52 protein-coding genes (2 of these 52 only partly in view) are annotated in these 56,729 nt (G+C 64.8%); 24 read left to right on the top strand and 28 right to left on the bottom strand.

What is annotated here, in order from left to right:
* Window positions 1–1,379 carry the 5' portion of a sugar phosphate isomerase/epimerase family protein gene (locus ASPHE3_RS00800; protein WP_013599324.1) on the bottom strand. The gene continues 100 nt to the left of window position 1, outside the view, so 1,379 of the gene's 1,479 nt are visible here — the first part of the coding sequence; the start codon lies at window positions 1,377–1,379; its stop codon lies off the left edge, out of view.
* Between the two features lie 32 nt (window positions 1,380–1,411).
* Window positions 1,412–2,704, bottom strand: coding sequence for a C-glycoside deglycosidase beta subunit domain-containing protein (locus tag ASPHE3_RS00795; RefSeq protein WP_013599323.1), 1,293 nt, complete (start codon window positions 2,702–2,704; stop codon window positions 1,412–1,414).
* Between the two features lie 118 nt (window positions 2,705–2,822).
* Between ASPHE3_RS00795 and ASPHE3_RS00790 the strand changes: the two genes are divergently transcribed.
* Entirely contained in the window at window positions 2,823–3,692 is an 870-nt protein-coding gene (locus ASPHE3_RS00790) for a ThuA domain-containing protein (protein WP_013599322.1), read from the top strand.
* A 17-nt stretch (window positions 3,693–3,709) separates the two neighbouring features.
* Here the strand turns inward: ASPHE3_RS00790 and ASPHE3_RS00785 are convergent, their stop codons facing one another.
* Both ASPHE3_RS00785 and ASPHE3_RS00780 read right to left on the bottom strand, forming a co-directional pair.
* Window positions 3,710–4,651 (bottom strand): carbohydrate kinase family protein, encoded by a 942-nt coding sequence (locus ASPHE3_RS00785; protein ID WP_013599321.1) that lies wholly within the window; start codon window positions 4,649–4,651, stop codon window positions 3,710–3,712.
* Window positions 4,652–4,693: 42 nt separating this feature from the next.
* On the bottom strand, window positions 4,694–5,494 hold the full coding sequence (locus tag ASPHE3_RS00780; RefSeq protein WP_013599320.1) for an alpha/beta hydrolase: 801 nt from the start codon (window positions 5,492–5,494) through the stop codon (window positions 4,694–4,696).
* A 104-nt stretch (window positions 5,495–5,598) separates the two neighbouring features.
* Here ASPHE3_RS00780 and ASPHE3_RS00775 point away from each other — a divergent pair, with 104 nt between their 5' ends.
* The 7 genes from ASPHE3_RS00775 to ASPHE3_RS00745 all read left to right on the top strand — a co-directional run bounded on the left by ASPHE3_RS00775 (window position 5,599) and on the right by ASPHE3_RS00745 (window position 12,151).
* Entirely contained in the window at window positions 5,599–5,925 is a 327-nt protein-coding gene (locus tag ASPHE3_RS00775; protein ID WP_013599319.1) for a GYD domain-containing protein, read from the top strand.
* Between the two features lie 84 nt (window positions 5,926–6,009).
* Window positions 6,010–7,581, top strand: a complete 1,572-nt coding sequence (locus ASPHE3_RS00770) for a succinic semialdehyde dehydrogenase (RefSeq protein WP_013599318.1) — start codon at window positions 6,010–6,012, stop codon at window positions 7,579–7,581.
* A 107-nt stretch (window positions 7,582–7,688) separates the two neighbouring features.
* Window positions 7,689–8,294: a helix-turn-helix domain-containing protein gene (locus ASPHE3_RS00765; protein WP_013599317.1), complete on the top strand. Its 606-nt coding sequence runs from the start codon at window positions 7,689–7,691 to the stop codon at window positions 8,292–8,294.
* Complete coding sequence (locus tag ASPHE3_RS00760) at window positions 8,287–9,027, top strand: B3/B4 domain-containing protein (protein WP_013599316.1); 741 nt, start codon at window positions 8,287–8,289, stop codon at window positions 9,025–9,027. The genes ASPHE3_RS00765 and ASPHE3_RS00760 overlap by 8 nt, the downstream gene beginning before the upstream one ends.
* A 1-nt stretch (window position 9,028) precedes the next feature.
* Window positions 9,029–9,931, top strand: a complete 903-nt coding sequence (locus tag ASPHE3_RS00755) for an EamA family transporter (RefSeq protein WP_013599315.1) — start codon at window positions 9,029–9,031, stop codon at window positions 9,929–9,931.
* Window positions 9,932–9,958: 27 nt separating this feature from the next.
* A complete protein-coding gene (locus tag ASPHE3_RS00750; RefSeq protein ID WP_041651807.1) occupies window positions 9,959–11,002 on the top strand; it encodes a LacI family DNA-binding transcriptional regulator in 1,044 nt (347 codons plus the stop codon).
* 42 nt (window positions 11,003–11,044) lie between these two features.
* Window positions 11,045–12,151, top strand: coding sequence for a GTP pyrophosphokinase (locus tag ASPHE3_RS00745; protein WP_013599313.1), 1,107 nt, complete (start codon window positions 11,045–11,047; stop codon window positions 12,149–12,151).
* A 198-nt stretch (window positions 12,152–12,349) separates the two neighbouring features.
* Here ASPHE3_RS00745 and ASPHE3_RS00740 read toward each other — a convergent pair whose 3' ends face one another.
* Entirely contained in the window at window positions 12,350–13,495 is a 1,146-nt protein-coding gene (locus ASPHE3_RS00740; RefSeq protein ID WP_013599312.1) for an endo-1,4-beta-xylanase, read from the bottom strand.
* A gap of 370 nt (window positions 13,496–13,865) precedes the next feature.
* Here ASPHE3_RS00740 and ASPHE3_RS00735 point away from each other — a divergent pair, with 370 nt between their 5' ends.
* The 6 genes from ASPHE3_RS00735 (at window position 13,866) to ASPHE3_RS00710 (ending at window position 22,079) form a co-directional block, all read left to right on the top strand.
* Window positions 13,866–15,164, top strand: coding sequence for an ABC transporter substrate-binding protein (locus tag ASPHE3_RS00735; RefSeq protein ID WP_013599311.1), 1,299 nt, complete (start codon window positions 13,866–13,868; stop codon window positions 15,162–15,164).
* Window positions 15,165–15,173: 9 nt separating this feature from the next.
* On the top strand, window positions 15,174–16,199 hold the full coding sequence (locus tag ASPHE3_RS00730; RefSeq protein ID WP_013599310.1) for a carbohydrate ABC transporter permease: 1,026 nt from the start codon (window positions 15,174–15,176) through the stop codon (window positions 16,197–16,199).
* The gene (locus ASPHE3_RS00725) at window positions 16,199–17,071 is read left to right on the top strand and encodes a carbohydrate ABC transporter permease (protein WP_013599309.1); all 873 of its coding nucleotides are present in this window, start codon (window positions 16,199–16,201) and stop codon (window positions 17,069–17,071) included. Before ASPHE3_RS00730 ends, ASPHE3_RS00725 begins: the two co-directional genes overlap by 1 nt.
* An 8-nt stretch (window positions 17,072–17,079) precedes the next feature.
* The gene (locus ASPHE3_RS00720; protein ID WP_013599308.1) at window positions 17,080–19,449 is read left to right on the top strand and encodes a beta-xylosidase/alpha-l-arabinosidase; all 2,370 of its coding nucleotides are present in this window, start codon (window positions 17,080–17,082) and stop codon (window positions 19,447–19,449) included.
* Window positions 19,446–20,702, top strand: coding sequence for an endo-1,4-beta-xylanase (locus tag ASPHE3_RS00715; RefSeq protein WP_013599307.1), 1,257 nt, complete (start codon window positions 19,446–19,448; stop codon window positions 20,700–20,702). The genes ASPHE3_RS00720 and ASPHE3_RS00715 overlap by 4 nt, the downstream gene beginning before the upstream one ends.
* A gap of 162 nt (window positions 20,703–20,864) precedes the next feature.
* On the top strand, window positions 20,865–22,079 hold the full coding sequence (locus ASPHE3_RS00710; RefSeq protein ID WP_013599306.1) for an ROK family transcriptional regulator: 1,215 nt from the start codon (window positions 20,865–20,867) through the stop codon (window positions 22,077–22,079).
* Window positions 22,080–22,154: 75 nt separating this feature from the next.
* On the opposite strand, the gene ASPHE3_RS00705 is transcribed toward ASPHE3_RS00710, so the two are convergent.
* From ASPHE3_RS00705 to ilvD, 3 genes are all read right to left on the bottom strand, one after another.
* A complete protein-coding gene (locus ASPHE3_RS00705; RefSeq protein WP_013599305.1) occupies window positions 22,155–22,949 on the bottom strand; it encodes a pyruvate, water dikinase regulatory protein in 795 nt (264 codons plus the stop codon).
* Window positions 22,950–23,008: 59 nt separating this feature from the next.
* The gene (gene ppsA / locus ASPHE3_RS00700) at window positions 23,009–25,411 is read right to left on the bottom strand and encodes a phosphoenolpyruvate synthase (RefSeq protein WP_013599304.1); all 2,403 of its coding nucleotides are present in this window, start codon (window positions 25,409–25,411) and stop codon (window positions 23,009–23,011) included.
* Between the two features lie 258 nt (window positions 25,412–25,669).
* A complete protein-coding gene (gene ilvD / locus ASPHE3_RS00695) occupies window positions 25,670–27,535 on the bottom strand; it encodes a dihydroxy-acid dehydratase (RefSeq protein WP_013599303.1) in 1,866 nt (621 codons plus the stop codon).
* Window positions 27,536–27,610: 75 nt separating this feature from the next.
* Between ilvD and ASPHE3_RS00690 the strand changes: the two genes are divergently transcribed.
* The gene (locus ASPHE3_RS00690; protein ID WP_013599302.1) at window positions 27,611–28,462 is read left to right on the top strand and encodes a helix-turn-helix transcriptional regulator; all 852 of its coding nucleotides are present in this window, start codon (window positions 27,611–27,613) and stop codon (window positions 28,460–28,462) included.
* A gap of 32 nt (window positions 28,463–28,494) precedes the next feature.
* Here ASPHE3_RS00690 and ASPHE3_RS00685 read toward each other — a convergent pair whose 3' ends face one another.
* From ASPHE3_RS00685 to ASPHE3_RS00670, 4 genes are all read right to left on the bottom strand, one after another.
* Entirely contained in the window at window positions 28,495–29,073 is a 579-nt protein-coding gene (locus tag ASPHE3_RS00685) for a hemerythrin domain-containing protein (RefSeq protein ID WP_013599301.1), read from the bottom strand.
* Between the two features lie 111 nt (window positions 29,074–29,184).
* On the bottom strand, window positions 29,185–29,598 hold the full coding sequence (locus tag ASPHE3_RS00680; protein ID WP_013599300.1) for a CBU_0592 family membrane protein: 414 nt from the start codon (window positions 29,596–29,598) through the stop codon (window positions 29,185–29,187).
* A gap of 286 nt (window positions 29,599–29,884) precedes the next feature.
* A complete protein-coding gene (locus tag ASPHE3_RS00675) occupies window positions 29,885–31,075 on the bottom strand; it encodes a mandelate racemase/muconate lactonizing enzyme family protein (RefSeq protein ID WP_013599299.1) in 1,191 nt (396 codons plus the stop codon).
* 10 nt (window positions 31,076–31,085) lie between these two features.
* Entirely contained in the window at window positions 31,086–32,141 is a 1,056-nt protein-coding gene (locus tag ASPHE3_RS00670) for a LacI family DNA-binding transcriptional regulator (RefSeq protein WP_013599298.1), read from the bottom strand.
* A 245-nt stretch (window positions 32,142–32,386) separates the two neighbouring features.
* Here ASPHE3_RS00670 and ASPHE3_RS00665 point away from each other — a divergent pair, with 245 nt between their 5' ends.
* The 7 genes from ASPHE3_RS00665 (at window position 32,387) to ASPHE3_RS00635 (ending at window position 39,630) form a co-directional block, all read left to right on the top strand.
* On the top strand, window positions 32,387–33,715 hold the full coding sequence (locus ASPHE3_RS00665) for an extracellular solute-binding protein (protein ID WP_013599297.1): 1,329 nt from the start codon (window positions 32,387–32,389) through the stop codon (window positions 33,713–33,715).
* A complete protein-coding gene (locus ASPHE3_RS00660) occupies window positions 33,712–34,647 on the top strand; it encodes a carbohydrate ABC transporter permease (RefSeq protein WP_013599296.1) in 936 nt (311 codons plus the stop codon). Before ASPHE3_RS00665 ends, ASPHE3_RS00660 begins: the two co-directional genes overlap by 4 nt.
* A gap of 91 nt (window positions 34,648–34,738) precedes the next feature.
* Entirely contained in the window at window positions 34,739–35,554 is an 816-nt protein-coding gene (locus ASPHE3_RS00655) for a carbohydrate ABC transporter permease (protein ID WP_375153948.1), read from the top strand.
* A 13-nt stretch (window positions 35,555–35,567) separates the two neighbouring features.
* Entirely contained in the window at window positions 35,568–36,758 is a 1,191-nt protein-coding gene (locus tag ASPHE3_RS00650; protein WP_013599294.1) for a Gfo/Idh/MocA family protein, read from the top strand.
* A 31-nt stretch (window positions 36,759–36,789) separates the two neighbouring features.
* Window positions 36,790–37,794 carry a sugar phosphate isomerase/epimerase family protein gene (locus ASPHE3_RS00645; RefSeq protein WP_013599293.1) on the top strand — a complete coding sequence of 335 codons (1,005 nt, stop codon included), beginning with the start codon at window positions 36,790–36,792 and terminating at the stop codon, window positions 37,792–37,794.
* Window positions 37,795–37,816: 22 nt separating this feature from the next.
* Window positions 37,817–38,518: a ThuA domain-containing protein gene (locus ASPHE3_RS00640; protein WP_013599292.1), complete on the top strand. Its 702-nt coding sequence runs from the start codon at window positions 37,817–37,819 to the stop codon at window positions 38,516–38,518.
* The gene (locus ASPHE3_RS00635; protein ID WP_013599291.1) at window positions 38,503–39,630 is read left to right on the top strand and encodes a Gfo/Idh/MocA family protein; all 1,128 of its coding nucleotides are present in this window, start codon (window positions 38,503–38,505) and stop codon (window positions 39,628–39,630) included. The genes ASPHE3_RS00640 and ASPHE3_RS00635 overlap by 16 nt, the downstream gene beginning before the upstream one ends.
* Before the next feature lie 124 nt (window positions 39,631–39,754).
* Here ASPHE3_RS00635 and ASPHE3_RS00630 read toward each other — a convergent pair whose 3' ends face one another.
* The 10 genes from ASPHE3_RS00630 to ASPHE3_RS00585 form a co-directional block, all read right to left on the bottom strand.
* The gene (locus tag ASPHE3_RS00630; protein WP_013599290.1) at window positions 39,755–40,606 is read right to left on the bottom strand and encodes a fumarylacetoacetate hydrolase family protein; all 852 of its coding nucleotides are present in this window, start codon (window positions 40,604–40,606) and stop codon (window positions 39,755–39,757) included.
* Window positions 40,607–40,642: 36 nt separating this feature from the next.
* A complete protein-coding gene (locus ASPHE3_RS00625) occupies window positions 40,643–41,395 on the bottom strand; it encodes an SDR family NAD(P)-dependent oxidoreductase (protein WP_013599289.1) in 753 nt (250 codons plus the stop codon).
* Window positions 41,396–41,425: 30 nt separating this feature from the next.
* Entirely contained in the window at window positions 41,426–42,139 is a 714-nt protein-coding gene (locus ASPHE3_RS00620; RefSeq protein ID WP_013599288.1) for a GntR family transcriptional regulator, read from the bottom strand.
* On the bottom strand, window positions 42,136–43,341 hold the full coding sequence (locus ASPHE3_RS00615) for a fumarylacetoacetate hydrolase family protein (RefSeq protein ID WP_013599287.1): 1,206 nt from the start codon (window positions 43,339–43,341) through the stop codon (window positions 42,136–42,138). The genes ASPHE3_RS00620 and ASPHE3_RS00615 overlap by 4 nt, the downstream gene beginning before the upstream one ends.
* Complete coding sequence (locus ASPHE3_RS00610; RefSeq protein WP_013599286.1) at window positions 43,338–44,837, bottom strand: aldehyde dehydrogenase (NADP(+)); 1,500 nt, start codon at window positions 44,835–44,837, stop codon at window positions 43,338–43,340. Before ASPHE3_RS00610 ends, ASPHE3_RS00615 begins: the two co-directional genes overlap by 4 nt.
* Window positions 44,838–44,863: 26 nt before the next feature.
* Window positions 44,864–46,168 (bottom strand): enolase C-terminal domain-like protein, encoded by a 1,305-nt coding sequence (locus tag ASPHE3_RS00605; protein WP_013599285.1) that lies wholly within the window; start codon window positions 46,166–46,168, stop codon window positions 44,864–44,866.
* Window positions 46,169–46,208: 40 nt separating this feature from the next.
* A complete protein-coding gene (locus ASPHE3_RS00600; RefSeq protein WP_013599284.1) occupies window positions 46,209–47,489 on the bottom strand; it encodes a TRAP transporter large permease in 1,281 nt (426 codons plus the stop codon).
* 7 nt (window positions 47,490–47,496) lie between these two features.
* Window positions 47,497–48,108, bottom strand: coding sequence for a TRAP transporter small permease (locus tag ASPHE3_RS00595; protein ID WP_013599283.1), 612 nt, complete (start codon window positions 48,106–48,108; stop codon window positions 47,497–47,499).
* Window positions 48,105–49,145 (bottom strand): sialic acid TRAP transporter substrate-binding protein SiaP, encoded by a 1,041-nt coding sequence (locus ASPHE3_RS00590; RefSeq protein WP_013599282.1) that lies wholly within the window; start codon window positions 49,143–49,145, stop codon window positions 48,105–48,107. The genes ASPHE3_RS00595 and ASPHE3_RS00590 overlap by 4 nt, the downstream gene beginning before the upstream one ends.
* A 78-nt stretch (window positions 49,146–49,223) precedes the next feature.
* On the bottom strand, window positions 49,224–50,264 hold the full coding sequence (locus tag ASPHE3_RS00585) for an Ldh family oxidoreductase (protein WP_013599281.1): 1,041 nt from the start codon (window positions 50,262–50,264) through the stop codon (window positions 49,224–49,226).
* Window positions 50,265–50,712: 448 nt separating this feature from the next.
* Between ASPHE3_RS00585 and ASPHE3_RS00580 the strand changes: the two genes are divergently transcribed.
* Window positions 50,713–51,420, top strand: coding sequence for a hypothetical protein (locus ASPHE3_RS00580; RefSeq protein WP_041652426.1), 708 nt, complete (start codon window positions 50,713–50,715; stop codon window positions 51,418–51,420).
* Window positions 51,421–51,613: 193 nt separating this feature from the next.
* Here ASPHE3_RS00580 and ASPHE3_RS00575 read toward each other — a convergent pair whose 3' ends face one another.
* Window positions 51,614–52,180 (bottom strand): recombinase family protein, encoded by a 567-nt coding sequence (locus tag ASPHE3_RS00575; protein ID WP_013599279.1) that lies wholly within the window; start codon window positions 52,178–52,180, stop codon window positions 51,614–51,616.
* A gap of 183 nt (window positions 52,181–52,363) precedes the next feature.
* Between ASPHE3_RS00575 and ASPHE3_RS00570 the strand changes: the two genes are divergently transcribed.
* On the top strand, window positions 52,364–52,666 hold the full coding sequence (locus tag ASPHE3_RS00570; RefSeq protein WP_013599278.1) for a DUF4193 domain-containing protein: 303 nt from the start codon (window positions 52,364–52,366) through the stop codon (window positions 52,664–52,666).
* Between the two features lie 218 nt (window positions 52,667–52,884).
* On the opposite strand, the gene ASPHE3_RS21935 is transcribed toward ASPHE3_RS00570, so the two are convergent.
* The 5 genes from ASPHE3_RS21935 to ASPHE3_RS00545 all read right to left on the bottom strand — a co-directional run.
* Window positions 52,885–53,337 carry an META domain-containing protein gene (locus ASPHE3_RS21935; RefSeq protein ID WP_167536970.1) on the bottom strand — a complete coding sequence of 151 codons (453 nt, stop codon included), beginning with the start codon at window positions 53,335–53,337 and terminating at the stop codon, window positions 52,885–52,887.
* A gap of 112 nt (window positions 53,338–53,449) precedes the next feature.
* Window positions 53,450–54,805 carry a site-specific integrase gene (locus ASPHE3_RS00560; protein WP_013599276.1) on the bottom strand — a complete coding sequence of 452 codons (1,356 nt, stop codon included), beginning with the start codon at window positions 54,803–54,805 and terminating at the stop codon, window positions 53,450–53,452.
* A gap of 172 nt (window positions 54,806–54,977) precedes the next feature.
* A complete protein-coding gene (locus ASPHE3_RS00555; protein WP_012311535.1) occupies window positions 54,978–55,322 on the bottom strand; it encodes a helix-turn-helix domain-containing protein in 345 nt (114 codons plus the stop codon).
* Window positions 55,319–56,572, bottom strand: a complete 1,254-nt coding sequence (locus ASPHE3_RS00550; RefSeq protein WP_013603027.1) for a tyrosine-type recombinase/integrase — start codon at window positions 56,570–56,572, stop codon at window positions 55,319–55,321. Before ASPHE3_RS00550 ends, ASPHE3_RS00555 begins: the two co-directional genes overlap by 4 nt.
* 153 nt (window positions 56,573–56,725) lie before the next feature.
* Window positions 56,726–56,729, bottom strand: the 3' portion of a protein-coding gene (locus tag ASPHE3_RS00545; protein WP_013599275.1) for a hypothetical protein. The gene runs 215 nt beyond the window's last position; the window shows 4 of its 219 coding nt (coding positions 216–219); its start codon lies beyond the right edge, outside the window — the gene reads right to left on this strand; it ends in the stop codon at window positions 56,726–56,728.

Genomic DNA, 56,729 nt, shown 5'->3' with positions numbered 1-56,729 from the left:
TGGCCTTCCCACTCGCTGGACCAATAACCCCGGTAGCCGCCCTCCACGAACACCCTGACCAGTTCCGGGTAGTCGATGGCCGGCTCGTTGCCCTGCTCATCGATGTCGTAGAACTTTGCGTGGACGTGCATGATCTGCGGCATGATGTCCGCCCACTCCTTGGGGCTGACATGCCCATGCATGTTGAAGGCCAAATGCGCGAACGAACCAAGGCGCGCCGGGTCAAATTCCCGGCCCCGCAGGTAGCCGATGAACTCCTCCTGCCTTGCCCGCATTGGGGCGTCAGTAGCCCAAATGGACTGCAGTGTGTGGACGGCCTCGTCATCGAGCCCGGCACGGCGGACAGCCCGCAGGAGCGTCGGAGACATGCTGTGCATGGTGGAGGAGAAGTCGGCCACAAAGCCCAGCAGCGGCGAATCAAGGTCCGCGTAGACGTCGCGCACCTTCATGATTTCCGGCGAGTTGGGTCCGAGGGGTGCATGGATCTCGTAGGCCAGCTTGAGCTCCAGGTCCTCGGCCAACGGCAAAAGCCGGCGGAGCAGTTCCGGTTTGGCGCTCTGGATGCGGACCAGTGGGAAGCCGAGTTTCCTGGCTCCGTGGAAGAGCCTTTCGGTGAACTCGTACTCCTCGTCCGGGGTCATGTCCCGGTCACGGCGCCGGCCCATGTCCAGGTTGGCGCCAAACGAGCTGGCGGTGAAGCCGTGTTTGTCGAAAGCCTGGTGCCAGGACCGGGCAAAGTCATCCGTCACGTTTGGGTATGTGGGAAGGACCTGGGAGGCAACGATCTCAATACCCGGACCAATGCCGAGTTCCGCCACACGGTTGAGCAGGCCGTCAAAGTCGTACCAGCCGGCCCGGAATTCGGCGCTGGCGGAGTACAGCGTGAGCCCGAGCGAGAACGGATCGTCGTCGGCCTTAGGCGGAGGCGGCGTGACCGCCGTCGTCAGTGCAGGGGCCGGTGCCGGTTTATCGGTGACTGTCAGCTCCAGCGTCTGGTTGACGAAGTTGGGGACATACATTCCAGGGCCGCCGTCCTGGCCCGGGGCGATCTGCATGTAGGGCAGGCGCAGTTCTCCGATGAGCTGGACCGTGTGCTGCCCTCCAAGGGACACCGGGGTGTCCCTCCTGGTGATGAGCAGGGGGTGCTCCTGGAGGAACCAGAGAGTTTCGCTTTGGGCTGGGAGGTCCGGAACCGCATAGCGGACGCCGCCCAGTTCCAGCGACAGGTCCTCCGTGGGTACCTCGACGCCGTCCACAAAAAGCCGGAGGCTGGAGACAGAGGAGAGCCACAGGCTCCGGTACCAGGGAAGCGTGAGGGCCAGGGCGAGGCCCTCGGGGTGGGTGCGGAGGCTCGATTCGTCAAGAAGTCCGTTTGGCATGGCTGTATCTCTTTGCTGGCAGAAGGAAATGGTCAGGGGAGTTCGGAAGCAATGCGGCGGATCAGGGCGTGCTGGCGGCGCACCTGCTCGATGGCCCGCCAGGGTGTCCGCTCGCCTTCGTATTCGGTGGAAAGATAGCCGGTGTAGCCGGAGTCCTTGAGCGCCTTGAGTATGGGGCGCCACGGGATCTGCTGGTCTTCCAGCTGGTCATTGATGTCGTGGAACTTTGCCTGGATGAACACCACATACTGGGCGATGTCCGCGAAGTCTGCGGGATTGACGCCGATCCCGTCCAGGAAGGCCGGCCGCGTTTCGCGGCTCTCGCCTTCCCGCAGCGGGATGGGCCGGTCCTGGAAGATGCCGGTATCGATGAGCAGGCCGAAGTTCTTGGTTCCGGTCCGTTCGATCAGGCCGATGTAGTCGTCAACCACAGGGTGTTTGATGGGCGTGGGCGAGTGGATCTCGGGGCAGATGATGATCCCGAGCTCGTGGGCAAGATCCAGGGAGCGCTCCACGGATTCGGTCCAGATCGGGTCCGGAACCAGATCGCTGGACACCACGCCGATCTTTGGCCGGACGAAGCCGAAGCCAAGCCGGTGGGCAAGCCGGAGGTCCCGCTGGAGGGCCGCGGCGCCCTCGGCAACGGTCATGCTCCGTCCCGGGTACAGGCGGGTATCGATCCAGGAGCCGTAGTTGGTGGGCTCCAGGGAGTACTTCTCGAGCAGGCCGAACCAGGTGTCGGTCCACGCGGCCGAGGGTTCCGGATAGCCGGGGATGTGACCCTCGCCAAGGATTTCGACGCCGGTGGCACCTGTATCGGCGACGGACGCCAATGCAGTTTCCAGGTCCATCACCGTGCCGTAGTCGCCCATGTAGCTGTAGAGGGAGACACCATAGCGGAACGCACCCTCCCCGCCCTCCGGAGCCAGGGTCACTGACCTGCTGACACGGTGGATGGTGGGCTGGTGCTCCACGGGGATGTAGGACATGCGCAGCCGCAACTCGATGGTGAGCTCATGGACTCCCTGCGGAAGACCGCCGTCGTAGGGAACCGTGACCACCGCGGCCTCCTCGAGGGGCCAGCGGACGCCGTCGCTTTCCCAAAGCTGCTGCAGCGTGAAGGTCCGCCCGCCGAAGGTCCACAGCGGAATGTCAGGGGCGACGTCCACGAGGTTGCCTACCCGGACGGCGATGCCGTCGATCAGGGAAGCCGCCATGCCGCGGTAGGACGGCATCCGGACCCTGAACTGGAAGCCGGTTGTGCGTCCGCCTTCGGTGACGTTGCGGAAGCCGACGGACTGGATGAGGTCTCTTTCGAGAAGCATCGTTGCTCACTCTCTCTAGGTGCAAATCGATCGTAGCACCATTATGTCTGTTTCCGACTAAAGTATGTAGACTTTCCTCGTAACTCTCCGATGGCGGACAGAAAGAGGCATTGATGCCATGGCCGAAGTACTGAATGCACTCATCCTTTCCGGGCATATGACCCGCGAGCACGACAACGAGTTCCGCAGTTTCCGTGCCCACAACCAGTGGCTCACCAGCGTGCTTGAGGACACGGGCCGGTTCCGCGTCCGCGTCGTGGAGGACCCGCGGGGCCTGGGGGCGAACGTTATCGACAAATACGACGTCGTCGTCATCGTGTTCGAGGGCCGCGACGGATACCACGAAAAAGCCGTGGGCTTCGGCGCTGAAACCGACGCGGCCCTGCTGAAGTTTGTCCACGACGACGGGAAAGGCATCGTCTGGTTCCACGGCTCTGCTGTCCAGGAGGACGACTGGGGCTATCCCGACGAGTACAACATCATGCGGGGCGCGAAGCTCAGCGTCCCTACCGGGCTGCGCCCGCGTCCCTGGGGTGAGGCCCTGCTGCAGACCGCCGAGCCGCGCCACCCCATCACGGAAGGCATCAGCGGCACCTGGACCGTGACGGGTGACGACATCCTGACCGGCGTGCAGCTGTACGAAGGTGCGGAGGTGCTTCTCTCAGTGTTTGACGACGTGGAGTCGTACCGGAACGCACCGATGTGGCCCATGTCCCACTATCCGGTGGCCATTCCTGCGGAGGGCGTTGAGGGCCTTCCCGGCATCAACACGCTCCAGCCCCTCGCATGGATCAACAACTACGGCGAGGGACGCAGCTTCACCATCACGATCGGCCACGACATAGACACCTTCCGGCGGATCGAATTCCTTCGGATGTTCCCCCGCGGCGTGGAGTGGGCTGCGCAGGGCAAGGTCACCCTCGAAGGACCCGACCGGCGCGGCGAGCGACGTTTCCTGCCGTGGCCCTACTACAACCACGAGGGGTAAGCGAAGGGGAATCCCGTCTAATCCTCTACGGGCGCCCCGTTCAGTTCAGCGCGCGTGGGCGGGTTGGCGCCCGGCCGGGACACCGTGACGGCGGCGGCCTTCGCCGCGTGGGCCAGCAGCTCCTCCAGTCCCTCCGCCGGAAGTTCCCGCAGGTCCTTGCGGTTCTGGGCGCCGTCCAGGCCGCGGTCCACCAGGCCGGAAAGCAGCGCCGCCATAAAGGAGTCACCGGCGCCCACGGTGTCAGCGACCTCAACCTTCGGCGCAGGCACTTTGGCTTCACCGGCGCGGCACACACCCCACGGGCCCTCCGCTCCGCGCGTCACCACAACCATGGCAGGCCCTTCGGATCCGCCCAGCGACAGCCACCGGCGGGCGGCATCCAGCACGTCCAAGTCCGGGTACAGCCAGGCCAGGTCTTCGTCGGAGGCCTTCACCACGTCCGAAAGGGTCACGAATTTTTCCGTGTGCCGGCGGGCATAGTCCACGTCCGTGATGATGCTGGGCCGGCAGTTGGGGTCGAAGCTGATGGTGGCGTGCGGATGGGCGTATTCGACGGCGGCGAGCACCTCGGTGGCGCCAGGCGCCAGCATCGTGGCGATCGATCCGGTGTGCAGCAAGGTGGTGCCGCGCAGCATGAAGGCGAGCCGGTCGGCGATGCCGGGAAGCTCCCAGGTGAGGTCGAACGTGTAGGTGGCGGCGCCGTCGTCGCCAATCAGGGCGGTGGCCACGCTGGTGGGAAGGTCATCCGGTCCCAGCGGGAGCATGACGGAACTGGCGCGCAGGTGCGCCGCGACCGAATCGCCGTACGCGTCCCGACCGTAGCGGCCGATGAACTGCACGGGGTGGTCCAGGCGGGCCAGGCCCACCGCCACGTTCAGGGGGCTGCCGCCCACATGGGCTTCAATCCCGGAGGCGCGCTGGACAACGTCAACAAGGCCTTCGCCGATAACTGTGAGCATGCTCATACTCTGCCAGAGATGCGGTGGCGGCTGCAGTTCGTGTCAGCGAAGCAGCCCCTGCACCAGCTCCCGGCACTTCACATACGCCGCGGCCGCCGGATCGATCAGGGAGAAATGGTCCCCCGGCACCACGGCCAGCCGCGCCGGCACGGGCGCGCCAGCGCTTGCGGCAACATAGGAGGCGGACATCCGCAGCGGCACGTCCTCATCCTCAGCCGCGTGGACTGCGTACACCGGGACCCCCAGGGGAAGCGCGGCCACCGGGTCCGCGCAGCGGTGCCGGCCGGGGAATTCCGACGACGGCCCGCCCAGCAGGTTGGCCACCGCGCCATTGCTAAGGTTCAGTTCCTCCGCTTCCGCGAGGTTGAGCACACCGGACTGGCTGACCACTCCGGCGAGGCGGACGCCGCCGGACCCCGCGGCGAGCTCACAGTGCTCCGTTTCCAGCCCCAACAGGCCCAGCCGGTCGCGGCCGGCCGCCCACACCGCTAGATGGCCGCCCGCGGAGTGGCCGAGTGCCACCACTTTGGACAGGTCCAGGGCATGGGACGCGGCCAGGTCACCGAGTTTGTCGATTCCGGCCAGTACATCGGTAAAGGTGCGGGGCCAGCCGCCGCCGTTCCCCGCCCGCCGGTACTCCAGGTTCCACGCCGCCATGCCGTGCTCGGCCAAGTCCAAGGCCAGCGGCTCCCCCAGTTCGGCCCCGTACTTCGACCGCCAGTAGCCGCCGTGAATGACCACCACCACGCCTCGCGGCGCCCCGCCGCCGGCCCTTTCGGGCAGGAACAACTCGCCCCACTGGCTGGGGTCCCCGCCGTAGTTATACCTCTGCCGCTGCACCATGTGCCGAGCCTAGCGGGCAGCGCCGCACAAGCCGTTGCCCTCCCGGCGGCACGCTGCCATTCTGGGTGGATCCACACCCCGCTGCAGACGAAAGGACCGGAAAAATGCCGCTCTATCTGTCAAGGTTCAGCTATACGCCGGAGACCTGGGGTCGGCTGATCAACAATCCCGAAGACCGCCGAAAGGCAGCCCAGGCCTACATCGAATCGGTGGGCGGAAAACTCCACGGGTTCTGGTACGCCTTCGGCAGCCACGACGGCTACAACCTCTGGGAAGCCCCGGACAACGTGTCCATGGCCGCGGTGGCGCTGGCCATCAGCGGCGGCGGGGCGCTGAGTTCGTTCGAAACCACGGTGCTCATGAGCGTGGAGGAAACGATGGAGGCGCTGCAGAAGGCGGCGGACATCAAGTACCGGCCCCCGGGCGCCTGATGCCGGGCGCTGACGGGGGACCCTCCTCCTTCGGCGGCCCGGCGGCTAGGCTCGGGAGTCAAGTTGCCGCCGAAGGGGATCACCATGACAAGCACCACCGGCCCGCGTCCGATGCCGTCAACGCAAGCTGCATCTCCGCTGGCCCCCTCGCATCTCGCTGCCCTGGTGGCTTGCGCCGCGGGACGGCCCACGCAGGCATCCTATTCCCCGGTTGACCGCAGCCTCATCGGCGAAGTCCCCGTCTGCACGCCGGAGGACGTGGACGCAGCCATCGCCACCGCCCGGGCAGCCCAGCGCCAATGGGCCGCGGTTCCCCTCAAGCAGCGCCGCGCCGTCGTACGGCGGTTCCACTCGTTGCTCCTCCGGCAGGAGGCCGAAATCCTGGACCTGGTCCAGGCGGAAAGCGGCAAGTCCCGGCTCAATGCCTTCGAGGAACTCGCCGATGCAGCCCTCACCACCGCCTATTACCAGCGCAATGCCCAGCGCTTCCTGCGTCCGGCTCGCCGCACCGGCGCCGCGCCCGGGCTGACGCGGACCGTGGAACACCGGCTCCCCAAGGGCGTGGTGGCGGTCATCAGCCCCTGGAACTACCCGCTGACCCTGGCCATCTCGGATGCGATCCCCGCCCTGCTGGCAGGCAACACCGTGGTCCTCAAGCCGGACTCCCAAACCCCGTTCACGGCACTCATGGCCCTGGAACTGCTGCAGGAGGCGGGGCTGCCGCGGGGAGTGTTCCAGGTTCTCACCGGGGACGGTCCGCTGCTGGGACCGGCCCTGATTGCCGGTGCGGACTTCCTCATGTTCACGGGATCCTCCGAGACGGGGAAGATCGTTGCCCGGCAGTGCGCGGAACGGCTCATAGGGTTTTCCGGGGAACTGGGCGGAAAGAATGCCACCCTGGTCCTGGCCGACGCCGACTTGGACAAGGCGGCCAGGGGCGCCGCGCAGGGCTGCTTCTCCAACTCCGGGCAGCTATGCATCAGCATGGAACGGATCTACGTGCATGCCGCCCTCTTTGAGGACTTCCTGGCCGAATTCGTTGCCCGGGTCGAGGCGTTGCGCGTGGGTCCGGGCCGTGGCTGGGACATCGAGATGGGCTCACTCACCGGCCAGCGGCAACTGGACCGGGTCAGCGCCCATGTCCAGGATGCCCTTGCCAAGGGTGCCCGGCTGGCCACCGGCGGCCGTGCCCGGCCGGACCTTGGCCCCTACTTCTACGAGCCCACCGTCCTTACCGGCGTCACCGGGGACATGCTGGTGGCGCGGGAGGAAACGTTCGGCCCGGTGGTGTCGGTCTACCAGGTGGAGGACGACGACGAAGCGGTGGCCCTGGCCAACGACTCCCGCTACGGACTGAACGCCAGCGTGTGGTCCGCCCGGCGCGGCGAAGCGGTGGCCCGCCGCCTCCTTGCCGGGACGGTCAACGTGAACGACGGCTACTCCGCCGCCTGGGCCTCCCACGATGCTCCCATGGGCGGGATGAAGGACTCAGGAGTGGGGCGCCGCCACGGCAGGGAAGGCATCCTCAAATACACCGAAGCCCAGACCATTGCCGTGCAGCGGCTGGTTCCCGTGGGCCCGCCGCCCGGCATGGCGAACGGGCGGTACACCAGGCTGGTCAAGGGAGCCCTCAGGCTGGCCGGGCTGCGGCGCTGATGATGCGGTCCCGATGCCTGCGCTGCGTCCCCTGCGGGTGATGGCCCGGACCGCGAAGGTGCCGGCCGTCGTCGAGTAATGCACTCAGAGTGCAGTATGATGCACTTATGGATGAAAGCACATCTGCCCTCGCCGGCGCCATCGGCTCGCGGGTGCGGCAGGAACGGCAGTCGCGGGGCTGGACCCTGGACCAGCTGGCAGAAGCTGCGGGAGTGAGCCGGCGCATGGTGGTCAACGTCGAGCAGGGCGCTGCGAATCCGAGCGTCGGGACCCTGCTGAGGATCAGTGATGCACTGGGCATTGGCCTCCCCGCGCTGGTGGATGCGCCGCGGCCCAGGCCGGTCACGGTGGTCCGCAGCGGCGACGGTGCCGCCCTTTGGAGTTCGGCCCGCGGCGGCCGCGGCGTGCTGGTGGCGGGGACCGCATCGCCGGATGTGGTGGAACTCTGGGACTGGATCCTGGCATCCGGAGACCAGCACCAGAGCGAAGCCCACGCGCCCGGCACCAAGGAGCTGCTGCAGGTCCGGCAGGGGTCCGTCACGGTTGTGGTTGGCGGGGAAACCTTCGTGCTCGACGCCGGTGATGCAGTCTCATTCCCCGGCGACGTTGAACATTCCTACGCCAACACGGGAAACGAACCAGCCGCCTTCTCCCTGGCAGTCTTCGAACCCGGTGTCGGCTCGAAGCACCATAAGGAGGCAGGGAATGCGTGAACCGGTGATGCTGCAGGAGTTCCTGTCCGCGGCCTGGATCGAAGACTCAGTATTCTCCCTGCGTCCGGACTACCGGGCCGTCCTGCTGGCAGTGGACGGGCTAGTCCCCGGCGGAAGCGACGAGGCCAGCGACAAGCTGCTACGGGAAGCGGAGACCTCGGCCCGGGCAGCACTTGATGGCCGGGCGGTGGAGGACCTTCCGCATGTTGCCGCGTGGCGCGAAGCCTACAAGGGTTTTGGAGCCAAGCCCCAACGCACGCGCAACAGCCTCGAGGCACTGCTGCGCCGCGCGGCATCCGGCCTGCCCCGGGTGAACCGGCTGACCGACCTCTACAACGCAGTCTCGGTGCTGCATCAGGTTCCCGTGGGCGGTGAGGACCTCGCCGGCTACGCCGGCCCGCCGCGGCTGATCCGCGCCACCGGCACCGAGGCGTTCCACACCAGCTCCGATGGCGCCGGGGTCATTGAGCATCCGGAGCCCGGTGAGGTGGTGTGGGGCGACGACGGCGGCGTGACGTGCCGGCGCTGGAACTGGCGGCAGGGCACCCGTACCCAGTTGACCGCGGACACCACCGCGGCACTGTTCATCCTCGACGCCCTCGGGCCCATGGCCGACGACGCGCTCGATGCCGCAGCCGACGACCTGGCTGCCCGCCTGGAAAGGCTGGGCCCCAACGTCACCATCGCCCGCCGTCGTCTGGCTGCAACCCACCACTCCACTGAAGGAAACTGAAATGCCCCAGCGAAACGCGCCACTCAACCTCCCGGTCCCGCCGTGGGGGCTGGCCGTCACGGCGATCCTGTCGGTCCAGCTGGGCTCGGCCCTGTCCGTTGGCCTGATCGAGGACGTGGGCCCTGCGGGGACCGCGTGGCTGCGACTGAGCATGGGCGCCCTCATCCTGCTGGCCATCGCCCGCCCGCCGCTGCGCTCCATCCGCCGTCCGGATGTCCTGCCGCTGCTTGGCCTGGGCATCACCACGGGCGTGATGACAGTGGGCTTCCTTGCCGCAGTGGAACATATCCATCTTGGCACCGCCGTCGCGATTGAATTCCTGGGTCCGCTGACAGTTGCGGCCATCCGCAGCCACAACCGGAAAGCCCTGGCCTGGCCGGCCTTGGCATTGGTGGGCGTGGTCCTGCTGACCCAGCCGTGGCGGGGGGATTTCAACCCGACAGGCGTGGCATGGGCCGCGCTGGCGGCTGTCGCGTGGGGCGTTTACATCCTCCTCACGCAACGGATCGGCGACAGGTTCAGCGGCATCGGCGGGCTCACGCTGACCATACCCATCGCCGCGGCGGCGGCCGCCGTCGTCGGAATTCCGCAGGCCGCCAGCCAGCTCAGCCTGGATGTGCTGGCCGCCGCGTTCGGCCTGGCCATCCTGCTGCCCGTGCTGCCGTTTGCGCTGGAGATGCTCGCACTGCGGAGGATGACGCCCACGGCTTTTGGCACGCTGATGGCCATCGAACCGGCCGTCGGCGTCCTGCTGGGACTGCTGATCCTGCACCAGCAGCCGTCTGCCATCCAGGTGGTGGGGATCCTGCTGGTGGTCTTCGCCGGCGCGGCCGCGCAGCGCGGTGGCCGCCGGGCACGCACGGACCGGCCGGCGAGCCCTGCCGACCTGGACTTCGTGGGCTGAACTTCCGGCGGCTACTACGATCGAAGTATGGAATCCGCGGAACAGTGGCAGCACCCCGCGCGTCCGCGAAGAATCACGGCCGCGATGGTGGCAGCCCGGGCCGGCGTCTCCACGGCGACCGTCTCGCTGGTGGCCAACGGCAAGACGGCGGGCCGGGTTTCCGAGGACAACGTTTCCAGGGTGCGGGAGGCCATCGCCGAGCTGGGCTATGTTGTGGACGGCATCGGGAGCTCACTGGCCAAGGGCGTGAGCTCGGTGGTGGTCCTGGTGGCGCCGGACATCTCCAACCCTTTCTTCGCCAAGGTGATCGCCGGGGTCCGGGATTCCCTTGGCCCGCAGTACCAGCTTCTGCTGTCCGTGGCGGACGCGGGTGAGTTTCCAGAGGCCGACGACGTGCGGCGGCTGATGTCGCTGCGTCCGGCCGGACTCCTGGTGGACGCACCCAACGCAGGCTTCCTCGAGGACCTCGCATCGCCGTCGCCCCTTGTGCTGCTGGACGCGCCCGGGCTGGAGGCGCATGCGCCGTCGGTGAACCTGGACGTGGCCAGCGGGGCGCGGGAACTGGCGGCCCACCTGGCGGACGCCGGGCACCGGCAGGCGGCGTACGTGGACAGCGTCACCGGCACGGAAACCTTCGCCCTCCGCAGGGAAGCGTTCCTCGCGGAGGCGGCTGCCCGGGGCATCACCGTAGGTGCGGACCGCATCATCAGCACCACGGTCGACGTCGGCACGGCGGCTTCTGCCTTTGCCGGCGCCTGGCCGGCGTGGCAGCGTCAGGAGGTGACCGCCGTCGTCTGCAGTACGGATACGCAGGCCTACGGCGTGCTGCAGGAGGCGCGCGTGGCGGGGGTCCGGATCCCTGCGGAACTGGCCGTTGCAGGCTTTGACGACCTCCCGTATTCAGCCACCAGCAATCCCGGCCTGACCAGCGTCCACCTGCCGGCCGCGGCGCTGGGCCAGAAGGCCGGGGAGCAGCTGCGCCGCCTGATGGAGGGACAGCCCCTGGAGATGCCGGCCGTGACGCTGGAAAGCACGCTGGTGGTGCGCGGGTCCACTGCCGCCGGCAGCTGAAGCCTCGGACGTTCTGTCGGCGCCCGGCCGTAAGCTGGGAATATGCCGAGTAACTGGGACAGCCTTGACGCGGGGCTCCGCGAATCCGTTCAGCGGAATGTGGAGATCTACGAGCGTGTCCGGCCTGCCCTGAAGCTGGTCACGCGGGATGTCCTGCTGCTGATGCGGGACATGCTCAAGGACAGCGAGGTCACCCCGCTGTTCGTGACGGGGCGCACCAAGACGGTGGAGTCGTTCAAGGAGAAGATTTCACGGACCGAGGAGCCGCTGGAACCCGGCGGTCCGCGGCTGCTCAAGTTTCCGGACCCCTTCCGGACGCTGAATGACATGGTGGGCATCCGGGTGATCACCAAACTGCCGGCCGAGAACGCCCTGGTGGCGAACATTATCAAGCGCCAGCGCCAGCTGTTCGACTGCCGCGGGGACCGGGAAAAGGACATCGGCTCCATCGAATCCGGCACGTACGGGTATTCCAGCCGGCACCTGATCCTGCGGACCATCCAGAACGAGGCCGTGAAGGAGTACCAGCAGGTCTTCAACCCGGACGCGGTGCCCAACGGCAGTTACTTTTTTGAATGCCAGATCCGCACCATCTTCGCCCACGCCTGGAGCGAGATTGAGCACGACATCCGGTTCAAGGCCGAGGACCCGCGGGCTTGGACGCCGCACTTTGACCGCCAGTTCACCGCCACTGCCGCGATGCTCGAAACAGTGGAGAGCGCCTTCGCCGACCTCCATGAGCGCTATGAGGAAGTGCGGGGGTACTGGGACATGGACGGCGAGGGCGCCGCGCCGCTGACGCCCAACCGCATCCGCGACGTGTGGCGGACCCTGCTCCCCCACGTTGACCGGAAGGTGGACGATGACTGGGGCTGGGCGGCCGAACTCCTCGCCGCCCATGGACTCAACCAGACCATGCAGCTGGCCGGGCTGCTCAGCGCCAACCGCATCACCGAGGTCCGCAAGGCCCTGGACCACCGCTACTCCCCCGGCCCGGACCGGCTGCTCGATGACCTGCTGCTGTGGCAGTACGGCACCAAGCACATCGACCTCACCGCCGAAGCCGCCGACGCCGTCCCGCACCCCCGGCGCGACAGCCTGATGCGGCGGCTGAAGCAGATCGAGCGGTACAGGCTGACGAAGAAGTAGGGGTTTTGAGCTGTGGCCTTGCGGTGGCATCGTCCTCGCCCAGCAGCGAGGCGTGTAAAGGGGCGAAAGAAGACCCACCTCCGCCAAGCCAAAGTCATGTATTGGCGATGCCGACCGGCACGAGGGGCACGTCCAAAAGGACGTGCCCCTCGTCTGTCCCGGCGACGTGACGCCGCCGGAGCAGGAATTGTGTGTTGGTCAGGCTGCGTCGCGCAGAACCTCGAGCAGCGCCTCGTACTGTGGCTTCGGGTTGTTGTGCATGTCGTACAGCAGGCCTGCGCCCTGGCCGGTGAACCAGCCCGGGATCCAGGAATTCGCGTCCGATACACCCCATACCGTGTACGAGTTGCACGCCTCAACCGCGAGACAGTCCTCGAGGGTCTGTGCCCACCAGTCAACCTGCTGGTCCGCCTCGGCAGGGTCCACCGGGGTGTTGGTGTAGGTGCCGTTCGGCTTCTGGGCGACGTAGGTCCGGATGTCGACCTCAGTCAACGCGACCTCCAGACCCAGGTCGGCGAATCGCTGCAGGTTGTTGCGCAGGTCAGGGTAGCCGTACTGCGTGTCGAGGTGCCCCTGGAAGCCGACACCGTGGATCGGCACCCCGTCCGCGAGCAGTTCCTGCACGAAGGCATACGCGGCGTTGCTCTTGGGGCCAGTGAACTCCAGGTTGTAGTCGTTGTAGAAGAGCAGCGCATTCGGGTCGGCCTCGTGCGCCCAGCGGAAGACGTCGGCGACGTACTGCTCGCCCGGCAGGCCGAGTTCCTCGTATGCCTGGTACCAAACGGTCTCGCGGAAGCTACCCTCGGCGTCGTCGTTGAAGATCTCGTTGACGACGTCCCACTGCTGGATGTCGCCTGCGAAGTGCCCGGCGACTGTCCGGACGTGGTTCTCCAGGATGACGCGCAGCTCCTCGGCGCTGTAATCCCCCGTCGTGAGCCAAGTGGGCAGCTGGTTGTGCCACACGAGGGTGTGCCCCCGTACGACCTGGCCGTTCGCCTCGGCGTTGGCGATCAGCGCCTCCGCTGCGGCCCAGTCGTAAACGCCGGGAGCCGGGTTCAGGGCCTCCCACTTCATTACATTCTCGGCGGTGACGCTGGAGTACTGGGTGTTGACGATGTTGCGGTACTTGCCGTTTTGTTCCAGCAGATCGGCATTCACGGCAACACCGATCTTGATGCCGGCTTCGTCGGCGAGGGCGCGCAGGCTGTTCTCACTGATGACGGACGAGTGCTCTGACGCCTTCGGGTCTGACGGCGGAGCCGGAGCAGCGAAGGCGGTGCTCGGGATGATCACCACAGAGGCCAGCGCCAGGACGCTTGCGAGTAGGGGACGAGTTGTGCGCATAGATACTCCCTTGTATGACGGCAGGGCGGGTTGATTAGCTTTCTCCTCCCGCTGACCCATAGTTAGTCAGAATAAGTTGGACGTGTCAACAAATACTTTCTGAGTGTCACGCCCTTCCTGGCGAGAAACAAACTACATGGGGCCAAGCCCCGACTTTGGAGACCATGGAGAGCCAGACTCCGGCCTCATCGGCTACTTCACCGAGCTTGACCTTGGAGCGGAGTCAGTCGAGAGGAACAAATCTGGATTTGTTGCGCCAATCTCTATTTATTGGCGGGAAGCCCTTGCGTTTTACCGGGGCAATGCTTAGGCTCGCATCACACTAATAACTTTCGATGTAGATGTCGAAACTTTCGAGAGGCGTTCAAAGATGAACAAGCACAGCATCAGGAAGCTGCTGACCGTTGGGGCGGCGACAGCAATCGCCCTTGGCGGTCTGTCAGCGTGTAGCTCCGGTGGTGGAGCAGCAGAAGACGGCGACGTCACCATGACGTTCTGGCAGAACTCGACGACAGGCGCTGGCAAGGCGTACTGGGAGAAGACGGTCGCAGCGTTCGAGCAGGCAAACCCTGGCGTTAAGATCAACATGCAGTCCATCCAGAACGAGGAGATGGACGGGAAGCTCCAGACCGCGCTGAACTCCGGCGATGCACCCGACATCTTTATGGCGCGCGGCGGCGGCAAGCTTGCGGATGTCGTTGCGGCTGGGCAGGCCATGGATATCACGGATTCCATCGACGACGCCACCAGGGCAGCTGTGCCCGAAGGCGTGTTGAGCGCCTTCGCGGTCGGGGACAAGATTTACGGAATGCCGACCGCCGTGCTGCCTGGTGGCATCTTCTACAGCGGAGACCTCTTCGCCAAAGCGGGCGTCGAGGGAACGCCGACGACCATGGACGAGCTCGGTTCCGCCATAGACAAGCTCAAGGGCGCAGGAATCAACCCGATCGCCGTCGGCGCGAAGGATGCCTGGCCTGCAGCGCACTGGTACTACTTCTTCGCGTTGCGAGCGTGCTCGCAGGACGCGATGAGCGAAGCAGCCGAGTCGAAGCAGTTTGACGACCCGTGCTGGCTCGAGGCCGGAAAGGAGATGGAAGCGTTCGTGAAAACGGCACCGTTCAACGACGGGTTCCTCACCACATCGGCACAGCAGGGAGCCGGCAGCTCTGCAGGTCTCCTTGCGAATCACAAAGCAGCAATGGAACTCATGGGCGCATGGAACCCAGGTGTCATTGCATCGCTGACCCCCGACGAGAAGCCGCTGCCTGACCTGGGCTGGTTCCCGTTCCCGGCCATCGACGGAGGCGAAGGCGCCAAGGGCGCCATGATGGGTGGCGTAGATGGCTTCACTTGCTCGGCTAAGGCGCCGAAAGAAGAGTGCACTGCGTTCCTGAACTTCTTTATGCAGAAGGAACACCAGGAGGCCTACGCGGAGGCGTTCCAGACTCTCCCCGCCAACCAGGACGCCCAGGCAGTTGTCACTGACCCGGCGCTCCAGTCGATCCTTAAGGCCTACAACGACGCACCGTACGTCACGGTCTGGCTCGACACCCTGTTCGGCCAGAACGTCGGGAACGCACTGAACAAGGGCGTTGTCGACCTGTTCGCCGGTCAGGGCTCTGCTGAAGATATCGTCTCCGCCGTGAACGACGCAGCGGCCAAGGGATAGCAGCAGATAATGACTGAACCTGCAGGGGCTGCTCCGTTGGTGACGGACCAGCAGCCGCCGCGGGGCACGGTAACGGCAGGGGATGGCGCTCGAGCGACGTCCCCTGCCGCACCGCGGCCCAAACGGCGTCCAACCGACTGGCGCAAGCGCCTCGAAATCACGCTTCTGGCCGGGCCGGCGATCGTCGTTTTTGTCGGCTTCGTGATCTTCCCGGTCGTCCTCGCTGGCTACTACGGTTTCTTCCGCTGGAAGGGTTATGGGCCAGCTACCGACTTCGTCGGTTTCGAAAATTACATGATCATCTTCCAGGACAGCGCGTTCCACGACGTGCTGCGCCACAACGGGTTCATCTTGGTGCTCTCCCTGGTCATCCAAGGCCCCATTGCGGTCGTCCTCGCCCTCTTGCTCAACCAGAAGATCCGTGGCCGGTCGCTCATCCGCGTGCTCATCTTCGTCCCGTACATCATCTCCGAAGTCATCGTCGGGATCGGCTGGGGTCTCATGCTGCAGACATCCGGTGCCCTCAATGGGCTGCTCGGCAGCATCGGGTTGGGAGCTTTCCAGGCAGACTGGCTCTCTGATCCGAACATCGCCATCTGGTCCCTGATGGCGATCATCTCGTGGAAGTACATCGGCTTCGCCGTCATCCTTTTCCTCGCCGGACTGCAGAGCATCCCAGACGAATTGTTCGAGGCGGCCGCGATCGACGGCGCCAGCTACTGGCAGATCCAGCGCACCATCACGCTGCCGCTCCTGGGGCCGACCGTGCGGATCTGGGCGTTCCTGTCAATCATCGGCTCGCTGCAGTTGTTCGACCTGGTCTTCATCATCTGGGGCCAGTATGTCGCCTCGACTGCTGGAACCTCGACCATGGCCACCTACATGGTCGCTAACGGACGCACGTCCGGCAACTTCGGCTACGGCAGTGCTGTCGCCGTCGTCATGTTCCTGATCTCCCTCGTCATCGCATTGATCTACCAGCGGTTCGTTCTTCGACGCGACACCGCCGGTGCCCTCACAGAAGGAAAGAAGTGATGACTGTTCTCGAAGCTCCCACGCTCCCGCGCGAAAAGCGTCCAACGAGTGACCGCCAGCAGTGGGGCAGCCCGGCGACGTACTTCATCGCCTTTGTCTTCATCGCACTCTGTCTCGGACCCGTCATCTACATCATCCTCGGTGGGTTCCGCGACAACTCGCAGATCACCAATTCGCCCGAGGGATTCCCGAACCCGTGGAATTTCGACAACTACGCTGAGGTGCTCGCGAGCCCGACCTTCTGGCAGCAGGTCGGCAACTCGGCGATTGCCGGGATCGCTACGACCATCGGTGTGGTGGTGCTCGGCCTGATGGCGAGCTTCATCCTCGCCCGATACAGGTTTGCCGGCCGTGGAGCGATGTATTCACTGTTCGCCGCCGGGCTGATGTTCCCGATGACCGTGGCGATCACGCCGCTCTACATTCTCGTAAGGGACCTGGGCCTGATGAACAGCCTGGGTGGCGTGATTCTCCCGCAGATCGCCTTCGGCTTGCCGGTGACGATCATCATCCTGGTGCCGTTCCTCCAGGCCATCCCCGATGAAATCGAAGAGGCGGCGTCGATCGACGGCACCAGCCGGCTGGGCTTCTTCTTCCGGATGGTCGTTCCTTTGTCGCTGCCGGGCGTGGTGACGACGGGCATCCTTGCTTTCGTGGCGAGCTGGAACAGCTACCTTCTGCCACTGTTCATCCTCGGTGACCAGGCGACGTACACCCTGCCGCTCGGCGTTCAGGCGTTCGCTTCGCAGTATTCGGTGGACACGGCAAAGGTACTCGCCTTCACCTCACTGTCCATGATTCCGGCACTGATATTTTTCACGCTGTTCGAGCGTCGCATCGTCGGCGGACTCACCGGCGCCGTCAAAGGTTAGGACTTCCCTTGAGCACCACATCCACGAAGATCACGCCGCCATGGCACGACGTCACCGCGTCCGCTTCCGACCGCGTCGAAGCACTCCTCAGCGCGCTCACGCTCGAGGAGAAAATCGCCCAGCTGTTCGGCGTCTGGGTCGGCGCGTCCACTGAGGGCGGGGACGTTGCCCCGCATCAGAACGACATGGACGACGTCATCGACCTCGATGCGCTCCTGCCGAACGGGCTCGGCCAGTTGACCCGGCCATTCGGCTCGGCTCCGGTCGACCCGGCGCTCGGGGCGCTGTCCCTCCTCCGCAGCCAGCGCCGGATCGCGGCATCCAACCGGTTCGGCATCCCGGCTGTTGCGCATGAAGAGTGCCTCGCCGGCTTCGCCACCTGGGGGGCGACCGCCTATCCGGTGCCCCTCGCATGGGGGGCCTCGTTCAATCCGGGGCTCATTGAGCGGATGTCACACCGCATCGGTTCCGACATGCGCTCGGTCGGCATCCACCAGGGCCTTGCCCCAGTGCTCGACGTGGTGCGGGATGCCCGCTGGGGTCGCGTCGAAGAGACCATCGGTGAGGACCCGTATCTCATCGGCACCATCGGAACGGCGTACGTCCGTGGCCTCGAATCCGCAGGAATCGTGGCCACCCTCAAACACTTCGTCGGATACTCGGCGTCGAAAGCCGGCCGTAACCTCGCGCCGGTCTCCGTCGGGCCGCGTGAACTCGCTGACGTGCTGCTCGTCCCGTTCGAAATGGTCATGCGGGAAGGCAAGCCGCGTTCGGTCATGCACTCCTATACCGACATCGACGGCGTCCCATCCGCGGCTGACGAGTCGCTGCTCACCGGAGTCCTGCGTGACACCTGGGGTTTCGACGGCACCGTTGTGGCCGACTACTTCGGGATCGCCTTCCTAAAACTGCTTCACGGCGTCGCGGGTTCGTGGGGCGAGGCCGCTGCTCTGGCGCTCACTGCGGGCGTGGACGTCGAACTGCCGACGGTGAAGACCTTCGGTGCGCCGCTGGCTGAAGCGGTCCGCTCGGGCGACCTGCCCGAGACGGTCATAGATCGTGCCCTCCGGCGCGTGCTGCGCCAGAAGGTCGAACTCGGACTGCTTGATCCTGACTGGGATGCCACGCCCGAAGCGTTGCGGGACGTTGACGTGGATAACGCGCAAGGCATCCGCGGAACCATCGACCTGGACAACGCCGGCAATCGGGCGGTCGCCCGCGAGATCGCCGAACAGTCCATCGTGCTTGTGAGCAACGACGGGATCCTTCCGCTCGCTGCCCCGCGCCGGATAGCTGTCGTCGGGCCGACGACCGACGACCCCTTCGCCGTTCTCGGCTGCTACTCGTTCCCTGCGCATGTCGGCGTGCAGCATCCGGACACACCCCTCGGCATCAATCTGCCTACCCTGCTGGACAGCCTCCGCATCGAGTTTCCCGAAGCCGACATCGAATACGTGCCAGGCACGACAATCGACGGAGGAGAAACCGCCGGGATCTCCGCAGCGGTGGATGCTGCAAGGCGGGCTGACGTCGTCATCGTCGCCCTCGGCGACCGGGCCGGGCTTTTTGGCCGCGGCACGAGCGGTGAGGGCTGCGACGTCGAGTCGCTCCGCCTGCCCGGTGCCCAACAAGACCTTCTCGACGCCGTCGTGGCAACATCGACTCCTGCCGTCGTCACCCTGCTCGCTGGACGACCGTACGCGCTGGGATCCGCTGTCACGGGCGCCAGCGCGATCGTGCAAGCATTCTTCGCAGGAGAAGAAGGAACCGCCGCCCTTGCCGGCATCCTCTCCGGCCGGGTCAATCCGAGCGGGCGCCTGCCTGTCAGCATCCCGGCCTCAGAGGGAACGCAGCCGTCCACATACCTGGCCGCTCCCCTGGCGCGCTCCAACGGGGTGTCGAGCATCGACCCGACCGCGGTCTTCGCGTTCGGGCACGGGATCGGGTACACGACCTTTGACTGGAGCTCCGGCCAGCACGGGCCGGGTACGGTCGAAGTAGACGGCACGGCGACCCTCGGCCTCCGTCTCCGCAACACCGGGGACCGTGCCGGGACAGAAGTCGTCCAGATTTACGTCCACGATCCGGTCGCGTCAGTGGTGCGCCCAGTGCAGCGTCTGGTCGGTTTTCAGCGCGTTGACCTGAAGCCGGGCGAATCCGTCGAGCTCTCGATACACGTTCCCGCAGATGTCACCGGCTTCACCGGCCGAAACGGCGAGCGGGTCGTTGAACCGGGAGAGATCGTCCTTGGTCTCGGAGCATCGAGCACCGACATCCGGATCACGCACTCGGTGCAGCTCTCCGGTGAAGCCCGCGTCGTAGGCTTCGACCGGGCCTTCCACCCAAGTTTCAACGAGATCGCACGGACCGCCTCATGAGTATCGATCACCGCCAGGTGACCGCGCAGGTCACCGTGCTCGATTCCGTCGGCGACCCTGTGCGCAATGCGGATGTCACCGTCGAACAGCAGCGTCACGACTTCGCCTTCGGCAACATCGGTTTCGACTTCATCCCGCTCGCCAATGGGGAGACCGGGCAGGATGCCGCGGCGGAGCCCGTTTTCGGTGGGGCAGGGCTCGAGGGCCTGCCGGAGCTCGAGACGATGTGGCTCGACCTCTTCAACACTGCGACCCTTCCGTTTTATTGGCGAGGATTCGAGCCCACCCGCGGCAAGCCTGACACGCGAAGACTTCTCAGGACCGCCTCGTGGTTCGCTCAGCACGGAGTGACAGTGAAGGGGCATCCGCTTACCTGGCACACGCTCGCGCCCGAGTGGCTCACCGGTCTACCGGTGGCGGAGATCGAGCGGCTGCAACGCGAGAGGATCCGACGCGAGGTGACCGACTTCTCCGGGGTCATCGACACGTGGGACGCCATCAACGAAGCCGTCATCATGCCCGTGTTCACTGCAGAGGAAAACGGTATCACCCGGCTTGCGCAGAGCATTGGTCGCGTGCCCATGATTCAGCTCGCGTTCGAGGAAGCTCGCGCCTCGAACCCTTCGGCAACGCTCATCCTGAACGACTTCGACTTGTCGAGCGACTACGAAGCCCTGATCGAGGGCGTGCTTGAGGCGGGGATCGTCGTGGACGCGATCGGCCTGCAGACGCACATGCATCAGGGGTACTGGGGAGAAGAAACGATGCTTGCGATGGTCGACCGATTCGCCCGCTTCGGGCTGCCCCTCCATCTGACCGAGACGACTCTGCTGTCGGGGGACCTCATGCCGCCGGAAGTCGTCGACCTCAACGACTATCAGATCCCATCCTGGCCGTCGACGCCCGAGGGAGAGGCCAGGCAAGCGGACGAGATCGTCCGCCACTATCGCTCACTCGTGGGCCACCCGGCCGTGCAGGCCATTACCTACTGGGGGCTCACCGACGACGGAGCGTGGCTCGGTGCGCCGGGCGGGCTTGTTCGCGCCGACGGCACGCCGAAACCCTCGTTCTACGCACTGCGGTCGCTGATTAAGGGCGAATGGTGGCTGCCGCGAACGACGATGCGCACGGACCATGACGGACGTTTGTCGATCACGGGTTTCTTCGGCAATTACGTGATCAAACGCGACGGGCAGAGTGCAGCGGTCTCGCTCTCGCGGGGGCGTGAAACGGCCACCGTCCGATTCCGCTGACCGTGGTTCAACCAGTTGTGAGCCCGTACTTATCCGTCATCGCGGGCCTCGCTATGGGCGTGCTCAACCTGGTGCTTCTGCGCCGCCGCCTTCGTATTTTCAACAAGCGCCGTTCCGGGGGAAGATGAGTAGCGACTACAACTGATCTCGAGAGGCACAGGGTTGACGGCTTCACAGCTGACTGAGCTGGACGGCACGCGAAGAACCAAGACGGCGCCGCTCCAGAGCACGGACACGATCCGGCGCATCAACTTGTCGTTGGTTTTGGGCCTGCTCCACAGGAGAGGACCGCTGTCGCGTGCCGACCTGACAAAGCGGACGGGGTTGAACCGCTCAACTATAAGCGCCCTTGTCGCCGAGCTCGCGGACCTCGGACTTGCCTACGAAACAGAACCGCCTGCCATAGGGCGTGTCGGACGGCCAAGCCCCCTCGTTCATCCCAACGAAAAGGTCGCGGCCTTAGCCATTAATCCAGATGTAGATGCCGTGACCGTCGGGCTTGTCGGCCTCGGCGGTCACGTTCACCGCAGGATTCGGTATGAGGCCGCCACACAGCCTTCCGTAACGGAAACAGTAAACATCAGCCGGGCGATTGTAGAAGGAATGCAGGCCGACCTGGACGCCATGGCTCGGATTACAGGCGTTGGGCTTGCCGTTCCTGGACTCGTCAGATCGTCCGACGGGCTGATACTACTGGCACCGCACCTTCAGTGGGCCGATGAGCCCCTGGCGGCCCTCCTTGAGCAAGCCCTGGCCCGTCCGGTGCGTGCGGGGAATGATGCCACGCTGGGTTCGCTCGCCGAAAGTATTTATGGGGCCGCCGTAGGGATCTCGGATGTGGTGTATCTGAACGGAAGCGCCAGCGGCATCGGCGGCGGCGTCATTTCCGGAGCCAGGACTTTGCGGGGTTCTGCAGGTTTTGCCGGCGAACTTGGACACACTCTGGTGCGAACCAACGGGGAAAAGTGTCATTGCGGAAGGTTCGGGTGTTTGGATGCCGAAGTCCGCCTCGAACGGCTGCTCGCCCCGCTCGGTCTTGCCCGGGCGGATCAGGACGAGCTGGAGCGGGCCATTGCCGAGCCTCCATCCCGGGAGCTACAGAAGGAAGTTGAACGGCAGATCGACCTCCTTGCGGTGGCACTGACGAATTTCGTCAACATTTTCAACCCCGAAATGATCGTGCTCGGCGGGTTTCTGGGCTCTATCTTTTCCCTGGACCCCGAGCGACTTATCTCGGCCGTGGCCGGGGACACGATAGGGGGACTCGGAGCAGACGTCCAGATCAAAAGGACGGTTCTCGGGTCCGAATTGCTGTTGGTTGGCGCCGCCGAGCTGGCATTTGCCCAGCTTCTCGCTGACCCCGCCGGGACGGCCTAAACCTTCCCTCTAGAAACCCGGGCCCCCGGCGTGCGGACGCACTCGGAGGGGCAGGGGCTGATGCGGCCGGCCGGTTCAGTGGTGCAGTTGCATCCGCTGAAGGACGGTGGCGGAGATTTCCTCCACCGACATTGACGCGGAATTCACGTAGGGCACCTGGTTAACCCGGTACATGTCCTCGGCGTTGCGCAGTTCGAAGGTGCACTGGCCCAGCGAGGCGTAATCGCTGCCGGGCCGGCGTTCCTGCCGTATCTGGCTCAGCCTGACGGGCAGTGAGGTCAGTCCGAAGCACTTGTCCGCGAAGGGCAGCAAGGGCTTTGGCAGCGACAGGGTGGCGAAGTCTTCCTCCACCAGTGGGAAGTTGGCGGCGAGGATACCGTGCTGCAGTGCCAGATACATGGTGGTGGGGGTTTTGCCGCAGCGTGACGGGGCGATCAGGATCAGTTCGGCGCGCTCCAGCGCACGAAGTGACTGGCCGTCGTCGTGCTCTATGGCGTACTCGACGGCGGCCATACGCGACTGATACCGCACGGCGTCGCCGACTCCATGGGCCTGCCCCGGCTGGCCGCTGGCGGAGGCATGCAGTGCCTGCTCCAGCTGGCCGATGTGCGCGCCGATCAGGTCGAAGAAGTGCCCCCGGCTGCGGGACAGGACCGCCCGGATGTCAGAGCCGACCGTGGTCGAAAAGATGATCGGCCGCGGCCCGGTATCGGCCAGCTTGTCGATGACCTCCACCACTTCCTGCGCCTGTTCCACGGTGGTGATAAAAGGTATCGTCCGGCGTTCCAGGTGCCGGGCGGGAAACTGCGTGAGCAGGGTGTTGCCGAGCGTTTCGGCAGTGATGCCGGTGCTGTCGGAAAGGAAGAACACCGTGGGGGCGAACTTGCTGTCCCGCCCCCCACGGTATCCGTCCGGTGTTCGTCGTCCATTTAGAGCGCGGAGCGGGTACCGGAGCGGGCCAGGCGAAGCCAGGTGTCCGTCACAGCGTCAGGGTTCAGTGAGATGGAACTGATGCCCTGTTCCAGGAGCCACTCGGCAAAGTCCGGGTGGTCGCTGGGGCCCTGGCCGCAGATTCCTACGTATTTGCCCCTGGCGCGGCAGGCGGCAATGGCCATTTCCAGCAACCTGGTGACCGCGGGATCGCGTTCGTCGAAGCCTTCAGCCACCAGGGCCGAGTCACGGTCCAGCCCAAGGGTCAGCTGGGTCAGGTCGTTGGAGCCGATCGAGAAACCGTCAAAGTACTCGAGGAACTCATCGGCGAGCAGGGCGTTGGCCGGAAGCTCGCACATCATCACGATCTCCAGGCCGTCCTCACCCCGCCGCAGCCCGTTGGCCGCGAGCAGCTCGGTCACTCCGCGGGCCTCGGCCAGCGTGCGCACGAACGGAACCATGATCTTGATGTTGGACAAGCCCATCTCGTTGCGCACGAACTTCAGGGCTTCGCATTCGAGCTCGAAGGCCTGGCGGAACGAGTCCGAGAGGTACCGGGAGGCGCCGCGGTACCCGATCATCGGGTTTTCCTCATGCGGCTCGAACGACGGGCCGCCGAGAAGGTTGGCGTACTCGTTTGATTTGAAGTCCGAGAGCCGGATGATCACCGGCTCCGGCGCAAATGCTGCCGCGATCGTGGAAATCCCCTCGGCCAGGCGGCGGACGTAGTAGTCCCGCGGCCCGTCGTACGCTGCCGTCTTCTCCCGGATTTGCCGCACCGTGTAGTCCGAGAGCGTGGCCGGGCGTTCGAACTCGCCCGCAACTGCCAGCAGGGCGTTGGGGTGGATGCCGATCTGGCGGTTGATGATGAATTCAAGGCGGGCCAGGCCAACACCGTGATGCGGCATCCGGGCGAAGCTGAAGGCCTGCTCCGGTGTGCCGACATTCATCATGATCTTCACCGGGGCCGGCGGCATGGTGTCCAGGCTGGTCTCCTGCAGCGTGTAATCCAGGAGCCCCTCGTACACGAGGCCGGCCTCGCCCTCCGCGCAGGACACTGTCACCGGCGCACCGTCCGCGAGGACCCGGGAGGCGTTGCCGGTTCCGACGACGGCGGGGATGCCCAGCTCGCGCGCGATGATGGCTGCGTGGCAGGTACGGCCGCCGCGGTCCGTGACGATGGCCGCAGCCTTCTTCATGATCGGCTCCCAGTCGGGGTCGGTCATGTTGGCCACCAGGACGTCTCCGGCCTGGAACGAGGCCATCTGGTCAATCGAGGTCAGGACCCGCACCTGGCCGGCGCCGATACGCTGGCCGATAGCCCGGCCCTCAGCCAGCACTGCCGAACGCTCGTTGAGCGTGTACCGGGAGATGGTGCCGCTCGCCTTGCGGGACTCAACGGTCTCGGGGCGGGCCTGCAGGATGTAAAGCTCCCCGTCGATGCCGTCCTTGCCCCACTCGATGTCCATGGGGCGGCCGTAGTGCGCCTCGATGGCCACCGCGTGGCGGGCCAGCTGCTCGACTTCTTCGTCGGTGAGGCTGAAGCGGCGGCGCAGGTCCAGCGGCACGGGAACGAAGTCCACGGTCCTGCCCACCTCCTGGGAGTCCGTGTACGTCATCTGTACTGCCTTTTCACCGAGCCCGCGCTTCAGCACGGCGGGACGCCCGGCGGCCAGGGCGCGCTTGTGGACATAGAACTCGTCAGGGTTGACGGCGCCCTGCACCACTGCTTCGCCGAGCCCGTAAGAGGAGGTGATGAAGACGGCGTCGTTGAAGCCTGTTTCGGTGTCCATGGTGAACATGACGCCGGACGCGCCAACGTCGGACCGGACCATCCGCTGTACGCCTGCCGAGAGTGCCACTTCCGAATGCGTGAAGCCGTGGTGGACCCGGTAGGCGATGGCGCGGTCATTGTAGAGCGAGGCAAAAACATCCTTGATGGCGAGCAGGATGTTGTCCACGCCGCGGATGTTCAGGAACGTCTCCTGCTGCCCGGCGAAGGAGGCATCCGGCAGGTCCTCAGCCGTAGCACTGGAGCGCACAGCCCAGGACACGTCCCCGGCGTGGTGGTCTGTGAGGCGGTGGTAGGCGGTCCGGATCTGCTCCTCGAAACCGTCCGGAAACGGGGTGCTTCGGATCAGGTCCCGGATCTGCTTCCCTGCCAGGGCAAGGGCGGCAACGTCGCCGCTGTCCAGATCCTTCAGGATGTCTTCTATCCGGGTGTCGAGGGCTGAGCCGCTCAGGAAACGCCGGTAGGCGTCAGCCGTGGTGGCGAAACCGTCCGGGACCTTGACCCCGGCAGAGGAGAGGCTCCGGACCATTTCCCCGAGCGAGGCGTTCTTGCCGCCGACTTGGTCGAGATCGGACAGGCCGAGGTCAGAAAACCAAAGAACGTCAGTCATAGGTGGTGCTCCTTCGTTGGGCACGCTCTGACAAGCGCTGAAAAAAGATGTGATGCAAGGTTGGGCGGGTAACCTGCCCGGGCGCAATTGGATGTGACCTACGCAACACCGCAGGCATGTAACGAAAAGTCACCGAAGCAGGAATGAGCCCATCGAAGGGGCCTGGACGACCGTACCGACGTCCGCCGCCTCCGTACTGCACCATGCGGATCGCACCATCGGCCGCCAGGAAGGCGGGAAGCGGAAAGCTCTCGCGACTTAGACGAGGTTCTCCACCAGCGAGACGTCCCGGACAGCGCCCTTGTCCGCGGACAGGGCCATGGCGGCATAGGCGCGCAGGGCCGGGGATACGTGGCGGTCCCGGTCCTTTGGCCTGTAGCCGCCGTTGACCAGGAGTTTCTCACGGCGTTCGGCGAGGATCTCGTCGGACACCTGCAGGTCGAGCGAACGCTCACTGATGTTGATGCTGATGATGTCGCCGTCCTCCACCAGGGCGATGACACCGCCGGAGGCTGCCTCCGGGGAGATGTGCCCGATGGACAGGCCGGAGGTGCCGCCGGAGAAGCGGCCGTCCGTGATGAGGGCGCACTTCTTGCCCAGGCCGCGGCCCTTGAGGAACGACGTCGGGTAGAGCATTTCCTGCATGCCCGGACCGCCGCGGGGGCCTTCGTAGCGGATGACCACCACGTCGCCTTCCTTGATGGTCTTGTTCAGGATCTTTTCCACGGCCTCGTCCTGGGACTCGCACACAACGGCCGGTCCTTCGAAGGTCCAGATGGACTCGTCCACGCCGGCGGTCTTCACCACGGCGCCGTCGGGGGCAACGTTGCCGCGGAGCACGGCCAGTCCGCCGTCCTTGGAGTAGGCATGCTCCACTGAGCGGATGCAGCCTTCCGCGGCGTCGGTGTCCAGGGAGGTCCACTCGTTCGACTGGGAGAAAGCGGTGGAGGAGCGGACGCCGCCGGGAGCGGCGTGCCACAGGGCCTTCGCTTCTTCGGTGGCCTTGCCGCCGCGGACATCCCAGTCGTCCAGCCAGCCGTCCAGGTCAGCGGAGTGCACGGAGTGGACGTCCTTGTGCAGAAGCCCGCCGCGGTTCAGCTCGCCCAGCAGGGCGGGGATGCCGCCGGCGCGGTGGACGTCCTCCATGTAGTAGGTCTTGTCCTTGGCGACGTTGGGGGCCACCTTGGCAAGGCAGGGTACCAGTCGGGACTTGGCGTCCATCTCGGCCAGGCCGTAGTCCACGCCCGCCTCCTGCGCGGCGGCCAGCAGGTGCAGGATGGTGTTGGTGGAGCCGCCCATGGAGATGTCCAGGGCCATGGCGTTGTCGAAGGCCTTGGCGGTGGCGATGGAGCGGGGCAGCACGGAGTCGTCGTCGCCGTCGTAATAGCGCTTCACCAGTTCGACGACGGTGGACCCGGCCTTCTCGTACAGCGCCTTGCGCGCGGTGTGGGTGGCGAGCACGGAGCCGTTGCCCGGCAAGGACAGGCCGATCGCTTCGGTGAGGCAGTTCATGGAGTTGGCGGTGAACATGCCGGAGCAGGAACCGCAGGTGGGGCAGGCGTTCTCTTCGATGAGGTTGATGTCTTCATCGGAGATGGACTCGTCCACAGCGTCGGCAATCGCGTTCACCAGGTCCAGGGAGCGCACGGAGCCGTCGGTCAGGGTCACGCGGCCAGCCTCCATGGGGCCGCCGGAAACGAACACGGTGGGGATGTTCAGGCGCAGCGCTGCCATGAGCATGCCGGGGGTGATCTTGTCGCAGTTGGAAATGCAGACCAGTGCGTCGGCGCAGTGCGCGTTGACCATGTACTCCACGGAGTCGGCGATCAGGTCGCGGGAAGGCAGCGAGTAGAGCATGCCGGAGTGGCCCATCGCGATGCCGTCGTCCACGGCAATGGTGTTGAACTCGCGCGGCACGGCGCCCGCGGCGAGGATCGCGTCGGAGACGATGCGGCCCACGGGGGCGAGGTGGGTGTGGCCGGGGACGAACTCGGTGAAGGAGTTGGCCACGGCGATGATCGGCTTGCCGATGTCCGTGTTGGCGACGCCGGAGGCGCGCAGCAGTGCGCGGGCGCCGGCCATGTTGCGGCCGTGGGTGACAGTGCGTGAACGAAGAGGAGGCATGGTACCGATCCTGCCGTTCCCGGGCCGGTTGCGGAAGACAGTGCTGGTACTAGTAGTGGGAGTACCAGAGTACTAGTGTTGGTAGGCGTGAAAGAGGCTGGTGAGAAGCGCAGGGAACTCGGGCTTTTCCTGCGGGCGCGGCGCGATCAGGCGCTGCGGTCCGAGTACGGATTGCCGCCGGTGGCACGCCGACGGGAACGGGGGCTGCGGCGCGAGGAAGTGGCCTTCCTGTCCGGGGTCAGCGTCACCTGGTACACCTGGCTCGAACAGGGACGGGACATCCGGCCCTCGCGGGAAGTGCTCGAGGCCGTGGCCAGGACGCTGCACCTTTCGGAGACCGGGCGTTCCTATGTCCTGTCGCTCGGGGGTTATTCGGCGCCTGTGTCGGCCAGCCCTGAGGCTGCCGATGCCCCCGCGCATATCCAGCGCCTCCTCGACGCCCTGGGCGCCAACCCGGCTTTCGCGCTTGCCCCGGACTGGAGCGTGGTGGGCTGGAACCGGGCGTACGCCGCCCTGTATCCCAACATCGCCAACGTGGCCGCCCCAGAGCGGAACCTGCTGTGGCTTGTCTTTACTGACCCCTACGTGAAGGAGCTGCTCCCCGACTGGGACGTCACCAGCAGGAGGTTCCTGGCCGAGTTCCGGGCAGAAGCCGGGCAGCGGCTGGGCGATCCGGACGTGGCCTACCAGGTGGAGCGGCTGAAGGGGACGAGCGCAGAGTTCAAGGAGGGCTGGGAGCGGTACGACATCCTGGGCTTCGAATCCCGGGAGCGGCTGTTCCGCCACCCCTCGGTGGGCGTCCTAAGGCTGGAGCACCACCAGGTGTCACCCTCCGACCGCCCCGATCTCCACATCGTGATCTACACGCCCGCTCCGGACAGCGACGCCGCGGAGCAGATCCAGCAGCTTTTGGCAGTGGGCAGCTAGTCAGCTGGTCCAGGTGCGGCCTCTCCGCTGCCCTACGACCCCGTGTGCCTGCCGGTCAGTTTGTCCAGGAGCCGGTCCACCATGCCTACACCCGGTCCCACAGTCTTATGGAACAGCTCGGAATGCGGTGCGCTGGGGTGCGGCCGTGTCGGTGCCAGCTTTTTCGCTTTCTCCACCTTCCCGCCGATCTCCACCAGCTTCTCGCGCGGAATGTGAAGGCGGAGCTTCGGGAACTGTTCGGTTTCCTCGTCGCTGGCGTGATGTGTCAGTTGCCCCTCGAGTTCATGGACAAGTTCCATGAACTCTTGGTCGGAGGAGTCAGCCTTTTCCAGCCGCTTCATCAGCTTGACGATCTCGTCGTGTTCCTTCTTGTCGTGTTCCACTTCCTCTTTGCCGTTGGGCACATGGTCCTCGACGGCGGGATAGACGTACATTTCCTCGGCCACGGCATGGCGCATGACCTCGGCGATCAGGGTGTCCGCAAGGTCCCTGCGCTGGTCTCCGTTGGGCGCGCCCTTGATCTGGCCGATCAGCGCGATCATGTCCTGGTGGTCGCTGGTCAGGATGTCCACGACGTCCACGTTCGTTCCGGCGGAATTGGTATCACTCATGAGCTTGCCCTCCTCCTGGATCGCTTCCTGTAAGCGACGTAGGACGGTCAAAGTACCATGCAGTCTCAATGGCGATCCATAGGTGGAACGCGCAGTCAGGCGGGGCGCAGGTCAGCAGGGCACGCCGGCCGGCCTGACCGCCGTCGTGCATTCCGTGGCGGGGCGGAGACCTGCCGCTTCGCCGTGCACGGTCCCGGTGAGGACCTCAACAACAGCGAGCTGGCCGGTAGTGTCCGGGACGCCGGGGAACTGAACCTGCGGTTCCTCAGCTGGCGCCACCGGCTGGGGCGCGGTGGACCGCATGCGGACCAGCGCGACGGCGGAAATGAGGAACCAGGCAACGTTCGTTACCACGGACGGCCAGGCGCCGTGGACGGTGCCGTTGATGATGAAGGCAACGGCACCGAAGAGATTAGCGGTCTGGAAGCCCTTGCCTGCCTTCAGCCAGCCCATGGAAACCGACAGGTATGCACTGAGGATCGCAACAGCGCCGGCCCAACCGGCGATTTCCCACAGCAGTTCCATGGTGTCCTTTCAGGGGTGCCGGCGGCGTGGGCCGGGCAGGAGTGTAGGAGGTTTTGTTGGGGTTGTTTTTCCTGATTTTCAGGGCCGGAACGGCTGGCTGGATCAGGCTTTGCCGGACAAACCGTTTACTCGAGCCCGAGTGGGCGAGGACCTCGTTTGTTGGCCGGCGCGATAATCATACGTCGCCGGACAGCCCCTTTTTCCCCGTTTATTGGGCTACGCGCCCCATGTGGCCAAGCTAACAACGGCAGCGCATCACCGGGCGCCGCTCAATGGCAGTTCTCCCTCAGGTTCGGACCTCGGTGCGCGCGAGGTTGAAGTAGGAGCGGGCGTCCGGGGGCCTTATGTCGGCGACCGCGTCACGGAAGATTCGCATGGGATGCGGTGTGTACGGGTGTTCGGCTATCGCGTCGAAGTCGAGTTCGACGCCCAGGCCTACCCCGTCGGGGATGAGGATGTCCCCCTCTTCGGTCAGTTGGAGGCGCTCGTTGGAGATCTCGCTCCGCCAGGGAACATCGGAGGCCATGATTTCCAGGTACCGGAAGTTGGGCAGCATGGCGCCCAGCTGCAGGGTGGCCGCGGTGCTCAGCGGTCCGCTGGGGTTGTGCGGGGCGAAGGGAATGTAGTGGGCTGCTGCGAGCGTGGAGATGAATGACAGTTCCAGCAGGCCGCCGGCGTGGGTGACGTCGGGCTGGATGTAGTCCACGGCCTTCCGGGCAAGGGCGGGGACGAAGGTGTTCCGCCCGAACCAGCGCTCCCCCGCCGCGATCGGCACCGGGGATTTGGACCGGATTTCGATGAGCGAGTCGAGGCCGTCCGGCGGGCAGGGTTCCTCGAAGAACACCGGCTGGAACTGCTCGATCTCACGCGCTACCCGGATGGCTGTGGGCACGTCGAACCGGCCGTGTCCTTCAATGAACAGCTCAACATCATCGCCCACGGCCTCCCGCACAGCGGCCACTGGCTCGAGCATGCGCCGCAGATCCCGCGGTTCCAAGACCAGGTCCGCGGCCTCGAACGGATCCCACTTGAGGCCGCGGAAGCCCTGGGCGACAGTCTGGACGGCGGCTTCGGCGAAGTCCTCTGGGGTTTTGGCTCCGGAGAACCAGCCGTTGGCGTAGGCGCGGACCCGGTCCCGGACCTGGCCGCCCAGCATGCGGTGGATGGGCACGCCCAGTGCACGGGCCGATACATCCCACATTGCCATTTCGAGGGCGCTGAGGGCCGTCATTGACACCGGTCCGCCGCGCCAGTACGCGTCGCGGTTGAGTTCGTAGATGGTCTGGCTGATCTTTGTTGGGTCCTTGCCCCGGACCGCGTCCGCAAGGACAGCGACGGCGCCGCGGACAGCATGCTCCTGCCCCTCCAGGGTTGCTTCAGCCACGCCGGTGAGGCCGGAATCCGTGTGCAGACGGACGAAGATCAGGTTGGTCCGGTAAAAGTCGACGACGACAGTGTCGAGGTTGGTGATTTTCATGTGTGGGAGGTCATCCTTTGAGGGCGCCGGCGGGAGGGACCGTGGAGTCCCGGACGATCAGGTGGGTGGCGAGCTCCACGCGGTGCGAGTCGGGGAACTCCCCGCGGGCCTGGCGCAGCACTGACCGCAGCGCAGCGCGCCCCATCTCTTCCAGCGGCTGGGCTACGGAGCTGAGCGAGGGGACCGACTCGGCGCCCTGCTTGGTTCCGTCGAAGCCGATGAGGCTGACGTCTTCGGGGATGCGGACACCATGGCGTCCTGCTTCACTGAGGACACCCAGGGCGATCGCGTCACTTCCGGCAAAGATAGCCGTGGGGAGCTGGTCGAGCTTAAGCAGTTCCTGGAACCCGGCGACACCGCTCTCCCGCCGGAACTTGCCGCCCGAAACGATGTACCGGGGGTCCACCGTGATGCCGCGGGCCATCAGGGCCGCCATGTAGCCGTGCAGCCGTGCCTGGTTGCACTCCGCGTTCTCGATCCCGCCAATGTAGGCGATGCGGCGGTGGCCCAAGTCGAGCAGGTGTTCGGTGGCGGCTTTGCCGCCGGCCCAGTTCGTGGCCCCAACGCTGACAACATCGGCCGACGGCGGGTTGAGCGGATCGATGACGACGACGGGGATCTTGCGGCGCCGGAAGGCCTGGAGTTGTGCCTCGCTGAACGCGGAGGTCACCACAATCATGCCGGTCCTCCCCTCGTCCAGCATGCGCTGGGCACGCCGCTCGGGGCTGGGCAGGCTCGAGTTTCCACGGCCGGTGACGCTGACCAGGATTTCCACATCGGCGGCCGCAGCGAACTGCAGGATTCCGTTGAGGACCTCAATCATGTAGGCCGAGTCCAGCACGTCGATCACCACTTCAACAACAGTCCCGGCCTCCACCGTGGTCCGCCGCAGCTGGGGCGACTGGTAGCCGACCTGCTCCAGTGCGGCGAGGATCCGGGCGCGGGTCTCCGGGGCTACATCCTCCCGGCCGTTCACCACTTTGGACACTGTGGGCGCCGAGACGCCGGCCTGCCGCGCCACAGAGGCGAGCGTCGGCTTAGTCCGCGGGGACGTTTTGGTTGTCATGGCGATCGCAATCTTTCGAATGTTTCGGAAATCTCATTCTGTCGATGCATTGTTCAGCCGTCAAGGGATGCCCGGAACGTCGAAACCGTTGAGAAAAATTGTGCCAACTTCCTCTTGACCGCAACGGATTAAGGGGCTTTAGTTTAGTAAGTGACCTAAACCACGGATTCGAAACATTTCGAAAAGGTGGAACGGAGCCAGCGCTCCGGTACTTGCAAAGAAGCAAATTTCCAGATGGAGAAGCAATGAAGCAGCCCCAGACCTCCCGCCGCTCTTTCCTCGCCCTTGCCGCCCTCACGCCCTTCGCCGTCGCGGCGACCAGCGCGTGCGGGACCTCCGGACCGGGCACTGCCAGTGGCGGCGGGGGCGCCAGCATGTGGTACCTCTCCGGCGAGCCGAACGAAACCACCATGAAGAAAGCCGTGGAGGCCTTCAACTCGGCAAACCCGGATAACAAGATCGAGGTGACGTACTTCCAGAACGATGCGTACAAAACCAAGATCAAGACCGCCATCGGCGCCGGCCAGGCCCCCACGATCATCTACGGCTGGGGCGGCGGCACGCTGAAGACCTATGCGGAAGCAAACCAGGTGGAGGACCTCACCGCCTGGTTCGAGGAGAACAAGGACCTGAAGGAAAAGTTCTTCCCTTCCTCCTTCGGCGCAGCCACCGTGAACGGCAAGATCTACGCCCTGCCCAACCAGTACGTAGCCCCGATCGTCCTGTTTTACAACAAGGAACTGTTCGAGAAAGCCGGCGCACAGCCGCCTAAGACCTGGGATGACGTCATGTCGCTGGTCAAGACCTTCAACGACATGGGAGTGGCCCCCTTCTCGCTCGGCGGGCAGTCACGCTGGACCTCCATGATGTGGCTTGAATACCTGCTGGACCGCATCGGCGGCCACGAGGTCTTCAACGCAATCTTCGAGGGCAAGCCTAATTCCTGGCTGGACCCGGCCGTGATTGAGACCGGCACCAAGATCCAGGAACTCGTCTCCGCCGAAGGTTTCATCAAGGGCTTCTCCTCGATCACCGCCGACTCCAACGCGGACCAGGCCCTTCTGTTCACAGGCAAGGCCGCCATGATGCTGCACGGCACCTGGACCTACGGCGGCATGAAGAAAAACGGCCAGAACTTCGTCCAGAACGGGAAACTGGGCTTCGTCCAGTTCCCCACGGTTCCCGGTGGAAAGGGCAACCCCAAGAACGGCGTCGGAAACCCGGCCCAGTACATGTCCATCTCCACCAAGGCCACGGAGCAGGAAAAGGAGTCCGCGAAGAAGTTCTTCAAGGACGGCATCCTAACCGAAACAGTCATCGACACCTACATCAACTCCGGATCCGTACCCATCGTCAATGGCATCGAGAACAAGCTGGACAAGTCCGAGGACAAGGAGTTCCTGAACTTCGTCTACGACCTGGCCAAGAACGCCCCGAACTTCCAGCAGTCGTGGGACCAGGCCCTGAGCCCCACCGCAGCCGAGGCCCTGCTGAACAACATCGACCAGCTGTTCCTGAAGTCGATTACGCCGCAGCAGTTCGCCGAGAACATGAATGCCACCCTCGGAAAATGAGTAACACCGTCTCCACCGCGCCTCGGACTGCCGCCACCAGGGGCGAGTCCGAACAGACCGGAAAGCGCAAGGCTGCACTTGCGTGGCTGACCGTGCCGGCGCTGTTCTTCTTCCTGGTCTTCGCCGTAGTGCCGCTGGCCGGCGTCTTCATGCTCAGCTTCGCCAGCTGGGACGGCATCGGTGCCATCGGTGTGGCGGGCATGGCCAACTGGTTCTCCGTCCTCGCCGACCCCGGCCTGTACAACGCCCTGGGGCTGACCTTCCTGATTATGATCGCCTCCTGGCTGGTCCAGACACCGATCAGCCTCCTCCTGGGGGTCTTCACGGCAGGAAGCCAGCGTTACCGCGCAGCCCTGGCAGTACTGTACTTCCTGCCCCTGCTGCTCTCCTCAGCGGCGGTGGCCATTGCGTTCAAGGCCCTGCTGGATCCGAACTTCGGCCTCGCCACGGGTCTTGGCCTGCCGTTCCTTGCGCAGGACTGGCTTGGTGTACCGCACCTGGCCCTGGGACTGGTCATCTTCGTGATCGCCTGGCAGTTCGTACCGTTCCATACGCTCATCTACCAGGGCGGCGTGCGGCAGATTCCCAAGTCCCTCTACGAAGCGGCCGAGATCGACGGGGCGGGCACCATTAAGCAGTTCTTCCACATCACGCTCCCCCAGTTGAAGTACACCATCATCACCTCATCCACTTTGATGGTGGTGGGATCGCTGACGTACTTCGACCTGATCTTCGTCCTCACCGGCGGCGGCCCGGGCAACTCCACCAGGATCCTTGCCCTCGACATGTACCTGCGGGGCTTCCGGGCCAACCTGATGGGCCCCGCCAGCGTCATCGCCGTCATCCTCGTCATCATCGGCCTTGCCCTTGCCTTGCTCCTCCAGCGCCTCGGCGGCAAGGACAAGCAGGGCAGCCAATTGGAAGGTCTGTAGCGTGAGCACCGTCTTGAACACCAGCACGGAGGAAAGCAGGGCCAGCTCCGCTGCCTCCTCAGCGGCCCGCGGACGCGGCCTGGGCTCCCGGCTGCGCCGGCTCAACATCCCCGCAGGGCTGGGCGGCTGGCTCTGGCTCGCCATCATCATCATTCCCGTGTACTACGTGGTGATCACCAGCCTGAAGACCCAGGAAGGCTACTTCGGCCAGAACCCCCTGGCACTCCCCACCTCACCCACGCTGGAAAACTACCAGCTGGTGCTTGAGGCGGATTTCGCCAGGTACTTCATGAACAGTGCCATCGTGACAATCGGTGCCGTGGCACCCGCCGTGCTGATTTCCTTCATGGCGTCCTTCGCCATCGTCCGGGGCAGCGGCAGGTTCCTCAAACTGGTCAACGGCCTGTTCCTGATGGGACTGGCGATTCCCCTGCAGGCAACGATCATCCCGATCTACCTGATGATCATCCGGCTCAACCTGTACGACAGCCTGCTGGCTCTGATCCTGCCGTCCATCGCCTTTGCCATCCCGCTGACAGTGCTGATCCTGTCCAACTTCATCCGCGACGTTCCGAACGAACTGTTCGAATCGATGCGGCTGGACGGCTGCAGCGAATGGCAGATCATGTGGCGGCTGGCCCTTCCGCTGACCCGCCCGGCCATCGTGACGGTAGCCATCTACAACGGCCTGCACGTCTGGAACGGATTCCTGCTTCCGCTGGTCCTCACCCAGAGCCCGGAACTGCGCGTGCTGCCCCTTGCCCTGTGGAGCTTCCAAGGTGAATACAGCGTCAATATCCCGGCCGTGCTCGCCTCCGTGATGCTGAGCACGCTGCCCATCCTGGTGCTCTACGTCGTCGGCCGCCGCCAGCTGCTCAGCGGCCTGACCGCCGGCTTCAGCAAATAGAAAGGACATTCATATGACCACCGCAAAGCCCCTGCGGGTCGGCATGGTGGGCTACGCCTTCATGGGTGCAGCCCACTCCCACGCCTGGCGCACTGCGCCCCGGTTCTTCGACCTGCCGCTGCAACCGGCGCTGACCGCCGTCGCCGGCAGGAACGCCGAGGGCGTGCGCGCGGCAGCGGACAAGTTTGGCTGGGAATCGGTTGAAACGGACTGGCGCCGGCTGATCGAGCGGGACGACATCGACCTGATCGATATCTGTACCCCCGGCGACACCCATGCCGAGATTGCCATCGCGGCGCTTGAGGCGGGCAAGCACGTGCTGTGCGAGAAGCCACTGGCCAACTCCGTGGAGGAAGCCGAACGGATGACCCTCGCCGCGGAGACCGCCGCCAAGCAGGGCGTCATGTCGATGTGCGGCTTCAGCTACCGCCGCACCCCGGCGCTGGCCCTGGCCAAGCGGTTCGTGGAACAGGGCAGGCTCGGCGAGATCCGCCACGTCCGGGCCCAGTACCTGCAGGACTGGCTTTCGGACGCAAACGCCCCCATGACCTGGCGGCTGGACAAGAGCAAGTCAGGCTCCGGTTCGCTGGGTGACATCGGAGCCCACAGCATCGATGCGGCCCAGTGGGTCACCGGCCAGAACATCACCGGAGTGTCGGCACTGCTCGAAACCTTCGTCCCTGAACGCCCCCTGGCCGGTGACCTCGTAGGCCTGGGCGGGCACGGCGACCTCAGCAGCGATGCGCCCCGGGGGAAGGTCACCGTCGATGACGCAGCCATCTTCAGCGCAAAGTTCGACGGCGCTGCTTCCGCGGGTGCCATCGGCGTCTTTGAGGCCACGCGGTACGCGCTGGGCAGGAAGAACGCCATGCGGCTGGAAGTGAACGGCACCAAGGGCTCCCTGGCCTTTGACTTCGAGGACATGAACGTCCTGAACTTCTACGACGCCGCCGAATCCCCCAACGCCGGCTTCCGCCGGATCTTCGTGACGGAACCGGAGCACCCCTATGTGGGGAACTGGTGGCCCACCGGGCACGGGCTCGGGTACGAGCATGGCTTCACCCACCAGGTTGTGGACCTCGTCACGGCCATCGGAGAAGGCCGCCAGCCGGAACCGTCCTTTGCGGACGCCCTGCAGGTGCAGCGGGTCCTCGCGGCCGTGGAATCCAGCGCCGCCAACTCCAGCCAGTGGCAAAAAGTCTGAGCACGCTTCCGCACGCAACGAAGGAAACCTGATGACACGACCAATCACGCTTTTCACCGGCCAGTGGGCCGACCTGCCGTTTGAGGAGGTGGCCCGGCTCGCCGGTGAGTGGGGCTTCGACGGGCTTGAGATCGCCTGCTGGGGCGACCACCTGGACCCGCGCCGCGCGGCTGAGGACGACAACTACCTCCAGGGCCGGCTGGACATCCTCGAGAAGAACAACCTGCAGGTCTTCGCCATCGCCAACCACCTCACCGGCCAGGCCGTGTGCGACGACCCCATCGATGAGCGGCACCAGGGCATCCTGTCCGCAGAAATCTGGGGCGACGGCGATCCTGAAGGAGTCCGCCGCCGGGCAGCAGAGTCCATGAAGGACACCGCCCGGGCCGCCGCCCGCCTGGGCGTCAAAACGGTGACAGGGTTCACCGGCTCGTCCATCTGGAAAGCCGTCGCCATGTTCCCGCCCGCCTCCCAGGCCATGATCGACGCCGGCTACCAGGACTTCGCGGACCGCTGGAACCCGATCCTGGACGTGTTCGAGGAGGAGGGTGTCCGCTTCGCACTGGAGGTCCACCCGTCCGAAATCGCCTACGACTACTGGACCGCCAAACGCACCCTGGAGGCGATCGGGCACCGCAAGAGCTTCGGGCTCAACTTCGACCCCTCCCACTTCATCTGGCAGGACCTGGACCCGGTGATGTTCCTGCAGGACTTCGCAGAGCACATCCTCCACGTCCACGTGAAGGAATCCATCCGCCAGCTCGACGGCCGCAACGGGCGCCTGGGCTCCCACCTTGCGTGGGCGGATCCGCGCCGCGGCTGGGACTTTGTGACCGCCGGGCACGGGAATGTGCAGTGGAACCGGATCTTCCGGACCCTGAACGCCATCGGCTACGACGGCCCCACCAGCATCGAATGGGAGGACGCCGGAATGGACCGCCTCATCGGTGCACCGCAAGCCCTGGCCATGGTCCAGGAACTTGCCCGGATCGCCCCGCCGGCAGCCGCCTTCGACGCCGCCTTCGCCACCCGCTGAACAGATTACTGAAGAGGAAACAATGACAAGCCAGAACAAATCAGCACTGGTGGTGCGCGGCGGCTGGGACGGACACCAGCCGGTCGAAGCCACTGAAGAGTTCATCCCCTACCTCAAGGAGCAGGGCTACGAGGTCAGGGTGGAGGAATCCCCCAAGATCTATGCCGACGCCGACTACATGGCCGGGGTGGACCTGATCATGCAGTGCATGACCATGTCCACCATCGAAAAGGACGAGTTCGCCGGACTGCGCGCAGCCGTGGAAAACGGCACCGGCCTGGCCGGCTGGCACGGCGGCATTGCCGACTCCTACCGGAACACCTCCGACTACCTGCACCTGATCGGCGGGCAGTTTGCCTGCCACCCGGGAAAGCACCCGGACGAGTGCACAGGCGAGCAGTCGGACAACTACGTGCCCTACACGGTGAACATGCTGCCCGCAGCGGCCGAGCACCCCATCACCAAGGGCATCACGGACTTTGACCTGGTGACCGAGCAGTACTGGGTCCTCTCCGACGACTACATCGACGTCCTGGCCACCACCACCCAGAAGGTCCGCGAGTGGGACCCCTGGAACCGTGAGGTCACCTCCCCCGCCATCTGGACCCGCCAGTGGGGCAAGGGCCGCATCTTCGTGGCCACCCCTGGCCACCGGGTCGAAATCCTCCAGGACCAGAACGTCCGCACCATCATTGAAAGGGGCCTGCTGTGGGCAAGCCGTTGAAAGTAGGAATCGTTGGCTGCGGCGCCATCATCGCGCAGTACCTCGCCAACTTCCGGAAGCTCAATGACATCGACCTCGTGGCGGTGGCGGACCTAGATCCGGCACGGGCACAGGCGGTGGCGGAGCAGTATGAGGGCGTCCGGGCCGTGTCCGTGGACGACCTCCTGGCCGCGGACGACGTCGAACTGGTCCTGAACCTGACCATCCCGGCGGCGCACGCCGAGGTGGCGCTTAAGGCGATCGCGGCGGGCAAGAGCGTGTACGGCGAGAAGCCCCTCGCTGCAACGACTGAGGAGGCGCGGCAGGTGCTGGACGCAGCGCGGGAGGCGGGCGTCGTCGTCGGCTGCGCTCCTGATACGGTGCTTGGCACCGGCATCCAGACGGCACGCAAGGCGATCGATGACGGCCTCATCGGCGCACCGATCTCCGCGAGCGCCACCATGGTGACCCCCGGCCACGAGCGCTGGCACCCAAACCCGGACTTTTACTACCAGCCGGGCGGCGGCCCCCTCCTGGACATGGGCCCCTACTACGTGACCGCCCTGGTGACCCTGCTGGGTCCGGTGGTCTCGGTGGTGGGCGCCGCGAGCCACACCCGCAACGAGCGGACCATCGGCTCCGGGCCGCGGCAAGGCGAAAAGATCCCCGTCACCATCGATTCCCACGTCACCGGTGTCCTGACCCATGCCTCCGGTGCGCTGTCCACCCTGTTCATGAGCTTCGACGCCGTGAAGTCCAAGTCGCCGAACATCGAGATCCACGGCGAGCGCGGATCACTGGTGGTTCCGGACCCCAACTACTTTGACGGCGATGTCCAGCTGTTTTCCCTTGGGGCAGAGGATTGGGAAACGCTCCCCGTGTCCGCCGGCTACGTGGACTCCGGCCGTGGCTTCGGGATCGCGGACCTCGCCGCAACCCCGGCCGGCAGCGAGCCCCGCGCCGGCGGTGCGATGGCCTATCACGCGCTGGAGGTCATGGAATCCGTGCTCGAATCAGCACACGCCGGTTCGGCCGTCCGCATCACCAGCACGGTGGAGCGGCCGCAACGCGTGGAGCTGACTGTCCTCACGGAGAACGTGGACGCGCTCCAGGCGCAGGAAGCCGCTTCCTAGGCCCAGGTCTTCCCAGCCGACAAACTCTCTCATGACATGACCGTTCCCCGGGCAGCTTGCCCGGGGAACGGTCATGTTATTTAACAAATTCCACGCGGCACCGCTGATATTCAGCGGACACGCGCTAGAAGGCAACCACCCGCTGCTGCTGCTCGCCCAAGCCCTCAACGCCGATCGTCATCACGTCCCCCTGCGCGAGGTACGGAAACCGGCCTGAGAGGGCAACTCCCTGCGGCGTGCCGGTATTCACCACGTCTCCAGGATCCAGCGCCATGTACTGGGACAGGTCCCGGATAATCTCGCCGATGCTGAAGACCATGTCCGCCGTCGTCGAGTCCTGCCGGTCCTCCCCGTTGACCTTCGAATACAGGCGGAGCGCCTGCGGGTCGGCGACGTCGTCTGCCGGTATCAGCGCGGGCCCCAGCGGGTTAAAGGTCGGCGCGCACTTGCCCTTCGACCACTGACCGCCTGAATGGACAATCTGGTAGTCCCGCTCGGAGACGTCGTTGCTGATCGTGAACCCGGCAATGCATTCCAGGGCCTCCTCGGTGCTGGACAGATACGATGCGCGCTTGCCGATGACGACGGCGAGCTCCACCTCCCAGTCCACCTTCTGCGCTCCTGGCGGTATGACGACGTCGTCGTTGGGGCCAACTACAGTGTTGGGGTGCTTGAAGAAGATGATCGGCGCCTTCGGTGGCTGGTCTCCGGTCTCGGCAGCGTGCGCCGCGTAGTTCTGGCCCACGCATACGACGGCGCCGATGCCAGTCACCGGCGGACCCACCCGCAGGGATTCGGTCCCGGCAAGTGCCGGCAGCTCCCCTGCGGTCAGCGCCTCGCGGACACGGCTGATACCGTCCGCACCCAGGAATGCCCCAGTGATGTCGGCAGTCACGCCGCGCAGGTCGTAGGTGATGCCGTCCTGGCGCGCCGCGGGGATCTCTTGTCCGGGCTCGCCCAATCGCATCAGTTCCATCTGGACTCTCCTTTTCGTTGTGGGCTTTCGGGGCCCTTAGGCAGTTGGCCGAAGCAGCAGGCTGTGCATTCCGCCGTCGACGGACAGTGACGTGCCGGACGTCGAGCCGTTGGCCGGGTCGGCCAGGAACAGCACGGACGCCGCGACCTCCTCGGCTGTTACGAGCCGCCCGTGAGGCTGCCGTGCCTCGAGCGCGCTCCGCTCCGCTGCCGGATCCTCGGCCGCATCCAGCAGCCTGGATACCCACGGGGTGTCCGCGGTGCCCGGGTTGACGCAGTTCACGCGGATGCCTTCCCGAAGGTGATCAGCGGCCATGGCCCGGGTGAGCGCGGTGACTGCTCCCTTGCTCGCTGAGTACAGGGCCCGCTGGGGCAACCCATGTGTTGCGGCGACCGATCCGGTGTTGACGATGGCGGCGCGGTTGGACTCGCGCAGGTAGGGCAGCGCCGCGCGGGACACCCGGGCCATGCCCACCACGTTGATATTCAGCACGCGGAGCCACTCGTCGTCGTCGTTGTCCGCCACGCTTCCCGCGGCACCGACGCCGGCATTGTTGACGAGGACGTCTATCCCGCCAAGGTGCCGGGCCGCCGCTGCGACGGCATCGTCAACCGAGGCCCGGTCACCGACGTCGCAGGTGAATCCCGCGACACCGTCAGGCAGGTTCCCGGGGGACAGGTCCAGTACAGCCACGCGTGCGCCGCGTGCGGTCATTGCTGCGGTGATGGCAGCACCGATTCCGGAGGCGCCGCCGGTTACTAGGGCACGCACGCCCGTAAAAGAATCCATCGTTAACATCCTTGTCGGTTCCGGGAGGGATCAGCAGAGCTTGGCCGGGGACGGGATCCGCAGGCCCGCATCGTCCTGGTCAAACGCCTCCGCGAAGCGGTGGTAAGCGCCGATGAGGTGACGGTGCATGGCTTCCTCAGCCGCATCCGGGTCGCATGCGGCGATCGCGTTCACAATCGCACGGTGCTCCTCAACCGTGGTGGTGCCCTGATAGTCAGCGGGATGCAAACGGAACAGGTGCAGGTGGCAGTGAGTTGCGCGGTAGGCGTGCAGCGCGAACTCATTGCTGCTTGCCGAGAGGATGCGGTCATGGAACGCGGTGTCGTGGGTGACCAACCGGTGCCGCACGCTGCCTTCCTGTGCGGTACCGGCTTCGAATTCGTCGACCCACGCCTGGAGTGCGTGCGCCGGATTGATGAGCCGATTCACCGCGGCGGCGCGTGCTGCCCAAGGTTCAACGAGCAGGCGGAACTCGAAGAGCTCCCGCAGTTCCCCGGTGTCCAACAGTGCCGTGGTGCGGTATCCCTTGCCCGGGGTCTTAACGATCAGCCGGTCACCCTCAAGCTGGCTGAGCGCCTCACGGATGGGAGTCTGGGAGACGCCGATTTCCCTGGCCAGGGCGTCGATATTCACCTTCCCGTCCGGCGGCAGTTGCAGGTCCAGGATCTTCGCACGGAGGATCGCGTAGACGTCGACACCGGAACGCCCACGGCCTTCGACCTCCCGCACGGTGCCCTCACTCATCGCGCACCGGCTCTGCCGCTGGGTTCGTCGGCGCGGGAATGGGCCAGGAGGTACCGCAGCAGGCTGCCGATCCCGAATGACCAGGGCTGAAGGTCTTCCGTGGGTGCCACCATGTTGGTCAGTGTACCCAGCCGCGGGCTCCCGATTTCGACGACGTCACCGAACTTGTGGGTGAAGCCCATCCCGGCAGCGTCCCGATCCTCATTAGGCGCGAACAGCGTACCCGTGAACAATACGAAGCCGTCCGGATACTGGTGGTGGCGCCCGTACGCCGCACGGACGAGTTCCTCGAAGGGACGGCTCAGTCGCTGCACGCTGTTGGTTCCGTTCAGCGTGTAGCCGTCCGTGCCGCGCACCGTGAGCTGGATGGTCTCCTGCCGGGCATCGTCGAGGGTGTAGGAGTCGTTGAAGAGCCTGACAAAGGGCCCAAGGGCAGCTGACCCGTTGTTGTCCTTGGCCATGCCGAGCAGCAACGCGCTGCGGCCCTCTACGTCGCGGAGGTTCACATCATTACCCAGGGTGCACCCACGGATCCGGCCCTGGTTGTCCACCACAAGCACCAGTTCCGGTTCCGGGTTGTTCCAGGAGGAGAAGGACGGGACGCCGATGTGCGACCCAGTGCCCACCGCAGACAGCACCGGTGCCTTGGTGAACACCTCAGGATCGGGGCCGATGCCGACTTCCAGGTACTGGGACCAAAACCCCTCGCGGACCAGGACGTCCTTGACACGGGCGGCCTCCGGCGAGCCCGGGCGCAGACCGGCAAGGTTGCCGCCAAGGGCCTCCAGCACCTGCGCGCGCATCTGCTCTGCAAGGGTGAAATCACCCCCGCAGCGTTCCTCGATCACTCGTTCGACCATGCTGTCCACGAAGGTAACACCGCAGGCCTTCACCGCCTGCAGGTCGACGGGGGCCAGCAGATGGGGTGTTTCAATGCTTCCTGTGTTTTCCGACGTCGCGTGAACCGCCTCAGCAAGGTTCCAGCGGCGGGCATTGGAACTTCGCGCCTCCTCCAGCAGCGCGGCAGGCTGGTCGCCGTTGAGCAGTTCCGATACCGTCGCGGCGTACCCAAACAGGTCCACGAGGGTGTCGCCGTCCACCAGGACCGGCCGGGGCCCGGCTGTTTCCGGATCCCAGAGCCGTCCGACCAGCAGCGCGGCCGCGGCGTCGTCGGGCAGCAGTGCGCTGACAGAAAGATTCACAGTCCGTCCTTCCCTTCCTCGGTTCCAATTACCTCAAAGCGTCCGTCCACCCGGCGCATGATGTTCCACGGGTTCGACTCCTGGAGGGCCGCCGGCAGCACCGCGTCGGGTACATCCTGGTAGGCGACCGGCCTGGTGAACCGGCTGATCGCGGCTGTTCCCACAGAGGTGGTGCGGGACGTGGTGGCCGGGTAGGGACCGCCGTGCTGCTGGGCATAGGACACGGTTACGCCGGTCGGCCAGCCGTTCCACAACACCCTGCCGGCAAGGCCGGTGACGGTGTCGAGGAGGCGGGAGGCATCATCGCCGTCGTCGGCATGGATGGTCGTGGTCAACTGGCCTTCCATGAGAGACGCCAGTTCAGGGAGCTGGCCAGCATGACGGTAGCGGATGACGACGGTGGCTGGCCCGAACATCTCCCGGTGAAGCACCTCGGGGTCGCGGGTGACGGCGTCAGCGTCCGTGAGCAGGACGGCGGGGGCGGGCACCTCATCGTCGGATCCGGGCACCAAGGTCCTGACACCGTCGAGCGCGGCTACCTCGTCCCTGGCCTGGCCGAAGGATTCGCGCAGACCGGGTGTGAGCAGTTCGGCCAGCGGTGCCTCGGCGAGCGCGGATTCGAGCACGGCGCGCAGCTCCTCTTCGGCGAGGGTGTCGGGCACGAACAGCAGACCGGGCTTGGTGCAGAACTGCCCCATACCCATGGTGAAAGAACCGGCATACCCGGTGAGAATGTCCACCGCACGGTTCTGCCACGCGGAGGGCAACACGAATACGGGGTTGATGCTTCCGAGCTCCCCGTAGAACGGAATCGGCTCCGGCCGGGCGCTGGCACGGTTGAACAGCGCCCGGCCGCCTGCAGTGGATCCGGTGAAACCGACGGCCTTCACCAGCGGATGGTCAACCAGGGCCTCCGCTGCGGCACGGCCGTCCACGACTGCGAACAGACCTTCCGGCGCCCCGGTTCCACGAAGGGCTTCGAGCACCACTTCCGCCGTCCGCAGCGCGAGCTGCCGGTGTCCGCTATGGATCTTGTGCAGGACGGCGCATCCTGCGGCGAGTGCGGACGCCGAGTCTCCGCCCATCACGCTGAAGGCAAACGGGAAATTGGAGGCACCGAAAACACCGACGACGCCGAGGGGCACGTTGACCCGGCGGATATCCGGCCTCGGGCCCATGCCCCAATGGGGGTCGGCGTGGTCCACTGTGGCGTCGAGCGGCACGCCGGCGAGGACCTCTTCGGCGAACAGGTCGAGCTGGAAGGCTGAACGCTTGAGCTCGCCCTGCAGACGGGCTTCAGCCAGGTGCGTATCCTTCTGGCCCAGTGCCACCAACTCATCCGCGTTGTCACGGAGGGCTGAAGCGATGGCCTTCAATCGCGCCGCCCGGGTGGACGGCGTTTCAGCGGCGGCCTCCAGGAACGCGCGGTGCGCAGCCTGGGCTGTCTGGTCGACGTCCTCGGGGGTGGTGGCGATAGTCAGTATGGTTGCAGTCATGGGGATCCTTCCGGGGTTGATCCGGGTCAGCGTTCGTTCAGTTCCTGCCAGCCGGTACCGGTGGGGAACGTCCACCGCGCCGTAGACTCGTCGAACATCTGAGCGCCGACGCCGGGAAGCTTAGGTGCCTGGTACCGCCCGCCGGTAACCACCACCGGCTCATTGAAGTGCTCGTGGAGATGGTCAACGAATTCGATGACCCGGTCCTCCATGGTGCCGCTGATCGCCGCATAGTCGAAGAACGAGAAATGCTGGACCAGCTCGCACAGACCCACGCCCCCGGCATGCGGGCAAACCGGTGTGTTAAATTTCGCCGCGAGAAGCAGGTTGGCGATGTTCTCGTTGACGCCGGCAACGCGGGTGGAGTCGATCTGCATGATGTCGATGGCGCCGGCCTGCAGCAGCTGCTTGAAGATGATCCGGCTCTGCACGGCCTCGCCCGTCGCCACTTTAATAGGGTGGACGGCCTTGCGGATAGCTGCGTGGGCCAAAATGTCGTCGGTGCTGGTGGGTTCCTCAATCCAGTAAGGGTTGAAGTCCTGCAGCTGGTTGACCCAGTCGATCGCTTCCTGCTCTTCCCAGCGCTGGTTGGCGTCAATGGCGATGCGGACGTCGGGACCCACTGCTTCGCGTGCCAGGGAAAGACGACGGCGGTCGTCCTCGATGCTGCCTGCGACCTTGAGTTTGATCATCCCGAAACCGTCAGCGACCGCCTCCTTTGAGAGACGCACGAGCTTCTCGTCGCTATAGCCCAGCCAGCCGGGCGTGGTGGTGTAGGCCGGGTAGCCGTTTTGCTGGAGTTCGGCAATGCGTTCGTGCTTGCCGGCCTGCCCGCGCTGAAGAATGTCAGTTGCATCCTGAGGTGTCAGGGCGTTGCCGATGTGGGTGAAGTCGACGGTGCTGACCAGTTCCTCGACCGGCATCTCGCTGAGCAGCAGCCACAAGGGCTTGTTCTCGCGGCGTGCCCGTACGTCCCACAGGGCGTTGACAAGGCCGCCGCAAGCCATGTGCGACACGCCCTTCTCCGGACCGAGCCAGCGCATCTGTGAATCATGGACCAGCCGCCGGGAGGCGTCTCCCAGGTTGTTGACAAGCTCGTCGGTGTCCCGTCCCACCAGCAGTTCGCCGTAGCTGTCCATCGCCGCGGTAATGAGTTCATTACCGCGGCCGCAGGTGAAAACGAGGCCGTAGCCGCGTTCGCCGTCGTCCGTGGCTATTTCAACGTAGGCGGCGGAGTAGTCCGGGTCCACGTTCACGGCGTCAGAGCCGGAAAGGTCCAGGGAGGTGGGGAAGCGCACGTCGGTGGTTCGTACTGAAGTGATGCGTGACATGGAAAGTTCCTTGGTTCTGTTTTGGCGCAGGCAGTCAGGGTTACAGGAAGCCCAGCAGCGTGGGCAGTCCGACGGTAAGCGCGGGGACGAAGGTGATGACCAGGAGGGTGAGGACCATCGGGGCGAAGAAGGGGAGGATGCCCTTGATCACTGTCGGTACCGGCGCCCGGGTCACGCTCGAAAGCACGAAGAGCACCAGGCCCACCGGGGGTGTGATCAGCCCGATCAGGAGGTTGAAGATGACCATGATTCCAAGGTGGATGGGATCGATGCCAAAGGTCTCGGCCACCGGCAGCAGCACGGGCACCAGGATCAGGATCGCTGCCGTCGGCTCCAGGACGCAGCCGACGATCAGGAGCAGGATATTCACCAGGATCAGGAACACGATCGGCTGGTTGGTGATGTCCAGGATCAGGTTGGCGGCCACCTGGGGAGCCTGCTCGCGGGCCAAAACCCAGCCGAAGAGTGCCGCCGCGGCAACGATCAGCAGAACCGAGCCGGAGGTTTCCACCGTCGTGAGCAGCGTCCGGTAGATCTTGCGCCAGGACAGCGCCCGGTAGGCCAGGGCCAGGACCAGGATGTAGATGACGCCGATTCCGCTCGCTTCCGTGGGAGTGAAGACGCCACTGAGGATCCCGCCGAGGATGACGACGGCAGAACCCATAGCGGGCAGGGCCGCCAGCGTAGTCTTCCCGCGCAGCTTCCAGCTGGACTTTGGCAGCCGGAGTTCCTCGCGTTTGCGCATGAGCAGCCAGACGGTGAAGCACAGAGAGGCGACCAGCACCAGGGCGGGCACGATGCCGGCCATGAACAGGGCGCCCACGGATACTCCCGCTGTGACAGCGTAGATGACGGCGGGAATGCTGGGCGGGATCATTGGTGCGATGAGGCTGGAGGCGCCGGTGACACCGAGGGCGAACTCGCGCTTGTAGCCGCGCTCCACCATCGCCGGCACTTGCACCCGGCCCATGGCTGCGGCATCGGCGATCGCCGCTCCGCTCATCCAGGAGAACCCGAAGCTGGTGGCGACGTTGACGTATCCAAGGCTGCCGCGGAGATGCCCGATGGCAGCTACTGCGGCGTCGTAGAGCTTGTCCGTGATGCCGGAGACGTTGGCCAGGTTGCCAAGCAGGATGAACATCGGCACGGCGAGGATCGCAAAGCTGTCCACGCCGGAGACCGTCTGCTGTACTGCCGTGCCCATCCGCGCCGTCGGGTCCATGATGACGTAGGCCACCGACGGAATCAGCAGGGCAAACGAGACGGGAACGCGCAGGGCCAGCAGCGCCAGCAGCGCAATAAGCATGATGAGGAGGGTCATGGGAGTCCTAAACCGCTTCCCGCTCGAGGTTTTCCATTGCGTCGGGGACGACCTCGGGGTGGCGGAGATTGAGGTAAATGTGCAGGGCAGCGTGGAGGAAAATGAGCATGAACCCGGTTACCGCGGCGCTGTAGACGACGCTCATCGGCAGACTGGTGGCCGGAGCCAGGAGCCGGTTCGCGCCGACGGCGGACTGGGCGCCGTTGACCGCCATCACGCCTGCGGTTACCACCACAGCCGTCAGAGCGAACGTATCCAGGATGACAGTGCCGGTCCGTCCGAGCTTGCTGGCCAGCAGGTCCACGGCGATATGGATGCGGCGGGCCATCACAAAGCCGGCGGAGACAAACGTGAACCACAGCAGCGCGAACCGGGCGAGCTCCTCTGTCCAGCTGAAGGGCGCATTGAACACGTACCGGCTGACCACCTGCAGCACGATCAGGGCGAGCGTGGCCACCAGGAGCGTGCAGGAAGCTGCACGCTCCACGTTAACCAGTCCCCGGTACAGCCGGCTGCGCTGTTCGGCGAAGTCCGGCTCATCCGGTTCATGCGGGACGTGGGAGCCGGTGGCGATGTTGTTCTCTTTGAGCGCCTCCGACCGTGAATTGCTGGGAATCATCGGGCGTCCTTGAGTTCCCGGTACAGCTCGCCCCAGGACTGCTTGAGCATTGCTTCCTCGGCTGCGGCTGCGAAGGATTCGCGGTCAACATCCTCATTGACCTTGATGCCGTCGCCGGACTTCCATTCCTCCAGGATGCTCTGTTCCTGCTCCTCGATGCACTTGCGGGCGGCTTCGGCTGCCGGGCCCATCGCAGCCTCAAGGGCGCTGCGTTCTTCATCGGTGAGGCCCTCGTAGACTGAGCGGCCGGTGGTGATCATGACGCCTTGGACCATGTGGCCAGTGAGGTTGATGTAGTCCTGGACCTCGTTGAACTTCGCGGTGGCGATGGTGGGGATGGGGTTTTCCTGTGCGTCGATGGCACCCTGCTGGAGCGCAAGGTAGACCTCGTCCAGGGCCATTGGTGTGGCGGTACCGCCCATGGCCTTGATGTTCTCCAGGTACAGCGGTGCGTTGGGGGTGCGGATCTTCAACCCTGCGAAGTCCTGGGAACTCTTGATCTGCTTGTTGGCGGTGACGTGGCGGGTGCCGTAGTACCAGCTGGAGAGGACCTTGAGGTCGGAGCTTTCGTACAGCTTGTCGAAGACGCCTTTCATGGTGTCGCCCTCGACAGTCTTGACGAAATGGTCCACGTCCTTGAACAGGTAGGCACCGTCCAGCACCGCTGCGTCCTTTTCCCAGACCCCGAGGAAGGAGGGCCCGGCTACCGCCATGTCAAGCGCGCCGGAAGAAACCTGTTCCAGTGACTCCGCCTCACTGCCCAGCTGCGCAGCGGGGAAACTCTGGACCTGGAGTCCGCTGCCTTCGAGTTCTTTCTTCAGAGTGGCAATGCCACATTTCTCAACCGGGTGGCCGGCATCGTACACATGGGCAAGGCGGAGGGTCTTGGCGCCGGCGTCGGCCTGCGCCGCCTTGTCACGGTCAACGGGAGTGCCGACGTTGCAGGCCGAGAGAAGCAGAGCCGCGGTGGCCGCGAGGCCCAGGGCGGCACCCGTACGACGACGACGGCGGGCAGGGGTGGAGTGGTCAAGCTTCATTGCTAGGTTCCTTCCGGGAATACGTGTTGTGCCGGACTTAGGGTCGGCCTGTTCGGTTGGTTTGGCCGACTGATTTGTTCAGACGGTTGTGAGCGAAAGTTCGTGTGCGAGCCGTCGGAGCTGGTCTGCCGTGGAGGCGGGCAACTGGACGGACGTGGCGGCTTCCGCCTCACGTGCCCGTTCCGGGTCCCCCGGCGCATGCACGGTGCGGCCGGCCGGTCCCGACATGCGGACGCGCTGCTGAAGATCTGCAACCCGGGCCTCGGTGTGGTCCCGGCCTCCGAATGCAGCCGCGTCGATTCCGACGACGAGGTGCCCGTTGTTCATCCGGGACGCAGGGTTGGACCAGATGTCGACGGTCTCGTACGCGAACGTTGCATCGGTGAGTGACGAGGCGAAGGCTTCGAGGAGCACCGAGACAGCCGAGCCCTTGTGGCCGCCGAAAGGGATCATGGACCCGAGTGCTGCAGCTTCGGGATCGGTGGTCGGGTTGCCCTCGAAGTCCACGGCCCACCCCTCAGGAAGCTGCCGGCCCTCGTTGCGGGCAGCAATGACCTTGCCGTACGCGCCGTTGCTTGTGGCGAGGTCGGCAGTCAGGGGCCACCCGCCGGCACTGGGTGCGCCAAGTGTGAGCGGGTTGGTTCCTAGCACTTTCTCAAGTCCACCGTGGGGTGCGACCACGGGGCCGGTGGACGAAGTGATGAAGGAGAGGAAGCCTGCCTCGGCGAGCTGGTCGCTCCAGAAGGCTCCCGCTCCGTAATGGCTGCTGTTGGAGACGGCGACGGCGGCAATACCGTGTGCACCGCCGGCGTCGATGACCCTGCGAACCGCCGCCTGCATGGCGACCTGGCCAAGCGCCCCGTCGGCATCGAGCACGGCCACGGCATTCCGGGTGGACGAAAAGGTCATCGCCGGGGTGGGGTTAATGCCGCCCAGGCGGAGCGCCTCGGCGTACAACGGCAGGCGCAGCAGGCCGTGCGAGAAGATGCCGCGCTGGTCTGCTTGGACGAGCGAGCGGGCCGTGAGTTGGGCGTCGTCGTCGGGGACGCCGCGAGCCTGCAGCACTTCTGCGGCAAGTCGGATGAGGTCAGGGACCGGAAATGACTGATGGGTATGCAACGCTGAAGACCCTTCTAAATATAGGAAACAGCTAAAGCCTATATTTAATGCGAGCGCCTCACAAGCCCCTGATTTTTTCTCAGTGGAGCGTGGTGAAGAAGACGTACTCCTTGGTCAGCCTTCCCGGCTTGGCGGAGAACAAGAGCCGAGCGGCGCGGGAAAGCTCCACATGGATTCATCTACTGAGATGCGCAGAGCTTTACGATGACGCCTGAGCGCCTTAGCCGCGGTCTTGCTGTCCTCGACCCTCCCAGCGGCGGTGGGGTGACGGCGGGTTCAAGCCACAAGGCCAGGAGCGCGTTGAAAGAAGTCCATATGGCATAGCACTGCGAGTTCCCGTCTCCTGGCACAACTAGCGAAAGGCCGATAATGGAGATTCCGTCGGGCTGGTGGTGTGCTCCGATGAGTGCAGTCGAGGCTGCGGCAACTCCCGGTAGCATCGGGGGGCATGAGTCAGGAAGAGAACTATATGGAGCACCTGCTGCAGGTAGGGGAGGGGCTTGCCGGGTTGAGCCTGGAGCAGTTGGGGTTCGAGCCGCGACTGGAAGATCTGACGGCGGAGCAGCGCAGCATGCTGGGTCCCGATGACGTTGAATGGATGGAATCGATCACTCAGGAGCGCCGGGACAGGAGCCTGTTCCAGGCGAAGCTTCTGACGGGTGCGCTTTGGGAGGCCTCGATCATCCTGATCGACCAACTCTTTGAGGATCTCGCCGGCTTGCGGAAGCTTCAGTCCATTGATCGCGAGGACATCGCCAATACCTTCGTTCTATCCTGGTTGCCTCCCGGGCAAGCGCACAAATACGACATTGGCTTCGTCCAACGGTTTGTCGTGATTGCGGTGGACATGACCGGTGCGATGGCCCGCGGCTGGAGCCGTCCTTCCTGTGTCGCCCAGGAGCTGGCGCTGCGCTGCCTTCTTGACCAGGTCGAAGTCATTCAGGACTCGTATGACCTGGACCTGGCTGACGACTGGCGGGGGACACTTGAAGAGCAGATGTTCGAGGATATGGACAGCGATCTGCTTTACCAGAACGCGATGGATGGTTTCGAGAACGATGTTGAGCTGAACCTGCAGTTGGGCTTTGCACCAATGAACGTCCAGGACTGGTTTGAGCCATTCAACGATGCATCCGTCCCGCCCTTTGTCCGCTGACGCGCAGGGGCTGTCTGCTGCAGGCTGATTGGGTCGGAAGTGGCGAAACTCCGGCCAAATAGCGGTTGGCCGAAGTTCCGCGTCCAACACTGCCGGGTCAACCTTGAGATTGGCTGGGAACGACAGCGGTATCCGGCAAAGTCCTGACGAACGGCCCAAAGAGAGCTTCTGGTCCCGGGGGGAGTGGACGGGGTCATTCCTGTCGGGCGTGGCGTAGATACTGGTAGACGGTTTCCCTGCTGATTCCGTAGTCACGGGCGAGGACGACTTTGGGGATGCCGGTGCCGGCGCGCTGGACCAGTTCGGCTGCCCGTTCCGGGGTCAGGGTCTTCTTCCGGCCCTTGTAGACGCCGCGCTGCTGAGCCAGGGCGATGCCTTCGCGCTGACGTTCCCTAATCAAAGACCGTTCAAATTCAGCGAAGGCACCCATGACCGAGAGCATCAGGTTGGCCATGGGGGAGTCCTCGCCGGTGAAGACGAGTTGCTCCTTGAGGAATTCCACCCGCACCCCACGTTTAGTGAGGCCCTGGACCAGGGCGCGCAGGTCATCGAGGTTCCGGGCGAGCCGGTCCATGCTGTGCACTACGACGGTGTCGCCGTCACGGACGAAGCGCAGCAGTTCGGTCAGCTGCGGCCGTGCCGTGTCCCGGCCGGAAGCTTTGTCGGTGAAAACCCTGTCCAGGACCTGGCCATCGAGCTGGCGCAGCTCATTTTGATCCACGGTGCTCACCCGCAGGTAGCCGATGCGCTGACCGTCCACGGCGCCTCCAATCCTCGACCTGTGAGTACGAGTGTCAGCGTCCATACCGAACACGTCAAGACACTTCGTGCCCATGACAGCAACACGACGACAACCCCGCAGGGGAACAAGCCGACCATCGTGTACGTTGCTCTCTGGTCAGGAAAGAAAACGGCACCAGAGAAGAAAAGAGAACCGCCAAACGTGGCTACCGATTACGACGAAGTCCGCTCCGACGTCAAGGAATCTCAGGACAGCTCCCTGGAGGCGCTGAAGTCCGCCAGCGCCCCGGATGCCCGCAGCGTCGTCACTGAGCTCGATGAAGCCGACGCCCTGGACGAAGGCCTGACCCCTGGCGGCGAGATCGTCGCCGAGGAACTCATCGTCCAGGTCATCCCGCAGGGAGCGGACGAGTTCACGTGCTCATCCTGCTTCCTGGTCCGGCACCGGTCCCAGCTGGCCCGCGAAGACAACGGCCGGTCCTACTGCATTGAGTGCGAGGGCTGACGGGCCCGAATCAGACCCCGCGGGCTTGCAACCCCTTTACTAGGCCGTAAATGATGCATTCGATGCAATACGCAGCCTTTAACTGGGTAAGCGGGTTATCAGTTTGGGGCTTATTCTCTGTCCCCCGGCGGAGTCCAAGGTGTTGTTGATAACTGCTTGAGGTCACTGCCAAAGCGTCAGACCAAGTGGGCGAAGGGTCACGCCCAGACCAGGGGCTGCTATTTGCTTTTGAAGCTGAGCGTGTCCGCTCCGGCGGTCCAAGTCAGGGTGTCCTGGACGAACGCCATTTCGATGGGCCGGCTTAGGAATTGCATGACCCATTGCTCCTGCGCAGAAGACTCGCCGGCGCAGCCCATCGCCCCGACTGCGGGTTTGTCGAGTGTGAGGGTGTTCCCGTTGATCACCGCCGGAGCGCTGATCGGATTGCACGGGGTTTTCGCCCCGAACTGGAGCTCTCCGTTGACGGAATAAAGTTCCACTCTCAGCCCGCCTGCCGCAGCCCACGGCAGGTCGACGCCGTTGGATGTCGCCGAAATGCTGACGTATTGCGAACATGCGGCGGTCGGCAGGAATGACGCGCATGTCGCCGCGGGAGGCGTGGAAACGGTCGGGGAAGGCGTGCTGACGTCCGTCGCCGCTTGGTCGATGGTGCCTGACGCGCACGAAGTCATGAGCAGGCTGAGAGATAGCAGACAAAAACTGTTTCGCCATAATCGTGAATGCTTCATCGATTCCCCCTGAAGATGGAAGCTGGTCGGAGCCTATACGCGGGCGCGGGCTTTGTCACTGGGTTTCTTCCGCCGGTTGGTCGCGGCTGCGTTCTCGGGTGAAGTGGGGGTTCTTGCCAACGACGTAGCTTGCCATGGGTGCGCTGGTGGCTCCCGCGTGGCGGGACAGAGTCTGCTTGCTGTATCCGAGCATGCGTGCGAGTGAGGTCGCGTCGATTTCTTTGACCAGGCTCTGCAGGGTGGCGTTGCGGATGCCCTGGATGTTGACGCCCATCCCGCGAAGCTTTAGCAGGTGGGTGTTGGGGGAGCGGGGGGATCCTGCGCGGACGCCCGGGAAGAGCCAGCGCGTGTCGCGGTTGACTGTCTGCTGGCCGCCGCGGTTCTGGAGGTGGGCCCAGAACATGGGTGCCAGCAGCTCGGGGATGGGCGCTGGGTACCGGCCGAGATTGAGAAACATGCCCTTGACGGTCACTTCGACGTCGTCGATGGTGAGCATGGCAATTCTGCCGATGGGGATGCCATAGAGCAGGAAGATCAGCCCCGCGATGCGGATCGAGACGGCGACGTTGTCGGCCTCGATGAGCTTGCGGACGAGGTCCAGGCGTTCCTGTTGGCTGAGGACAGGTGTTGTTCTGGCCAACCGCGCAGCGACCTGGATGTCCTTCCCTGGCGTTTCCCGCTTGAGGTATTGGATGAAGTTCCGGATATGTCGCCGGGTCGAGGTGCCCTCGGAGAGGTATTCGTCGAGATGCATCTGGCGGATGGAAGATGCTGTCCTGCCGTGCTCGTCGTGGAGCCAACGGAGGAACTTTCCCGCCTCGGTGATCTCCTGTTTCGCCGAGCGCACGGCGTAGTTCATGTTCTTCGTCGCGGACGATTCCGCCCGAAGCCTTTTGAGGTGATGCCAGCGCGCAAAACGCTCGATGGGTGCGTGGATTTCCGGTGTAGTGGAGAGCTGGTCGAGGCGTTCTTCCAGCCACTGTTCAAACATGGCCAGCTGACGGTCTTCCTGGGCGGGAAGGATCCGGTTGTGGGTGAGGATTGCCCGGAGGTGCTCGACCGCCGGCGTCTTCGGAAGCTCGTCGAAGGCCTGGTGGGAGAGTTCGATCTCTCGGTCGCCGATTCGCTTGAGCAGTGACGCGGATCGACCGCCGTGGCCGCGCAGCCAGGTGTAGATGCTCTCGGGCCGGGTGGAGTCGGTCAATATCTTGATCAGGCGTTTTAGCCGCAGGTCGGGCGGGTCATTTGGCCTGAGGAGCTCGGTCAGATCGGTGGTGAGTACGCAGGAGATGCAATGCCCGCCGCGGAAGCGCTCAGCCTCGCGGCCGCAGTTGTCACAGGTGAGGTTCGTCGTGATGCCGGCGCACTCCCGGCAGATGTCCTCGCCTGTATCGGTCCGGCCGGGGAGCATTCTGTCGGCGCCGCAGAGCGGGCATCGGCCGTATCGGTGGGTTGCGTTCGTGAAGCAGATGCCGCAGATGCGTCCGTCTGGCCAACGGACCCGGATTTTTCCGGTGGTCTTTCCGCAGCGGTCGCAGCCCTCGCTCGTCCTGTTGGAGCGGGGACGGCCACGCGGCTTGAACTCACTGCTCATGGGGGCGGGTAATGCGCGCCCGAACCGGCCGGTAGGCGGCCAGAAGGGGGACATCCGTGCCGTCGCCGACCGCGGTTCGACGGCGCTGAGTGCGGGCGTCCGTTGCGGTGTAGGTGAGGATTTCGTTGGCTTCGACCTTGAAAATGTCGCAGAGCGCAGCCAGGACCTGGAACGAGATCCGATCCGGGTTCTGGCCGACGAGCCGGTAGATCTGCGACTCGGAGAGCGTAATGCCGCGCTCCCGAAGCGGAGCAACAAGATCACGGCTGTTTCGCATCCCGGCGCGTGCCATCAGCTCCTTGACGCGAAACTGGTAGTCGATCTGACGGTTCATCGTGGTGTCTTTCCGGAAGGCGTTGTGGGTTTGGTCAGCACCCTGCTGTTGCTGGCCAGCAGGGTGCTGTTGAGAACGCGTTCGAGTTCGCGTGCGGCATAGTCGGGGGAGGGCAGGGTGTAGATCGTGGTCGTCGATGTGTGCTCGTGGCCAACCTGCATTGAGATGAACTTGGTGTCATATCCGTGCTCGGTCTGCATATGCGTGACATAGGACCGGCGCAGGGAGTGAAGATCAAGCCCCGGCGGAAAGCCGAGTTCATCAAGGAACCCGCGCATCCGAGCCCGGAGGTTCTTTTCCGGAACCAGGCCGCCACGGTCAGTCGGGAAGAGGTCGCCGACAGGCTGCCCATACCGGGGAAGACCGCGCCTGACCCAGTCATCAACCGCCTCGGCCGCCCAGTCCAGAAGGGTCAGGACGGACCGCTGTTTCTTGGGGGAGCCCTTCTGCGGCTTCCCGAACCGGACGCGCAGAATGCCGTAGTCACCAAAGTACGGGGCCTTAACATTGCGGGAAAAATCCACGAGGCTGAGGTGACGAAGCTCGTCGCGCCGAAGGCCCCAGCCGTAGGCGGTCTTGAAGGCCACGGCGTCACGCCAGGCGGCAAGAGCGCCCTTGCGCCCCGAATTAATGATCCGTTCGACCTCCAGGTCGGCCAGGTCGAAGAATGCCTGCAGCTCCTCGAGAGTGAAGGCACGCTTCTCTGGACCCATATCGGCATCCTGGACGTGCCGGGCCTTGTTGAACTCGGTGATCACCTGGGAAAAGGTGGTCCCGAAGAGCCGCCCGCAGTTCTCGTTCCACGGGTATTCAGGGTTGGTCGCATACTCGCAAAACAGCTTGATGTCCGTCTGGTACGCCCGGACGGTGGAAAGGGCAAGGTTCTCAACACCGCGCAGATGGGCGAACAGCTCATCCGCGTCGACCGGGCCCCATTCCCACGGATACTTGCCCGAGAAGTCCGACAGGCGCATCACCGAGGCGACCCGGCGCTTGGTCGTCTGCAGGGTGAAGTTCTGCGCCAAGTGGGATCTCTTCCACCCGGTGAGCACCTCGCTCAGGAACGCGTCACGATCCGGCTCCCGATTCGGCAGCGGCAAGAACGCGAGACCGCCGAACTTATCACCCAAGAAGCCTCCAATGCCGACTGCAAGTTTTGCAGTCAGAATGCAAAAAATGCAAACTGCGAGCCCAGGATGCCTGATACGACGCCAATTTGTGGACATGCAGCGCAGCACGTCCGGGCTCACCTGAACGGATCCCTGCCGTGACCAGACAAACAAACCGGCCGCTCACAGCCGTTATCTAGGCCTAAACAAGCCGTTATCGAGAGTGGACGTATTCGCAGAAATTGCGAACAACCTTTTTACTACTTTACATAATCTCCATTATCGGCGTTAGTCTTAC

Origin of the sequence: Pseudarthrobacter phenanthrenivorans Sphe3 (assembly GCF_000189535.1) — a bacterium.
Lineage (GTDB): Bacteria > Actinomycetota > Actinomycetes > Actinomycetales > Micrococcaceae > Arthrobacter > Arthrobacter phenanthrenivorans.
Note: the sequence above shows the minus strand (reverse complement) of the source record. Positions and strands in the feature narration are given on the sequence as shown.

Excerpts from the sequence above, each read along its gene's own strand:
- ASPHE3_RS00630 (WP_013599290.1), bottom strand. The coding sequence starts at position 40,606 with ATGGAACTGATGCGATTGGGCGAGCCCGGACAAGAGATCCCCGCGGCG.
- ASPHE3_RS00605 (WP_013599285.1), bottom strand. The coding sequence starts at position 46,168 with ATGTCACGCATCACTTCAGTACGAACCACCGACGTGCGCTTCCCCACC.
- ASPHE3_RS00745 (WP_013599313.1), top strand. The coding sequence starts at position 11,045 with ATGCCGAGTAACTGGGACAGCCTTGACGCGGGGCTCCGCGAATCCGTT.
- ASPHE3_RS00620 (WP_013599288.1), bottom strand. The coding sequence starts at position 42,139 with ATGAGTGAGGGCACCGTGCGGGAGGTCGAAGGCCGTGGGCGTTCCGGT.
- ASPHE3_RS00625 (WP_013599289.1), bottom strand. The coding sequence starts at position 41,395 with ATGGATTCTTTTACGGGCGTGCGTGCCCTAGTAACCGGCGGCGCCTCC.
- ASPHE3_RS00770 (WP_013599318.1), top strand. The coding sequence starts at position 6,010 with ATGACAAGCACCACCGGCCCGCGTCCGATGCCGTCAACGCAAGCTGCA.
- ASPHE3_RS00750 (WP_041651807.1), top strand. The coding sequence starts at position 9,959 with ATGGAATCCGCGGAACAGTGGCAGCACCCCGCGCGTCCGCGAAGAATC.
- ASPHE3_RS00795 (WP_013599323.1), bottom strand. The coding sequence starts at position 2,704 with ATGCTTCTCGAAAGAGACCTCATCCAGTCCGTCGGCTTCCGCAACGTC.
- ASPHE3_RS00785 (WP_013599321.1), bottom strand. The coding sequence starts at position 4,651 with ATGCTCACAGTTATCGGCGAAGGCCTTGTTGACGTTGTCCAGCGCGCC.
- ASPHE3_RS00555 (WP_012311535.1), bottom strand. The coding sequence starts at position 55,322 with ATGAACCGTCAGATCGACTACCAGTTTCGCGTCAAGGAGCTGATGGCA.
- ilvD (WP_013599303.1), bottom strand. The coding sequence starts at position 27,535 with ATGCCTCCTCTTCGTTCACGCACTGTCACCCACGGCCGCAACATGGCC.
- ASPHE3_RS00775 (WP_013599319.1), top strand. The coding sequence starts at position 5,599 with ATGCCGCTCTATCTGTCAAGGTTCAGCTATACGCCGGAGACCTGGGGT.
- ASPHE3_RS00610 (WP_013599286.1), bottom strand. The coding sequence starts at position 44,837 with ATGACTGCAACCATACTGACTATCGCCACCACCCCCGAGGACGTCGAC.
- ASPHE3_RS00590 (WP_013599282.1), bottom strand. The coding sequence starts at position 49,145 with ATGAAGCTTGACCACTCCACCCCTGCCCGCCGTCGTCGTCGTACGGGT.
- ASPHE3_RS00725 (WP_013599309.1), top strand. The coding sequence starts at position 16,199 with ATGACTGTTCTCGAAGCTCCCACGCTCCCGCGCGAAAAGCGTCCAACG.
- ASPHE3_RS00765 (WP_013599317.1), top strand. The coding sequence starts at position 7,689 with ATGGATGAAAGCACATCTGCCCTCGCCGGCGCCATCGGCTCGCGGGTG.
- ASPHE3_RS00560 (WP_013599276.1), bottom strand. The coding sequence starts at position 54,805 with ATGCTCCCCGGCCGGACCGATACAGGCGAGGACATCTGCCGGGAGTGC.
- ASPHE3_RS00735 (WP_013599311.1), top strand. The coding sequence starts at position 13,866 with ATGAACAAGCACAGCATCAGGAAGCTGCTGACCGTTGGGGCGGCGACA.
- ASPHE3_RS00660 (WP_013599296.1), top strand. The coding sequence starts at position 33,712 with ATGAGTAACACCGTCTCCACCGCGCCTCGGACTGCCGCCACCAGGGGC.
- ASPHE3_RS00645 (WP_013599293.1), top strand. The coding sequence starts at position 36,790 with ATGACACGACCAATCACGCTTTTCACCGGCCAGTGGGCCGACCTGCCG.
- ASPHE3_RS00670 (WP_013599298.1), bottom strand. The coding sequence starts at position 32,141 with ATGACAACCAAAACGTCCCCGCGGACTAAGCCGACGCTCGCCTCTGTG.
- ppsA (WP_013599304.1), bottom strand. The coding sequence starts at position 25,411 with ATGACTGACGTTCTTTGGTTTTCTGACCTCGGCCTGTCCGATCTCGAC.
- ASPHE3_RS00580 (WP_041652426.1), top strand. The coding sequence starts at position 50,713 with ATGAGTCAGGAAGAGAACTATATGGAGCACCTGCTGCAGGTAGGGGAG.
- ASPHE3_RS00595 (WP_013599283.1), bottom strand. The coding sequence starts at position 48,108 with ATGATTCCCAGCAATTCACGGTCGGAGGCGCTCAAAGAGAACAACATC.
- ASPHE3_RS00740 (WP_013599312.1), bottom strand. The coding sequence starts at position 13,495 with ATGCGCACAACTCGTCCCCTACTCGCAAGCGTCCTGGCGCTGGCCTCT.
- ASPHE3_RS00665 (WP_013599297.1), top strand. The coding sequence starts at position 32,387 with ATGAAGCAGCCCCAGACCTCCCGCCGCTCTTTCCTCGCCCTTGCCGCC.
- ASPHE3_RS00760 (WP_013599316.1), top strand. The coding sequence starts at position 8,287 with ATGCGTGAACCGGTGATGCTGCAGGAGTTCCTGTCCGCGGCCTGGATC.
- ASPHE3_RS00755 (WP_013599315.1), top strand. The coding sequence starts at position 9,029 with ATGCCCCAGCGAAACGCGCCACTCAACCTCCCGGTCCCGCCGTGGGGG.
- ASPHE3_RS00715 (WP_013599307.1), top strand. The coding sequence starts at position 19,446 with ATGAGTATCGATCACCGCCAGGTGACCGCGCAGGTCACCGTGCTCGAT.
- ASPHE3_RS00600 (WP_013599284.1), bottom strand. The coding sequence starts at position 47,489 with ATGACCCTCCTCATCATGCTTATTGCGCTGCTGGCGCTGCTGGCCCTG.
- ASPHE3_RS00650 (WP_013599294.1), top strand. The coding sequence starts at position 35,568 with ATGACCACCGCAAAGCCCCTGCGGGTCGGCATGGTGGGCTACGCCTTC.
- ASPHE3_RS00685 (WP_013599301.1), bottom strand. The coding sequence starts at position 29,073 with ATGAGTGATACCAATTCCGCCGGAACGAACGTGGACGTCGTGGACATC.
- ASPHE3_RS21935 (WP_167536970.1), bottom strand. The coding sequence starts at position 53,337 with ATGACTTCGTGCGCGTCAGGCACCATCGACCAAGCGGCGACGGACGTC.
- ASPHE3_RS00680 (WP_013599300.1), bottom strand. The coding sequence starts at position 29,598 with ATGGAACTGCTGTGGGAAATCGCCGGTTGGGCCGGCGCTGTTGCGATC.
- ASPHE3_RS00790 (WP_013599322.1), top strand. The coding sequence starts at position 2,823 with ATGGCCGAAGTACTGAATGCACTCATCCTTTCCGGGCATATGACCCGC.
- ASPHE3_RS00780 (WP_013599320.1), bottom strand. The coding sequence starts at position 5,494 with ATGGTGCAGCGGCAGAGGTATAACTACGGCGGGGACCCCAGCCAGTGG.
- ASPHE3_RS00675 (WP_013599299.1), bottom strand. The coding sequence starts at position 31,075 with ATGAAAATCACCAACCTCGACACTGTCGTCGTCGACTTTTACCGGACC.
- ASPHE3_RS00730 (WP_013599310.1), top strand. The coding sequence starts at position 15,174 with ATGACTGAACCTGCAGGGGCTGCTCCGTTGGTGACGGACCAGCAGCCG.
- ASPHE3_RS00640 (WP_013599292.1), top strand. The coding sequence starts at position 37,817 with ATGACAAGCCAGAACAAATCAGCACTGGTGGTGCGCGGCGGCTGGGAC.